59 protein-coding genes and 1 tRNA gene (1 of these 60 cut by a window edge) are annotated in these 55084 nt (G+C 62.2%); 28 read left to right on the top strand and 32 right to left on the bottom strand.

Going from position 1 to position 55084, the window contains the following annotated elements:
* The 4 genes from LNV07_RS23530 to LNV07_RS23515 form a co-directional block, all read left to right on the top strand.
* A protein-coding gene (locus LNV07_RS23530) for an ABC transporter ATP-binding protein (protein WP_263573641.1) crosses the window boundary here: on the top strand, positions 1-415 show its 3' portion. 296 nt of this gene lie to the left of the window's left edge; the window shows 415 of its 711 coding nt (coding positions 297-711); its start codon lies beyond the left edge, outside the window; it ends in the stop codon at positions 413-415.
* Between the two features lie 34 nt (positions 416-449).
* A complete protein-coding gene (locus LNV07_RS23525; RefSeq protein WP_263573640.1) occupies positions 450-1661 on the top strand; it encodes an ABC transporter substrate-binding protein in 1212 nt (403 codons plus the stop codon).
* A 271-nt stretch (positions 1662-1932) separates the two neighbouring features.
* A complete protein-coding gene (locus tag LNV07_RS23520) occupies positions 1933-2820 on the top strand; it encodes a branched-chain amino acid ABC transporter permease (RefSeq protein ID WP_263573639.1) in 888 nt (295 codons plus the stop codon).
* Positions 2821-2822: 2 nt separating this feature from the next.
* The gene (locus tag LNV07_RS23515; protein ID WP_263573638.1) at positions 2823-3830 is read left to right on the top strand and encodes a branched-chain amino acid ABC transporter permease; all 1008 of its coding nucleotides are present in this window, start codon (positions 2823-2825) and stop codon (positions 3828-3830) included.
* Between the two features lie 4 nt (positions 3831-3834).
* Here LNV07_RS23515 and LNV07_RS23510 read toward each other — a convergent pair whose 3' ends face one another.
* From LNV07_RS23510 to LNV07_RS23500, 3 genes are all read right to left on the bottom strand, one after another.
* Positions 3835-4221, bottom strand: coding sequence for a response regulator transcription factor (locus tag LNV07_RS23510; protein ID WP_263573637.1), 387 nt, complete (start codon positions 4219-4221; stop codon positions 3835-3837).
* 155 nt (positions 4222-4376) lie between these two features.
* Positions 4377-4871, bottom strand: coding sequence for a DinB family protein (locus LNV07_RS23505; RefSeq protein ID WP_263573636.1), 495 nt, complete (start codon positions 4869-4871; stop codon positions 4377-4379).
* Between the two features lie 31 nt (positions 4872-4902).
* Positions 4903-5103, bottom strand: a complete 201-nt coding sequence (locus LNV07_RS23500; protein ID WP_263573635.1) for a hypothetical protein — start codon at positions 5101-5103, stop codon at positions 4903-4905.
* A gap of 208 nt (positions 5104-5311) precedes the next feature.
* Between LNV07_RS23500 and LNV07_RS23495 the strand changes: the two genes are divergently transcribed.
* The 4 genes from LNV07_RS23495 (at position 5312) to ubiA (ending at position 7879) form a co-directional block, all read left to right on the top strand.
* Positions 5312-6205 carry a PEP-CTERM sorting domain-containing protein gene (locus LNV07_RS23495; protein WP_263573634.1) on the top strand — a complete coding sequence of 298 codons (894 nt, stop codon included), beginning with the start codon at positions 5312-5314 and terminating at the stop codon, positions 6203-6205.
* A 29-nt stretch (positions 6206-6234) separates the two neighbouring features.
* Positions 6235-6531, top strand: coding sequence for a tryptophan 7-halogenase (locus LNV07_RS25600; protein WP_397545596.1), 297 nt, complete (start codon positions 6235-6237; stop codon positions 6529-6531).
* Entirely contained in the window at positions 6515-6892 is a 378-nt protein-coding gene (locus LNV07_RS23490) for a tryptophan 7-halogenase (protein WP_263573633.1), read from the top strand. The genes LNV07_RS25600 and LNV07_RS23490 overlap by 17 nt, the downstream gene beginning before the upstream one ends.
* Before the next feature lie 81 nt (positions 6893-6973).
* Entirely contained in the window at positions 6974-7879 is a 906-nt protein-coding gene (ubiA, locus tag LNV07_RS23485) for a 4-hydroxybenzoate octaprenyltransferase (protein ID WP_263573632.1), read from the top strand.
* A gap of 201 nt (positions 7880-8080) precedes the next feature.
* On the opposite strand, the gene LNV07_RS23480 is transcribed toward ubiA, so the two are convergent.
* The 11 genes from LNV07_RS23480 to LNV07_RS23430 all read right to left on the bottom strand — a co-directional run bounded on the left by LNV07_RS23480 (position 8081) and on the right by LNV07_RS23430 (position 17596).
* Positions 8081-8617 carry a hypothetical protein gene (locus LNV07_RS23480; RefSeq protein WP_263573631.1) on the bottom strand — a complete coding sequence of 179 codons (537 nt, stop codon included), beginning with the start codon at positions 8615-8617 and terminating at the stop codon, positions 8081-8083.
* 43 nt (positions 8618-8660) lie between these two features.
* Entirely contained in the window at positions 8661-9233 is a 573-nt protein-coding gene (locus LNV07_RS23475) for a chorismate--pyruvate lyase family protein (RefSeq protein ID WP_263573630.1), read from the bottom strand.
* Between the two features lie 15 nt (positions 9234-9248).
* Complete coding sequence (gene proC / locus LNV07_RS23470) at positions 9249-10064, bottom strand: pyrroline-5-carboxylate reductase (RefSeq protein ID WP_263573629.1); 816 nt, start codon at positions 10062-10064, stop codon at positions 9249-9251.
* Between the two features lie 20 nt (positions 10065-10084).
* Positions 10085-10513, bottom strand: coding sequence for a hypothetical protein (locus tag LNV07_RS23465; protein WP_263573628.1), 429 nt, complete (start codon positions 10511-10513; stop codon positions 10085-10087).
* Between the two features lie 26 nt (positions 10514-10539).
* The gene (locus LNV07_RS23460; protein ID WP_263573627.1) at positions 10540-11160 is read right to left on the bottom strand and encodes a DUF4136 domain-containing protein; all 621 of its coding nucleotides are present in this window, start codon (positions 11158-11160) and stop codon (positions 10540-10542) included.
* Between the two features lie 100 nt (positions 11161-11260).
* Positions 11261-13516 carry a patatin-like phospholipase family protein gene (locus LNV07_RS23455; protein WP_263573626.1) on the bottom strand — a complete coding sequence of 752 codons (2256 nt, stop codon included), beginning with the start codon at positions 13514-13516 and terminating at the stop codon, positions 11261-11263.
* A 17-nt stretch (positions 13517-13533) separates the two neighbouring features.
* Entirely contained in the window at positions 13534-14577 is a 1044-nt protein-coding gene (locus LNV07_RS23450) for an Lnb N-terminal periplasmic domain-containing protein (RefSeq protein WP_263573625.1), read from the bottom strand.
* 69 nt (positions 14578-14646) lie between these two features.
* Positions 14647-15243: a hypothetical protein gene (locus LNV07_RS23445; protein WP_263573624.1), complete on the bottom strand. Its 597-nt coding sequence runs from the start codon at positions 15241-15243 to the stop codon at positions 14647-14649.
* A 126-nt stretch (positions 15244-15369) separates the two neighbouring features.
* The gene (locus LNV07_RS23440; protein WP_263573623.1) at positions 15370-16203 is read right to left on the bottom strand and encodes a c-type cytochrome; all 834 of its coding nucleotides are present in this window, start codon (positions 16201-16203) and stop codon (positions 15370-15372) included.
* A gap of 113 nt (positions 16204-16316) precedes the next feature.
* On the bottom strand, positions 16317-17129 hold the full coding sequence (gene ppk2 / locus LNV07_RS23435) for a polyphosphate kinase 2 (protein WP_263573759.1): 813 nt from the start codon (positions 17127-17129) through the stop codon (positions 16317-16319).
* Positions 17130-17266: 137 nt separating this feature from the next.
* On the bottom strand, positions 17267-17596 hold the full coding sequence (locus LNV07_RS23430; RefSeq protein ID WP_263573622.1) for a hypothetical protein: 330 nt from the start codon (positions 17594-17596) through the stop codon (positions 17267-17269).
* A 122-nt stretch (positions 17597-17718) separates the two neighbouring features.
* Here LNV07_RS23430 and LNV07_RS23425 point away from each other — a divergent pair, with 122 nt between their 5' ends.
* From LNV07_RS23425 to LNV07_RS23415, 3 genes are read left to right on the top strand one after another with little or no spacing between them, the layout of a single operon-like run.
* Entirely contained in the window at positions 17719-18249 is a 531-nt protein-coding gene (locus LNV07_RS23425) for a DUF3302 domain-containing protein (RefSeq protein WP_263573621.1), read from the top strand.
* On the top strand, positions 18249-19469 hold the full coding sequence (locus tag LNV07_RS23420; RefSeq protein WP_263573620.1) for an HlyD family secretion protein: 1221 nt from the start codon (positions 18249-18251) through the stop codon (positions 19467-19469). The genes LNV07_RS23425 and LNV07_RS23420 overlap by 1 nt, the downstream gene beginning before the upstream one ends.
* Before the next feature lie 14 nt (positions 19470-19483).
* A complete protein-coding gene (locus LNV07_RS23415) occupies positions 19484-20866 on the top strand; it encodes an efflux transporter outer membrane subunit (protein WP_263573619.1) in 1383 nt (460 codons plus the stop codon).
* Positions 20867-20893: 27 nt separating this feature from the next.
* Here LNV07_RS23415 and LNV07_RS23410 read toward each other — a convergent pair whose 3' ends face one another.
* Entirely contained in the window at positions 20894-21679 is a 786-nt protein-coding gene (locus LNV07_RS23410) for a DUF3667 domain-containing protein (protein ID WP_263573618.1), read from the bottom strand.
* Positions 21680-22048: 369 nt separating this feature from the next.
* Between LNV07_RS23410 and LNV07_RS23405 the strand changes: the two genes are divergently transcribed.
* A complete protein-coding gene (locus tag LNV07_RS23405; protein WP_263573617.1) occupies positions 22049-23422 on the top strand; it encodes a hypothetical protein in 1374 nt (457 codons plus the stop codon).
* 337 nt (positions 23423-23759) lie between these two features.
* Positions 23760-23927: a hypothetical protein gene (locus LNV07_RS23400; RefSeq protein ID WP_263573616.1), complete on the top strand. Its 168-nt coding sequence runs from the start codon at positions 23760-23762 to the stop codon at positions 23925-23927.
* Between the two features lie 53 nt (positions 23928-23980).
* Here LNV07_RS23400 and LNV07_RS23395 read toward each other — a convergent pair whose 3' ends face one another.
* From LNV07_RS23395 to LNV07_RS23385, 3 genes are all read right to left on the bottom strand, one after another.
* Positions 23981-24703 carry a phosphatase PAP2 family protein gene (locus LNV07_RS23395; RefSeq protein WP_263573615.1) on the bottom strand — a complete coding sequence of 241 codons (723 nt, stop codon included), beginning with the start codon at positions 24701-24703 and terminating at the stop codon, positions 23981-23983.
* Entirely contained in the window at positions 24703-26457 is a 1755-nt protein-coding gene (locus LNV07_RS23390; protein ID WP_263573614.1) for a phosphoethanolamine transferase, read from the bottom strand. Before LNV07_RS23390 ends, LNV07_RS23395 begins: the two co-directional genes overlap by 1 nt.
* Positions 26458-26538: 81 nt before the next feature.
* Positions 26539-27000 (bottom strand): Lrp/AsnC family transcriptional regulator, encoded by a 462-nt coding sequence (locus LNV07_RS23385; protein ID WP_263573613.1) that lies wholly within the window; start codon positions 26998-27000, stop codon positions 26539-26541.
* Between the two features lie 139 nt (positions 27001-27139).
* Between LNV07_RS23385 and LNV07_RS23380 the strand changes: the two genes are divergently transcribed.
* Entirely contained in the window at positions 27140-28087 is a 948-nt protein-coding gene (locus LNV07_RS23380; RefSeq protein WP_263573612.1) for a DMT family transporter, read from the top strand.
* A gap of 44 nt (positions 28088-28131) precedes the next feature.
* Here LNV07_RS23380 and LNV07_RS23375 read toward each other — a convergent pair whose 3' ends face one another.
* From LNV07_RS23375 to soxC, 11 genes are read right to left on the bottom strand one after another with little or no spacing between them, the layout of a single operon-like run.
* A complete protein-coding gene (locus tag LNV07_RS23375; RefSeq protein WP_263573611.1) occupies positions 28132-28491 on the bottom strand; it encodes an ArsR/SmtB family transcription factor in 360 nt (119 codons plus the stop codon).
* Between the two features lie 35 nt (positions 28492-28526).
* Positions 28527-29474 (bottom strand): MBL fold metallo-hydrolase, encoded by a 948-nt coding sequence (locus tag LNV07_RS23370; protein ID WP_263573610.1) that lies wholly within the window; start codon positions 29472-29474, stop codon positions 28527-28529.
* On the bottom strand, positions 29471-29884 hold the full coding sequence (locus LNV07_RS23365) for a DsrE family protein (protein ID WP_263573609.1): 414 nt from the start codon (positions 29882-29884) through the stop codon (positions 29471-29473). The genes LNV07_RS23370 and LNV07_RS23365 overlap by 4 nt, the downstream gene beginning before the upstream one ends.
* Before the next feature lie 39 nt (positions 29885-29923).
* A complete protein-coding gene (locus tag LNV07_RS23360) occupies positions 29924-30442 on the bottom strand; it encodes a GlcG/HbpS family heme-binding protein (protein ID WP_263573608.1) in 519 nt (172 codons plus the stop codon).
* 39 nt (positions 30443-30481) lie between these two features.
* Entirely contained in the window at positions 30482-32224 is a 1743-nt protein-coding gene (gene soxB / locus LNV07_RS23355) for a thiosulfohydrolase SoxB (protein WP_263573607.1), read from the bottom strand.
* A gap of 28 nt (positions 32225-32252) precedes the next feature.
* Positions 32253-32909 carry a sulfur oxidation c-type cytochrome SoxX gene (gene soxX / locus LNV07_RS23350; protein WP_263573606.1) on the bottom strand — a complete coding sequence of 219 codons (657 nt, stop codon included), beginning with the start codon at positions 32907-32909 and terminating at the stop codon, positions 32253-32255.
* Between the two features lie 11 nt (positions 32910-32920).
* Positions 32921-33718 carry a sulfur oxidation c-type cytochrome SoxA gene (soxA, locus tag LNV07_RS23345; protein ID WP_263573605.1) on the bottom strand — a complete coding sequence of 266 codons (798 nt, stop codon included), beginning with the start codon at positions 33716-33718 and terminating at the stop codon, positions 32921-32923.
* A gap of 51 nt (positions 33719-33769) precedes the next feature.
* The gene (gene soxZ, locus LNV07_RS23340) at positions 33770-34081 is read right to left on the bottom strand and encodes a thiosulfate oxidation carrier complex protein SoxZ (RefSeq protein ID WP_263573604.1); all 312 of its coding nucleotides are present in this window, start codon (positions 34079-34081) and stop codon (positions 33770-33772) included.
* Positions 34082-34131: 50 nt separating this feature from the next.
* Positions 34132-34599, bottom strand: a complete 468-nt coding sequence (soxY, locus tag LNV07_RS23335) for a thiosulfate oxidation carrier protein SoxY (RefSeq protein ID WP_263573603.1) — start codon at positions 34597-34599, stop codon at positions 34132-34134.
* 44 nt (positions 34600-34643) lie between these two features.
* Positions 34644-35720, bottom strand: a complete 1077-nt coding sequence (locus LNV07_RS23330) for a c-type cytochrome (protein ID WP_263573602.1) — start codon at positions 35718-35720, stop codon at positions 34644-34646.
* Positions 35704-37065: a sulfite dehydrogenase gene (gene soxC, locus LNV07_RS23325; protein WP_263573601.1), complete on the bottom strand. Its 1362-nt coding sequence runs from the start codon at positions 37063-37065 to the stop codon at positions 35704-35706. Before soxC ends, LNV07_RS23330 begins: the two co-directional genes overlap by 17 nt.
* A 146-nt stretch (positions 37066-37211) precedes the next feature.
* On the opposite strand from soxC, the gene LNV07_RS23320 reads away from it, so the two are divergent.
* Positions 37212-38330: a YeeE/YedE family protein gene (locus LNV07_RS23320; RefSeq protein WP_263573600.1), complete on the top strand. Its 1119-nt coding sequence runs from the start codon at positions 37212-37214 to the stop codon at positions 38328-38330.
* On the opposite strand, the gene LNV07_RS23315 is transcribed toward LNV07_RS23320, so the two are convergent.
* Positions 38327-39901: a DUF4139 domain-containing protein gene (locus tag LNV07_RS23315; protein WP_263573599.1), complete on the bottom strand. Its 1575-nt coding sequence runs from the start codon at positions 39899-39901 to the stop codon at positions 38327-38329. The genes LNV07_RS23320 and LNV07_RS23315 overlap by 4 nt on opposite strands.
* Before the next feature lie 64 nt (positions 39902-39965).
* Between LNV07_RS23315 and queC the strand changes: the two genes are divergently transcribed.
* The 3 genes from queC (at position 39966) to LNV07_RS23300 (ending at position 42493) form a co-directional block, all read left to right on the top strand.
* The gene (gene queC, locus LNV07_RS23310) at positions 39966-40691 is read left to right on the top strand and encodes a 7-cyano-7-deazaguanine synthase QueC (protein WP_263573598.1); all 726 of its coding nucleotides are present in this window, start codon (positions 39966-39968) and stop codon (positions 40689-40691) included.
* Entirely contained in the window at positions 40688-41233 is a 546-nt protein-coding gene (locus LNV07_RS23305; RefSeq protein ID WP_263573597.1) for a LemA family protein, read from the top strand. Before queC ends, LNV07_RS23305 begins: the two co-directional genes overlap by 4 nt.
* A gap of 132 nt (positions 41234-41365) precedes the next feature.
* Entirely contained in the window at positions 41366-42493 is a 1128-nt protein-coding gene (locus LNV07_RS23300) for an ABC transporter substrate-binding protein (protein ID WP_397545600.1), read from the top strand.
* A 17-nt stretch (positions 42494-42510) separates the two neighbouring features.
* Here LNV07_RS23300 and LNV07_RS23295 read toward each other — a convergent pair whose 3' ends face one another.
* On the bottom strand, positions 42511-42933 hold the full coding sequence (locus LNV07_RS23295) for a BLUF domain-containing protein (protein WP_263573596.1): 423 nt from the start codon (positions 42931-42933) through the stop codon (positions 42511-42513).
* A gap of 29 nt (positions 42934-42962) precedes the next feature.
* Positions 42963-43604: a GTP cyclohydrolase I gene (gene folE, locus LNV07_RS23290; RefSeq protein WP_263573757.1), complete on the bottom strand. Its 642-nt coding sequence runs from the start codon at positions 43602-43604 to the stop codon at positions 42963-42965.
* A gap of 186 nt (positions 43605-43790) precedes the next feature.
* On the opposite strand from folE, the gene rsmB reads away from it, so the two are divergent.
* The 10 genes from rsmB (at position 43791) to LNV07_RS23240 (ending at position 54868) form a co-directional block, all read left to right on the top strand.
* On the top strand, positions 43791-45149 hold the full coding sequence (gene rsmB / locus LNV07_RS23285; protein ID WP_318013797.1) for a 16S rRNA (cytosine(967)-C(5))-methyltransferase RsmB: 1359 nt from the start codon (positions 43791-43793) through the stop codon (positions 45147-45149).
* A 165-nt stretch (positions 45150-45314) separates the two neighbouring features.
* Positions 45315-45860: a DUF4390 domain-containing protein gene (locus tag LNV07_RS23280; protein ID WP_263573595.1), complete on the top strand. Its 546-nt coding sequence runs from the start codon at positions 45315-45317 to the stop codon at positions 45858-45860.
* 82 nt (positions 45861-45942) lie between these two features.
* Entirely contained in the window at positions 45943-48246 is a 2304-nt protein-coding gene (locus LNV07_RS23275; RefSeq protein ID WP_263573594.1) for a sensor histidine kinase, read from the top strand.
* An 11-nt stretch (positions 48247-48257) separates the two neighbouring features.
* A complete protein-coding gene (locus LNV07_RS23270; RefSeq protein ID WP_263573593.1) occupies positions 48258-48950 on the top strand; it encodes a response regulator in 693 nt (230 codons plus the stop codon).
* Positions 48951-49019: 69 nt separating this feature from the next.
* Positions 49020-49095, top strand: a tRNA-Phe gene (locus LNV07_RS23265).
* Between the two features lie 154 nt (positions 49096-49249).
* Positions 49250-50647, top strand: a complete 1398-nt coding sequence (locus LNV07_RS23260; protein WP_263573592.1) for a tyrosine-type recombinase/integrase — start codon at positions 49250-49252, stop codon at positions 50645-50647.
* Positions 50648-50929: 282 nt separating this feature from the next.
* On the top strand, positions 50930-52270 hold the full coding sequence (locus LNV07_RS23255; protein ID WP_263573591.1) for a tyrosine-type recombinase/integrase: 1341 nt from the start codon (positions 50930-50932) through the stop codon (positions 52268-52270).
* A 419-nt stretch (positions 52271-52689) separates the two neighbouring features.
* Positions 52690-52896 carry a hypothetical protein gene (locus tag LNV07_RS23250; RefSeq protein WP_263573590.1) on the top strand — a complete coding sequence of 69 codons (207 nt, stop codon included), beginning with the start codon at positions 52690-52692 and terminating at the stop codon, positions 52894-52896.
* Complete coding sequence (locus LNV07_RS23245; protein WP_263573589.1) at positions 52893-53183, top strand: MbcA/ParS/Xre antitoxin family protein; 291 nt, start codon at positions 52893-52895, stop codon at positions 53181-53183. Before LNV07_RS23250 ends, LNV07_RS23245 begins: the two co-directional genes overlap by 4 nt.
* 416 nt (positions 53184-53599) lie before the next feature.
* Positions 53600-54868 (top strand): tetratricopeptide repeat protein, encoded by a 1269-nt coding sequence (locus LNV07_RS23240; RefSeq protein ID WP_263573588.1) that lies wholly within the window; start codon positions 53600-53602, stop codon positions 54866-54868.
* Positions 54869-55084 lie beyond the last annotated feature (216 nt).

The following is a 55084-nucleotide window of genomic DNA, read 5'->3' as shown; positions in this document are numbered from 1 at the left end:
CCTGCACCTGCCGCCGCGCCTGAGCGGTGGCCGCGCCACGCCGATGAGCGACGAGCAGATTTACCAGATGTTCCCTAACCTGGCAGAGCGCCGGCACAGCCCCGGCACAAGGCTGTCTGGGGGCGAGCAGCAGATGCTGGCGGTGGCGCGAATTTTGCGCACCGGCGCCGACATCTTGTTGCTGGACGAAATCTCCGAAGGCCTAGCTCCCGTGATCGTGCAAACGTTGGCGCGCATGATCACGGCGCTCAAGGCCCAAGGCTTCACCATCGTGATGGTGGAGCAGAACTTCCGCTTCGCCGCGCCGCTGGCCGACCACTTCATCGTGGTCGAGCATGGCGAGGTGGTGGAGTCTTTCTCTGCCGCAGAACTGCCGGCCAAGCAGGCCAAGCTCGACGAATTGCTCAGTGTTTGATCCCTCCCCTTCCCCAACTGACCAGGAGTAGCCCATGACCCACAAGCTCAAACGCATCGCCCTCGCTTCCATCGCCTCCCTGGGATTGGCGAGCGCCGCCCAGGCACAAATTTCCGGTGACACCGTCAAGATCGGTTTCATCACCGATATGTCCAGCGTCTACGCCGACATCGACGGCGCCGGTGGCGTCGAAGCGATCAAAATGGCGATTGCCGATATGAAGGGCATGGCCGGCGGCAAGAAGATCGAACTGATCTTTGCCGACCACCAGAACAAGGCCGACGTGGCCGCCAGCAAGGCCCGCGAGTGGATCGACACCCAAGGCGTTGACATGTTGATCGGCGGCACCAACTCCGGCGCCAATCTGGCCATGGCCAAGATCGCGGCCGAGAAGAAGCGGCCCTTCATGGTGATCGGCGCCGGTTCGGCCCGCCTGACCAATGAAGATTGCACGCCTTACACCATCCACTACGCCTACGACACGGTGGCGCTCGCCAACGGCACCGGCTCGGCCGTCACCAAGGGCGGCGGCAAGAGCTGGTTTTTCTTGACCGCCGACTATGCGTTCGGCGCCTCGCTGCAAAGCGACACCGCCACCGTCGTCGGCAAGACCGGGGGTCAGGTCTTGGGCAGCGTCAAGCATCCGCTCAATGCCAATGATTTCTCCTCCTTCTTGCTGCAAGCACAGGGCAGCAAGGCGCAGGTGCTGGGCCTGGCCAACGCCGGCGGCGACACCATCAACGCGATCAAGGCCGCGAATGAGTTCGGCATCACCAAGACCATGAAGCTGGCCGGCCTGCTGATGTTCATCAACGACATCCATTCGCTCGGCCTGAAGACCACCGAGGGCATGTATCTGACCGACAGCTGGTACTGGAACCAGAGCCCGGAGGCGCGCGAATGGAGCCGCCGCTTCTTCGAGAAGATGAAGCGCATGCCGTCCTCGCTGCAGGCCGCTGACTACTCGGCCGCCATGCATTACCTGAAGGCCGTTGACGCGATCAAGACCGACGACGCCGACAAGGTGATCGGCAAGATGAAGGACACGCCGATCAATGACTTCTACGTCAAGGGCAGCATCCGCAAGGAAGACGGCCGCGGCATCCATGACATGTTCCTGCTGCAAGTGAAGTCACCGAAGGAGTCCACCGAACCTTGGGATTACTTCAAGGTCGTGACCCGCATCCCGGGTGACGATGCCTTCACCAAGTTGGCGGATTCGAAGTGCCCGTTGGTGAAAAAGTAATGCCTTTGGGGACAGACCGCCCGAGCGTACCCGCGAGTAGCTCTGTCCCCAACTGATTAGGGTTGTGTGCCGGATCGCCCGCCTTTGCGCTTGCAAGCGCAAAGTCCTTCGCCAGCCACAAGGGAGCCCGCAGGGGCTTCCTTGTGCGCGGGCTCAGAGCGAAGCGAGTAGCTCGGGCACCAACTGATTGAGCGGGTTCTTGGCGACAGGCCGCCCGCCTTTGCCCGCCAACAACCGATTGAGCGGGTTGAATTGACTAGATGACGACAAGATGACTGATCTATTTGGTATTCCCATCTCGGCACTATTGGGTCAGCTCTTGCTGGGCCTGGTGAACGGCTCGTTTTACGCGATGCTGTCGCTGGGCTTGGCCGTTATCTTCGGCATGCTCAACATCATCAACTTCGCCCATGGGGCGCTGTACATGATGGGCGCCTTTCTGGCCTGGATGGGGCTGGAGTATCTGGGCCTGAACTACTGGATGATGCTTTTGCTGGCACCGCTGGTGGTGGGCGTATTGGGCATCTTGATCGAGCGGCTGATGCTGCAATGGCTCTACAAGCTCGATCACATCTACGGCCTGCTCTTGACCTTCGGCATTACGCTGGTGATGGAGGGCGTGTTCCGTTCCTTCTACGGCGTTTCGGGCCAGCAGTACCAGGTGCCTGAGGCCCTGCAGGGGGCCACCAATCTGGGCTTCATGGTCTTGCCCAATTACCGCGCCTGGGTGGTGGTCGCCTCGATCACGGTTTGCCTGGGCGTCTGGGCCTTGATCGAGAAGACCACCTTGGGCGCTACCTTGCGCGCAGGCACCGAGAACCCCAAGCTGGTGCAGGCCTTCGGCATCAACGTGCCGCGCATGATCACGCTGACCTATGCCGGTGGCGTGGCCTTGGCCGCCTTTGCCGGCGTGCTGGCGGCGCCGATTCTGCAGGTTAGCGCGCTGATGGGCAGCAATCTGATCATCGTCGTGTTCGCGGTGGTGGTGATCGGCGGCATGGGCTCCATCCTCGGTTCGATCTTGACCGGCTTGGGCCTGGGCATCATTGAGGGCTTGACCAAGGTGTTCTACCCCGAGGCGTCGAGCACGGTTGTGTTTGTCGTTATGGCCATCGTGCTGCTGGTGCGGCCGGCCGGTTTGTTTGGCAAGGAAAAATAAGCATGACCGCGCTCGCGTCCTCTTCAAAAACTCCCCTCAATCCTGTCTACGGCTATGCGCTGCTGTTCGGCGCCATCGCGCTGCTGCCGGCGCTGGGCGTCTACCCGATCTTCGTGATGAAGGTGCTGTGTTTCGCCTTGTTCGCCTGCGCCTTCAATCTGCTGGTCGGCTTTACCGGCCTGCTCAGCTTCGGCCATGCCGCCTTCCTGGGCACCGCCGCTTACGGCGCTGGTCATGCGCTGAAGGTCTGGGGTTTTTCGGCCCCGCTGGGCCTGGTCTTCGGCGCGCTGGCCGCCGGCGTGGTTGGCCTAGGGATTGGTCTGCTGGCGATCAAGCGCACCGGCATCTACTTTTCGATGATCACGCTGGCGCTGAGCCAGATGCTGTACTTCTTCTTCCTGCAGGCCTCGTTCACCGGCGGTGAAGACGGCCTGCAGTCGGTGCCACGCGGCAGCTTCTTCGGCCTTGACTTGGGCAACGACCTGACCCTCTTCTACGTGGTGCTGGCCATCTTCATCGGCGCCTTCTGGCTGATCTATCGCACCGTGCATTCACCGTTTGGCCAGGTGCTGACCTCGATCCGCGAGAACGAGCCGCGCGCAATTTCGCTGGGCTACGACGTCGACCGTTTCAAGTTGCTGGCCTTTGTGCTGTCGGCCACTTTGGCCGGTTTGGCCGGCGCCACCAAGACCTTGGTGCTGGGTTTCGCCACCTTGACCGACGCGGTCTGGACGACCTCCGGTCTGGTGATCCTGATGACTTTGGTGGGCGGCATGGGCACCTTGGTCGGGCCGATGGTGGGCGCGCTGATCATCATTTCACTTGAGAACAAGATCGGTGACCTGGGCAAGGTCTTGGCTGACCTGACCGGCATCAACTGGTTCAATGGCCTGGGCGAATCGGTCAGCCTGGTGACCGGGCTGATCTTCATCGTCTGCGTGCTGGCCTTCCGGCGCGGCGTAGTCGGCGAGGCGATCGCCTTGTGGGACAAGGCCAGGGCCAAAGCCTAATCGATCAAGAAGGTCGGTACAGATTGCTGATCGTATCGACCAGTTGTGCCGGGCCGAAAGGCTTGGCGATAAACAGGTCGGCACCGCAGGTTTTTGCATCGGCCTTGATCTGATCCAAGGGCTTGGCGCTGATCAAAATCACCTTGGGTATCTCGCGACCCGCGGCTGCGGCTGCGGCCTTGATTTGCCGGCAAGCCTCATCGCCCTCGAATGCGCCCGGCATCATGATGTCCATCAACACCAGATTGGGGTTCAGGGTGGCGGCCAAGGCGACGGCAGCGGGCCCATCGCGGGCTTCATGCACCTCGAAGGCATCGGCCAGATCCAGGGTCGCATGCAGCAGGGCGCGAATTTCTTCGTTGTCGTCAACGATCAGAATTTTCAGTTTCATGCCTTCAGACTCCGTCGCTTCAGCCTCGTGCGGGCTTGCCTCGGCAGCGTAACGCAAAGCGGCCCCGGCCGGAACAATTTCAAGGCACCGAATGCAGCCCTATTCAGACGGAATGCTTGCTTGGACGGGCACCGTCGGCCGGCCTTGAGCGCTGCTCAATCCGGCTCGCGGCGCGCCGGCTCCAGTGCGTGAATGAAGACCGTGTAGGTGTCCGCCGGCCGCGCTGCGTTCGCGAGATCCAGCGCATGGCCAATCGCACCGCGGTGATAGGTCCCGTGATTGACGAGGTGAAACAGCATTTCCAGCCTTGTCATGCGTCCATATTGGCCATCGACGAACTGGAAGGACAGCGCCTGCTCGCGCTCTTGCTGCGTCAAGTTTTCGACATAGCGGGCCAGCCATTGGTTCGAGGCGGCGAGTCGCTGCTCCAGTTCGTCCAGCGCCGGCACGGTTTCGGTATTGGTCGATGGGTGAGCTGCGGCCTCGCCGGCCAGTCTGGCTCTGAAAAGTTCTTCGACCCGGACCATGTGATTGAGTTGCTGCAGCGCGAAGGCCATGGCCGCGGGGAATTCGCTTGTATTGATGCCTGCAACAGCATCCAGCGTGCGCCGGTCGGCCCATTGCTTGTATTTGAAGGCTTCGATGAGCATGAGCTTGTCCTGAGAAATAGGGGTTTGAGCTTCACTTGGGCAAGACCAAGGCGGCAATCCTCCTGGCGGCCAGGGTTTGGATATCCGGCTCCTGCGTGTCGCTGTTGGCAAGCACCGCAATATAGACGCCCTCGGCGGGGAAGCGCAGCGCATTGCGAAGTGCCGACGAGGTGGGGAGTAGCGGTGTGGCGGGTCTTGCGGCTGCCGGGGTCGGGTCTTGCGCTAACGGCATTTGCCATGGTGCGGAGCGCCGACTGGCGTTGAGGGCCCGCAGGCTCGGGCGCAAGACCGGAATAGCCAAGCATCTCGTGCGCTTTTCACGCGATTGAAAATTCCCTGGGGTTGCCTAACCTCGATTTTGCGCTGGCCGCGCAGACACTGCGTGGCCGATCTGCACGCCTTGTTGTCGTGCGACACCAACCGCAAAAAAGGAGGAACCCATGCAACGTAAAATTCGTCTCAGCCTCGCACTCGTGGCCGCCGGCTGCATCTCCAGCACGCCACTGTTCGCCGCGCCGGTGCTGCTCAGCCAGACCTTTCAGCTCAGCAACTCACTGAATCGCAACAGCGTCAGCCTGAACTTCGATCTGGGCAGCTTCTTGTCCGGCCAGGGCTATAGTTCGACGGACATCGTGTCGGGCAACGCCACGCTGCATGGTTACTCCGACGTGCAGTATTACGGCGGGCTCCCGAATATGGTTTACAGCGCTTATCAGGTGACCGGCCAGACCAGCCACCAAGCTCAATATCTCTTGTACGACATCCCGGACACCAATGACTGCGGCTTTTTTGGCAACAACCCTTGCCACAATGGTCGCAAGGAGTTCCGCCAGTACGTCATTCAGGACACCATTTCCACCCAATCCCTGGACTGGCAGCGTGTGGATCTGGTTGCGGACAGCATGAGACTGTTGATCGGTGACAGCAGCGTAAGCGATGTGGCCGAAACCCGCAGCAGTTCCGCTGGCAACTATGGCCCTGCGCGCGCTCAAGACCGAGTCTGCAAAAGCACCGACAGGTATGGCAACTGTAGCTATGACTACAGATATCTCCGACAGCGCGACACCTATAGCGCGATCTTTGGCGCGCTGGACACCAGCCTGAGTTTCGACGCGGCGGCCTTGAAGGACGTGCGCAGCGACGGCGTCTTGGGGGTCGGCGTCCAGGCCACGGCCGGGCAGTTCAAGCTCAACTCGATCAGCTTTGACGTGATGGTGGAAAAAGCCGCCGCGGTGCCCGAGCCGGCCTCCTTGCTGCTGGCCGGTTCGGCCTTGGCAGGGCTGGTGCTGACGACTCGGCGGCGTCGGCAAGGCGGTGTCTTCAACAAGGCATAGAAGGCCATCCAGCGCTTGCTGCCGAAGGCGTGGAGTTTCGGCATTTGTTCATTCAGCAGGGCTCAAGCCCTGCCCTTAGCAGCCGAAATTGCTGCTTGTGGCCGGCTCGGTCGACTTGGTGCTGTGTACCCCATGATTCCTTACCGTTCGATATTGATTGTGGGCGGCGGCTCGGCTGGTTGAGCACCGCCTATTTACAAAAACTACTGGGCTCCAACTCCGAAACGGCAGTGACGATTCAACGGGTCGAATCGGCCGAAATTGGCACGATTGGCGTTGGCGAGGCGACCGTGCGGTCGCCTGCCCGATTTGGCCGATCTGAATAGCGAGTTGCGAGATTTCATCTTGCTGCATTACGTGATCTCGGGCCGGCGCGACACACCGTTCTGGCGCGCTTACACCGAGGAGGTGGTGATCCCGCCCAGCCTGCAGGAACTGCTCGATCTTTGGGACGAGAAGCTGCCCCATAACATCGATATTCAACGCAAACAATCGCTCTTCGCCGCCGGCAACTACTTCTACATTTTGGCTGGATTGAACCGCCTGCCATCCAAGGGCATAGGCCAATCAAGCTATTTGGCGCCGTCCGTCAGTCAAGATGCGCTGGCCCATATCGCCAAGATCCGGGCCGCCGCCGTTCAGCAATCGCCAACGATGCGCGAATTCACCAACAAGAGGCGCACCTGAAATGCTGTGGCGATCTGATCGCCGGGCGGGGAGCGCCTTGTAGCCCGGCCCGGCTGCCAAAAGGCTGGCTAAACTGCCGCCATGCGATCGACCCGTTTTGCTTCCCGCCTTGCCCCCTACCTGAACCTGATCCGCTGGGACCGCCCGGCTGGCTGGCTGCTTTTGCTTTGGCCGACGCTGTGCGCGCTGTGGATTGCCGCCGATGGCTTCCCCGGCTGGCATCTCTTAATCGTCTTCACGCTCGGCACCGTGCTGATGCGCTCGGCCGGTTGCTGCGTCAATGATGTGGCGGACCGTGACATCGACAAACACGTCAAACGCACCGCCAACCGGCCCGTCACCAGCGGCGCGGTCAGCGTCAAGGCGGCGTTGCTGCTGGGGGCAGGTCTTGCCCTGACGGCTTTTGCCCTGGTGCTGACGACCAATGCGCCGACGATTCTGCTGTCCTTCGGCGCGCTCTTGGTCGCGATTCTTTACCCCTACGCCAAACGGGTGTTCGCGATGCCGCAGGCGGTCTTGGGCGTGGCCTTCAGCTTCGGCATTCCGATGGCTTTCTCGGCCGCGCTGGGCGGCACCGCATGGAGTTTTTCCGCCATCAATGCCGCGGTGCCCCTATCGGCCTGGGCGCTGTTGCTGGCCAATCTGTTTTGGGTCTTGGCCTATGACACCGAGTATGCGATGGTGGACCGCGATGACGATATCCGCCTGGGCATCAAGACCTCAGCGCTGACGCTGGGCCGCTTTGATGTGGCGGCGGTGATGGGGTTCTACGCCGTCTACTTGCTGGCCTGGACGGCGCTGGGCCTGCGCTTTGGCCTCGGTTGGGTGTTCCTGCTCGGCATCGCGCTGGCAGCTGCTCAGGTCATCTGGCACTTCGGCTTGATTCGCGAACGCACACGCGAAGGCTGTTTCAAGGCATTCCGCGAGAATCACTGGTTAGGGTTTGCGGTCTTTGCCGGCACCGCCGTGGACCTGGCGCTGCGCTGAAACGAAAGCTCGAGTGAATACCGTCTAACTGGGCGACTACTTGGGCAGGCGAAGAGCCTTCGACGCCGATATGAGCGACGTAGGCGAGCAGGAGGCGCGCCTAGACCGGCTCCTTCGGGAGCGTGGCGCTTCGGGCGTGCGAAATGTTGACGCAAGCCGCATCAGGGCCCGGCAAAAAGCCCTGATGCGGGCAAAGTCAGATCAAGCGCCTTTGAGCTGCGCCTTCAAGGCCTTGCCTTCGGCACGCTTGACCCGTGTCGCTGCGCGCTGATAGACCTCTTCGGCCTTGACGCGCAACTCCACCGCCTTGGCCAATGCGGCTTGGTACTTCTCGATCGTGTATGTGTTCTCGGTGCCGATATAGACACTGCGACCACTTGGCGTCTGACCATAACGCGGCAAAGACACGGCAAAGCTGCAGTCGCGTACACGGCTGCTGGCACGTTGCCTCACGATAGGCCCGGAGATACCGACCGGCAGGTCGTTGCCCTTGTTGCCACTCGGTTTGCGCTGCAGCCTTGACGGGGCCGGCAGTTTGGCAATCCGACTCAGCAATTCCTTGGTCGCCAAGGCGAGTGCGGCGGCGGCGCCGCTACCGTCTTGCGAATGGTCGGAATAGAGCTTGGTGCCGCCATAACGCAATTGCCAACCATGTGTACTCTGGTGGTCAATGCGCTGGATGCACTGCGGGACGGCGAATTGCTCGCCGCTAAAAATGACAATATCACGTGTTTTCATGAGATTCCTCAAAACGGCTGATGAACCCCCCTAGTTTGTAATTCTACGTCCTATTGTTCACTTTTGTGCAAGTCATAACGCGACTAATAACCGGTATATAAAGGCTCAGTTCCGGGGCGAACAGCTCCATCACACGTAACTGAGCACCACAACGGCTGAAAACAGAGTTGCGCGACCACAACATTTGCTTGGAAGCGGGCGTGCCGGTGGCCTTGAGCCACTGCTTTTCCATCTGCCGACGGGTGTGCCCGTAACGCGTCAAGCGCCTGGGTTGCAACTCGCTGCGTTGCACGCGGCGATCGCTATAGAGCAGGTCTGCAAGTGGTCTGGGGCCCAAACCCTTCAAAGCCCGCCAAGGGCCGGCCAAAGCGCTGGCATGCAAGCTGGACCGAGCCCAAACCAATGGGTGACCATCGACCCGCAGAATTACTTCACGCACCACCGTGCAACCGCGACGGGGCGCACCGAGCGCCGCCAGCTCACGCGCGCGCAGCGGCGCGATTCGTTGACTCAAGAGCTCGACCTCGAAGCGCTCGCCCAACTGCGCCAAGCGACGGCTCAGTGAACCGGGCGCGCGCAGCCAAGCACGCAGACTGTTCCGACTCGCAATCCCCATGGCGGAGCGGCCGGCTCAGGCGCCGAACTCGTCACCCAGCTCGCGAGCGCGCTGCTGGGCGGCTTTGACCGCGCGCTGAATAGCCTGCGCCACACCGTCGGCCTGCATGCTGCTCAGCGCGGCATAGGTCGTGCCGCCCTTGGACGTAACGCGCTCTCGCAGCGTGGCCGGGCTTTCGCTGGACTGCTGTGCAAGTGCTGCGGCACCTGCACAGGTAGCAAGCGCTAACTGCCGGCCTTGCTCGGCGCTCAAACCGAGTTCAACGGCGCTGTCCATCATCGCCTCGACGAAGTAGAAAAAATAGGCCGGTCCGGAGCCGGACAAGGCGGTCACTGCATCCAAATCAGTCTCGCGCGCCACCCACAGGGTCTGGCCGGTGGGGGCCAAGACTTGCTCTACCAAGGCCTTGTCGGCCGGCGTAACCTCGGGCCGGGCGTAAAGGCCGGCAATGCCTTGACCGATCAGCGCCGGCGTATTGGGCATCGCCCGCACGACGCGCGCCGCGCCGGTGGCGCGTACCAGCGTGTCACTGCGTATGCCTGCCATCACCGACAGCTGCAAGGCTTGCGCCACATAGGGCGCGCAGGGCGCCGCCGCTTCGGCAAACAGTTGCGGCTTGACGGCCCACATCAGCAGCTCGGCCCCGCCCAGAGAAGCGTCGGCTGCCGCCAGCGCAGTCAAGCCAAAATCGGCCTGCAACTTGACGCGCTGCGGCTCATAGGGCTCGACGACGATCAGCCGCTCGGGCGGCTGGCCCGATTTAAGCAGGCCACCGATGATGGCGCTGGCCATATTGCCGCCGCCAATGAAGGCGATCGTTGGCTGAGTCATAGCAGGACCGGGTGAAGGGTTCAATTTGAAGCCGCGGCGGATGCGGCGGCCGGGGCGGTGTGGACGACGACGCCCGGTGACAAGGAGATATCGTTGGCCACAGTCACCTTGGTGACGAAGTGGCGGGTCTCACCAAAGCAGCTGGTCGGCAGGCCGACCTTTTCTTCGTAATGCAGGTTCACCCGCCGACCCATCACCTCGGTCAATTCGGCGGCGATCTTGTCATTGGCGGCGGTGAACTGGAACTTCTCGACCGTCGAGCTGCCGGGTATAGACACCAGCGCCAGCTCGCCCTCCCAGGTCTTGCAAACCCAGCCCTTGTCGGACAGCTTCTGGATCCAGCCGGCACGCTCCCCCGATGAATAGCTCCAGCTCAAGGCGAGATAGAAATAGCCGACGCCCAACAGGGTCAGCACCAGCAAGGCAAGCAATATTCTCTTCAGGGTCATGGCTATTCAATCGCGGGAGATTCGTTTCAAGGGGCCTTGGCAGCCGGGGCCGCAAGTGGCGCGCGGGGGAATTTTACAAAGGCAGCGGCCAAGGCCTTGTTGATGGCGGCCTCGGTCTGCTCCGGCGTGAGGTGATCCGAGACGGTGCCGGTCACCACACCCTCCCAGATCATTTGCTTGCGAGCGGCGTCAACCACATCGATATTGAGCGTGCCCTCGGTGTATTGAGACACGCTGTTCATGTCACGGTAGTAGGGCCAAGGTGCGTAGAGTCCACCGCGATAGCCGTAATAGCCGATGCCATAGCCAGTGCCGGGTGACAGGCGCAACTTTTCGCTCAGGCTGGCATTGAAGTTGATCAGCAACTGCGGTGCAGCCGCGTCGTAGCGCAGGCCGCGCGCCTCCAACTCCCGCTGGGCCGAGGCCTTCAACTGACCCGAAACAATCGTCTGATAGCCGCTGCGGTCGGTGCCCAAGGGGCTGACAAAAGCAAAGGTCTTGTATTGGCTGAAGTCGGCCGACCTGTCCATCTCGACCTGCACCTGCGGACCGGTCGCGCAGCCACTCAGGCCAAGGCCGCCAAGGGTCAAGGTTAGCGCCAGGGCTGGCGCCAACAATGGGCTGAGTAAGTATTTGCTATTCGTCATGACGATCTCCAAATTGGCGGTATGAGCCGGCTCCGTACGCTGTTGCCATAAACCGAGCCGGCCGGCTTCGATGTTAGCGCCTGGCCCTCGGGTCCGTGCATCAGAAGGCGGGGCCCAGCAGCAGATAAAAACTGCTGGGGCCGTCGACGGTGCGGCCGTAGGCCAGGTAGAGCGGGCCAACAAAGGTATCCGTGCCCACAAATACCGAGGCCGAACGCCGCCAGGCCTCCGAATTTCCTTGAATCAGCGGCCTGTTGATGCGGCCTATTTCCAGCGACAGGCCACCATACAAGCCCTCCAGCAAACTGCCTTGAGAGATTCGGCGGTAGTAGAGCATCCGCCCCAAGGTCAACTCTTCTCCGATGAGCTGATTGGGGGCAAAACCGGACTGCCGCAAAAATCCGCCCAGCTTCACGTTGTCATAACCGGGAAGCCGCTCGCCACCTAATTTGCCGCCCCCATACAAACCAAAATTGAAGGTGTTCTCCCCGAAGGAATAGACCTCGTTGACGCTGGCATCCCATTTTGAGTAATCAAAGTCGGCCCCGAGCTTGTGGTTCGAGTTGTAAAGATTGGCTCGTACATGCCAGCCCACGCGCGGAAACAAGACGCTGTCCAAGCGGTCCATGACCAAACTGGCCGACAGACCGCCGGTCTTCACTCGACTGGGCTTGGGGCGCAGCAACTCATCGCCGGTGTCGAGATTCTGCTGCAGACGCCCGCCGACGACCCCCATTTTCAGCACCCCGTATTGGTAAAAGCTGCGTCCAATGTCGAGCCCGACCTGGCCCGAATAGAGCGAGTAGATCGCCCGTTTGCTATTGCCCTCGTAGACGGAAAGCAAGCGCTGTGACAGGTCCAGCGTCGGTGCAACAAACCAATTCTTGCCGGCCTCAAACGGTTGATAGAACTCGGTTCGCATCCGATTGTTGCCACCCACGCTGAGGTCGGTACGCCATTCCGCACCCATCGAATTGATCCATGTCCGGCGCACCGAAGCCAGCAAGCTGGCGTTGGTCTCGCTGCCGAAGTCGCTGTCAAGCGCCAAACCGACACGCAGATAGGTCGGCCCCCAAGACTTCTCCATGGCATCAATCGCCAGCACCCGGCGCGCGCCCTCTTTAAGGGTTCGGTAATTCACATGTTCAAAGTCGCCGGTGCCATAGAGCCGGCGCATATCGGCATCAAGCTCCTCCTGGTCGATCGGCTCATGAACCGTCGTCTGCAGCACCTTCTGCGCTTCCGCCGGATTGACGCGCTTCAGATTGACAAAGCGGATCTCGTCAACCGGCTTCAAATCGGCCGGCACCGGCGAGCTTTGCTGGCGGCGCAGCGCAGCATATTCCTCCACCGGCACCGAGTAACGGCCCAACTGCTCGGCTACCTTACGCGCCGCCGTTTCGCCCAGCGGCGAAATCTTCGGTAAATTATCAAAGTCGGCGGTGGAGTAATCGCCCAGCTCCGGGGAGATCAGGATGTCGCCCGGCTTCAGGGAAGCAATCGACGCCTGCACGTTTTGCTCGGTCAAGATGCTCAGCATCTGGCCGGCCACACCAAAGATGCTGCTGAGCTGCTCGCGCTTGAGCAAGGGCGTGCCGACGTTGACGGCGATCACGACATCGGCGCCCAGTTCGCGCGCGGCGGCGACCGGCAGATTGCTGGTCAACATGCCGTCCACCAGCATCATGCCGTTGATCTCGGCCGGCGCCACCGCGCCGGGCACCGACATGCTGGCCCGCATTACATTGGCCATATCGCCTTCGTTGAACACCACCGCCTTGCCCGTCACCAGGTCGGTCGCGACGGCCCGGAACTGAATCGGCAAGGCGTCGAAGCTGCGATAGCCGCGCACCTTGGACAGCTGCCGCAGCACCGTTTCCAGTTGCACGCCCGACACCGCGCCCTTGGTCAACGAAGCCTCCGCCGAGCCCAGGCCGATCTCCGGGCCGATGTAATTGGCATGGTCATCGACCTTGCGGCGCATCGTCATCTCGAGGCGCGGGGGCTTCTCTTTGAACAACTTGGCGACCGTGATGTCGGCGTTGACGGCATCCATTTCGTCGATGCTCATGCCGGTGGCGTAGGCGCCGCCCACCAGCGCGCCCATGCTGGTGCCGGTGATGCAGTGGATGGGCACTCGCAACTCCTCCAGCACCCGCAGTACGCCGGTGTGTGCGGCGCCGCGCGCACCGCCGCCGGACAGCACCAGGCAAATTTTGGGCCGCTTGACGGCTTCCGCTGTGGCGGCAAGCGGCGTAACAGCCGTTTCGGCGGGCTGAGCGAGGGCCAAGCCCGGCTCGGCAGCGAGCGCCAGCGCGGCCGCAATGGCTAAGGGGTGGCGGAGGGCAGGATGCATGACGATATCGATTTCGGTTAAGGCTTGGCCGGCATTGCTGGCGCAGCCACAGGCTCGGCAAGCCGAATCCGGCGTGAGAAATCGGCCGCCGAGTCGGCGGCCTGAGCGCGGCTGTTCACATGGGCGTGGGCTTGCAAATCTTCCAGACTCAGCCCATCCGTCACCAAGCGATCTTGCTCATACAGATACTCGGGCACATGGCCACTCGCCAGCACCTTCCAGCTGAACGGCAGGGTATTCGGATTGATGCGGGCATTGACCCACATATTGGTAGTGCAATTGGTCGTCAGGCTGTTGTAGAAGGCCGGGTTGTCCTTCAGCTCATTTATCTGCCGGACATATTCCATGAACAGACGCCGCACGCCCTCTGGGCCGGCCTTGACCCGGTAGACATAGACATCCTCGATCGGATCCTTGCGGTAATTGGTGCGCACCCGAATCACATCGCGCTCATCGGCCACGGTGTAAAACAATTCGTACTGGCGGAAGAAGCCCCTCAGCGTCGAGTAACCCTCGCCTTTTTCGGTACGGGTTTCGATCGAAAAAGCCAGGTGTTGGTCATCGGCAAAGGCAAAGCTGAGGAAGACATGGGCAATATGCGGCCCCATCCAATAGGTGGTGACGACGTCGACCCCCTCGATCTTGTTCAAGTCAAAGCGCCGCTCGTAATGGGCCGGCGTGAAGTCATGCTCGCTGCGGTAATCGAAGTTGCGGATGTTGTGCACCGTGACGGAATTGCCATCCACCGTGGCAAAAGGCAGCACCGCGACCTCGGGTCGCCAGTCCCTGTCATTCGAGGCTTGCAGGCTGAAATACCAAAAAAGCAGCGCACCAAACAGCGCGGCAAAGCCGGCCACCGCCCACCAACGGATGCGGTGCCAAGCAGGCAGCCATTGTGCCGCGAGCGTCAGCATGGTGAACAAGCAAACTGCCGCCACCAAGCCGTAGCGCGAGGATTCCTGTGCCGGACCCGCGTAGAACAAGGCCAAGCCGGCCCATGCCGCGCAGGCTAGCAGCAGCAGGCATAGCAGGCCTCGGCCCAGACGTTCGATGAGCGTCATCGCAGAGCTCCGTTCAAGATCGGCCCGGTCCGCCGGGACCGCTTGCGAAGCATTTTGCTTGAACGGCGCTTACTTGGCGGCAGGGCGCTCAACGTTGATGGCGATTGCCTCTGTGAAGGCGGCGCGCACTTCGTCGCCGACCTTCAGCTTGGAGATGTCGATGCCTTCGGGCACGACCAGCGAGAAGGTACGGGTGGCACCGCGCAGCGTGGCGATACCGTTCTTCTTGTCCAGGGCCTTCAACACCGCCAAGACCTCGACGGTACGGCCCGCAGCCATGCCAGGCAGGGCGCCGGAAGCGGCCACTGCGCTGCTGCTGGACTCAATGCGCTGGCGAATACCGGTCGGCTCGACCTTCTCGAGCTTGGCGGCCACGGCGGCCGTATAGCGCACCACCAACTCGTCACCGGCACGAACTTGGGCGAAATTCTTCATATCTTCGGGCGCCGTGACGGTTTGCATCTCGCCCTTCGGGCCGCGCAGCGTGGCCGTGCGATTCACCAGATCAACTTCGACCACCTTGGCGCGGACCACCAGTTCGCCGGCCTTGATGCGGGCTCCTGGAGCACTGGCCGACAAGCCGGCGGCAGCCACTTGAGCGCTTGCTGCCAAAGGCAGCGCCAGCGTCAATGCGCAAGCCAAAGCAATACGTGAAAGACGGGTCATTGCAAGTTCTCCAAAATTTGACAACGGTGAATCAAGGGCGGGGCGCGAGTCGCAGCCCATTGAGGCAGTGCATTCTAGGCATTAGCTTGTGACGCCCTGACCGGGTGGAGACAACTTCCCCCTCGCTCAGTTGCGGGCATCCTTGGGCTTATTGCCCGAGGCATAGTCATTCTTCGCGCCGGCAAAGGCCGGGCGCGGCTGATGCGTCATGAACTCGGCCACGTCGATCGCCTCTTGATCGCTGAGCGTGCCGCCCTGGCCGAGCGGCATATTGTGTTTGATGAAACCGGCCGCCGTGTAGGTGCGCGCCAGGCCGGCGCCGATGTTGTACGAGGCCGCCCCCCAGACCGGCGGGAACAGATAACCGCCGGCCGGGTTTTTGGTGCCGGCGCCATCCGCCGCGTGGCAACTGGCGCATTTCTCGGCGTAAATCGTCTTGCCGTGGGCGGCATTCGGGACCAGCTTGTTGTCGACCTTGCCCATGCCCCGCCCGACAACTTCGGTGCCGGTAGGAACACCGTTAGACAACCATTGCATATACATCAGGATGGCATTCATCTCCTTCGAGTCGAAGGCCAAGGCCTTGCCATTCATCGAGCGCTCGAAGCAATCATTGACCCGCTCCTGCAAGGAGTTGATGCGGCCGCCGCGCGCGCGAAATTCGGGGAATACGCCCCACAGGCCGACATAAGGAGCGGCGCCCGGTGTGGTGCCGGCGGCGAGGTGGCAGTTGCTGCAGTTGAGGCCATTACCGACGTTTTTTGGCAGCAGCTTGTGGGTGTCGGTGATCAAGGTCTTGCCCAACTTGATCGCGTCGCCGGCCGGGCCAGCGGGAATGCTGGCTTCATCGGGGACCTTGAAGGCCGCAGCTGCGACCGGTTCGGCCGAAACCACCTGGGTGGCTCCGGCGAAGACAAACGCTAACAAGCCGCCCAGACGGCAAGTGGAATTGAACTTCATGATGGGCCTCCATCAAAGGTTGACGAACAAGGCGGGAGCCAGCCCCGGAGCATAAGCGTTGATCGCCCCGCTCATCGAGACTGATTGCGTTGACGCGAAAAGACTACTTACCCTCAATAAACTTCGTGAATCAAGCGGAAGGGGTAATCCGTCTCCACATAGTCCCCGCGCTTTTGGCGTTTGGGCAGCACGACTTTTTCCTGCGGCAAAACCTCATGTGGGATGCTGCGCAACACATGCTGGATGACATTCAGCCGAGCGCGCCGCTTGCAGTCCGAAGGCACCACAAACCAGGGCGCCCAGGAGCTGTCGCTGGCCTTGAACATATCGTCACGGGCGCGCGAATAGTCAAACCAGCGGCTATAGGACTTGAGGTCCATCTCCGTCAGCTTCCATTGCTTGCGGCCGTCTTCGATGCGGTCGGTCAGGCGGCGGGTCTGCTCCTCGGGGCTGACCTCCAGCCAGTACTTCAGCAAGATGACGCCGGATGACACCACCGCCTTCTCGAAGGCCGGCACCATGTTCAAAAAGTCTTGCGTCTGCTGCTCGGTGCAAAACCCCATCACCCGTTCGACACCGGCGCGGTTGTACCAGCTGCGGTCAAAGATCACCACCTCGCCGGCCGCCGGCAGATGCTGCATATAACGCTGGATATACATCTGGCTCTGCTCGCGCTCGGTCGGCGCCGGCAGCGCCACCACGCGGAACACGCGCGGGCTGACCCGCTCGGTCAGCGCCTTGATGGTGCCGCCCTTGCCGGCGCCGTCGCGGCCCTCGAACAGGATGCAAACTTTCAGTCCCTGGTGCTGCACCCATTGCTGCAGCACCACCAACTCGGCGTGCAGCTTTTCAAGCGCGTCGTCATAGTCGCGTGCGCCCATGCTCTTGGGCTTTTGTTCAACCTGCGCCTCGGCCAGAGCCGCCATTGCGCCGCTGGCCAGCGCTTGATCGACGGCACCGCCGCTCGCGTGGCCATCGGCGGCCTTGATCTTCTTCTTGCTTGCCATCTTCAACTCCTGCTGCTTTGGCTCATGGCTCAAGGGCCATGGCCAATGCTGATTCTTCAAGCCTCAGGGGCGCCCAAGCGGTCGCCAAAGCGCTCACGCAAACGGTCCACCACTTGGCCCACCAGGGCGAGCGCCTGCTCGGGTCCGAGCGCCTCGATGGCCTTGGCCTGGTCCGAGTAGTGCAACATCAAGAGCCCGCGCAGCTTGCCAAACGCAGCCGGCTTTTCTTTGCCGCAAACGCCGATGTCACCGTGCAGGACACGCTCAAGCGCGCCCGGCGTTGCCAAGGGCAGCTCGCACATCAAGGCCAGCGTGACGATTTCTTTGTCGATTTCTTCGAAATGCATGGCCCAGCGGCCGCTGCGGTAATCGGGTTCCAGACTCATTGCTAACTCCCTGGCTCATTGCCTCAAGTTGATAGTAGCCGCTACTGTAGCGGCCAATGAAGGTAGTGCTGCGCTGAAATGCTGAGGTAGCATTCGCCGCGGTCAGGTCTCTGGAGATTCTCTTGCGCAATACCCGAATCAAGCTATCGGCCGCTCACGCGGCAACCATCGCCGCGCTTGGGATGCTGGCCTTGCCAGCCCAGGCTTCCGGCCACAGCGGCCCCATGGTGGACACCATCGCCAACGCGATGTCATGGTTCGTCATCTGCGTGATCCCGATCGCAGCGCTGGCGGCGTTCTGGATGGTGCATGTGATGCCGGAAAAGATCGCGCATAAAAACCACCACCCGCAGACCAAGGCAATCCAGGTCTTATGCCTGCTGTCGCTGGTGTTCGGCGGCCTGCTGTGGCCGCTGGCCTGGTTGTGGGCCTATACCAAACCTACCAATTACCGCCAGGCTTACGGTACCGACAAGCATGGCGATTACCACCTGGAGATGGCCGCGAAGTTCCGCGCCGGTCAGCTCTCCGACGACGAGCGCACGCATCTGCGCGATGAACTCGATGCGATGTTTGCCAAGGGTGCCTTGGCGCCGGAGTTGACCGGCCTGCGCACGCAGTTGCACGAAGCCAATACCGGAGCCGCCGCCTGATGGACGCCCTGCTGCTCGGCATTTACGCCTTCTTTGTCTGGCTGATCTTTTTCAAATTCAAGTGGTTGCCCTGGACCACCACCTCGCAGGTGATCGTGGTGACGATTCCCATCGTCGCGCTGACGACCATGATCTTGCTGCTCAATGTGTTCGCGCCGTCGAGCAGCGATGTGCGGGTGATCAAGTACGTGATCAATGTGGTGCCGCAGGTCGGCGGGCGGGTCATCGATGTCCCGATCGAGCCGAACCGGCCGGTCAAGAAGGGCGATGTGCTGTTCCGCATCGACCCGACCAATTACGCGCTGACCGTGCGCGCGCTGGAGGCCCAGCTGGCCAACGCGCAGGCCGGTTCGCGCGAGTTGGATGAGCAAGCCGGCGGGGCTGTGGCCGGCGTGGACGCGGCACGCGGCGGCGTCAAGCAGGCCGAGGCGCGCATCCGCGAGGTGCAGGTGCGCATGGACCTGGCGCGCCGCCGAGTCGCGGAGAACACCGAGTTGGTCAAGACCGGCGCCGGTGACCGCTTCACGCTCGAAGCGGCCGAGACCGATGCCCGCGCTCTTGAAGCCCAGCTCGACACCGCGCGCGGCGTGTTGGCCCAGTCGCGCGCCGCCGAGGCCCAGGCCTTGGCCAGCCAGCGGCAGATTCGCCAGCGCATCGGCGGCAAGGTCGGCGATGAGTACGCGCCGGTGGCGCAGGTGCGCGCCCAGCTGGAAAACGCGCGCTGGCAATTGGCGCAAACCGTCGTAACGGCCCCCGCCGACGGCTACGCGATCAATGTGCAACTGCGCCCCGGGAGCTTCACCGCGGCCTTCCCGATCACGCCGGCGCTGACCTTTGTCGAGAACACCACCCAGGTGATTGCGCTCTACCATCAGAACGAGCTGCACCAGGTGCAGCCCGGCAACGAGGCCGAGTTCATCTTGCCTACCCACCCCGGCCATGTCTTCAAGGCCAAGGTCGATTCCATAGTCTGGGCGCAGGGCCAGGGTCAGGTCGCCAGCAGCACCCAGCTGCCGACCACCGGCTATGGGCCGATCGCGCCGGGCCGCTTCCCGGTCAAGTTGCTTGTTAGCGAGGCGGATGCCGACACCTTCCTGGCCGCCGGCGCGATCGGCGACGGCGCCATCTTCACCGATGGCATGGCGCCGCTGCACATCTTGCGCAAGGTCTTGCTGCGCGTCAGCACCAAGGTCAACTACCTTGTGTTGAAGCTGCATTGAACGGGATGCACGCGATGAAACTTCTCAGCACCGGCATCGCCGCAGCCGCCGCCCTGCTGCTGGGCGGCTGCGCCTTGCAGAGCCCGCCCAGCAGCAGCCAGCTCGCCGAGGCCGAACTCGCCCATGCCAAGCCACCGCCGGCTTGGGCCGCCGGTGGCCAGGGCGGCAAGATCGAGGCTGGCTGGCTGGCCAGTTTCAATGACCCTGGCTTGAGCGCCTTGGCCGAAGAGGCGCTGGCCTATAACCAGGACCTGCGCCTCGCGGCCGGCCGGGTCGAGATCGCCGCCATCGCGCTGCAGGCGGCCGGCGGCGGGCTTTACCCCGAGGTCAATCTGCTCGGCCGCACAGGCGGCAAGGTCAATAACGGCGGCAGTCAGCTATCCGGCCTGATCTTGCAGGGCTCCTGGGAGATCGATCTGTGGGGCCGCTTGCGCTACGGCCAGGCCGCCGCCGATGCGCAATATCGGTCGGCCCAAGCCGACCAGCGCTTCGCCAGCCAGTCGCTGCTGGCCACGCTGGCCAAGGCCTGGTTCCTGGCCGCCGAAGCGAGCCGCCAGCTTGGCCTTAACGCCGAGATGCAGCAGGCCGCCGAGAAGCTGGCCCATTTGGCCGAGGAGCGGCGCCGCATCGGCGTGGGCTCCGAGGCCGAAGTGGCCTTGGCCCTGGCCAATCTGCATGGCCTGCGGGATGGTGCCGAGCAGATCAAGCTGTCTATGAGCCAATCCAGGCGGGCCTTGGAGGTGATGTTGGGTCGCTACCCGGCGGCCGAAATCGCTTTGCCGACCGAGCTGGCCTTGCTGCCGGCCCTGCCGGCTACCGGCCTGCCGTCCGAGCTGCTGGAGCGCCGGCCCGATGTGATCGCGGCCGAACGCAAGGTCGCGGCGGCCTTTGCACGCAGCGGCGAGGCGGCGGCGGCGCGCCTGCCCAGGCTGTCGCTGACGGCGGCGCTGTCCTCGGTGTCCAGCAGCATCTTTGTGCTGCAAGAGCGCAATGATCCCAATTTCGGCGTCGGCGCCTCGGTGCTGGTGCCGCTCTTGAACGGCGGGCAGCTGCAGGCGCAGGTGGACCTGCGCGGGCTTGAACAAAAGCAGGCGGCGGCGGCCTTTGCGGGCATTGCACAGCGGGCCTTCAATGAGGTCGAAACAGCGCTCGCCAATGAGGCCGCGCTGGCCAAACGCGAGCCCTTGCTGCGCCAGGGTTTGAGCGAGAACCAGCGCGCCCTGGGTCTGGAACAACAGCGTTATCGGGTCGGCTCGCGCGATCTGCGCAGCGTCCAACAGCAGCAGCTGGCGACGCTGGCCGCCAGCATCAGCCTGCTGCGAGTGCAGTCGGAGCAGCGCCTGCAACGCGTGAATCTGCATCTGGCGCTGGGTGGCGAGGTGCTCGCCCCGAAGTGACGGCGGGGCGCGCCTGTCTGCGCAGGCTCAAAGCAAGGCCGCCAGGTAGCGCAGGCCTTGCTGCGTGATGAAGGCAAAGACGTAGTAGATCAGCGTCACCAAAATGCCGCGCAGGAACGCGCCCCAGCGTGAGCCGCCATAGACCGCATATTGGGACCGGGCGAGGTAGACCAGCAGCCAAAGCGCTAAGGGCACGCGCACCCAGACCCAGGGTAAAAGGACGGCCAGGCTCAGCGTCAGCAACAAGCTGCAGTGCATATAAGCACCTTGCACCAGATGCTCGCCATAACGGCGAGGCCGGCCGGGATAGCGGTCGCCACGCCCCAGATAGACCAGCTGCATCAGACCGGCATAGAGCGGCAACAGCGCGAACAGCACATAGGGGCCGAGGCGGATCGACCCAGTGTCCAGGGTCTGGAGTCGCTCGGCACGGCTGAGGCTTCTGTAATGCAGCACCCGCTTGCGCAGCGGGTCGGCGACCAAGTCGGGGCTGGCGTCGAGAATCTCCAACCACGTTGCGCTGATGGTCGACACAGGCGCGGCGGATGCTGCCGAGGCCGCAGCGGCGACGGCCAGGTTCTCTTCGAGTTCCGGAACGCTGGGAAGGGTCAGCCGCAGGAGCCCGAACAGCAGCAGCGAGAGCACAAAGAACAGCCGCGCCGGCCGCACAAAGTAGCGGCGCCGGCCGGTCAGATAGGCCTGCGTCAGCACGCCGGGCTTGCTCAGCAGATGCGCCAGGGTGCGCCACAGCCGGCCATCCAGCGCCAATAGCCGCCCGCCGGTATGGGCCAGGAACTCGCCGACCGATGGCACTGCGAGCTGGGTCTCCTGGCCGCAGCGCGGGCAAAAGTCCCAATCGGCCGCGCCTATCGGCGCCTGGCAGTTCCTGCAGGATGGGGGATATTTAACCGCCTTTGCCCGTCCACGCCTAGCCGCCATAACTGATGACCTCAATGCCACAAAATTCGAGTCGCCTTGCTCCGAGGATGGCCGGGCGGATCGTCTGCATGACTTTAACCTTGGTCAGAGCGGCAGCAGCGTCAAAAAGAGGCGGCATTCACCTGTGCCGCGGTCGAGCTCAAGTCAGCCACCTTGCCCTGACCTTGGTCGCCCTCAGTACAGCAGGGCCTGCGCTAATATCCGCGGGCCCAAACCGGGCGTGAAGGGGTGGCGATGCGGGCGATGGGTTTGTTGTTACTGGTGATTGCGGCCCTGGTGGCCAACCCTGCGGCATGGGCGGCAGAGGCGATGCCCGAGGCGGTGCTGAACGGCCTGCGCCAAGAGGCCGGGCAACGCAGTCAAGCGCTGATCCAGCAGGGCTTCAACCTGACCCATGGCCTGCGGCTTAAGGCGGGCGGCAGCGAGTCGCAGCGGATTTCGCTGTTGTTGCCGCCGTTCGACGGCGAGCGCAGCTTGAGCCTGTGGGTGTCGGTGCAGGGCGGTGACGCGCAAGTGACTCTGACCCCGGCGGCTGCAGAAGCCGGCAAGGGCGCGGCCGCAGCGTTGCTGACTTGGTCAGCGCGGCAGGGCGAGACCACCTTGCAGCGCCGCCTGGCGCCAGGGCGCTACGAATTGGATCTGGACGCCAGAGCCAGTGCCGGCGGTGTGGCCTTGCTGGCCATCAAGGGCCCCGCGCTGGTGCTGCCGACGCTGGACGCGGCCCGCGTGCAGCAGGTCGCGGCCGCGCCGGCGCAAGGCTTCCACTGGCCCTACTACCTCTACCTGCCCAAGCAGATCAAATCGCCTCATTTGCTGGTCGTGCCCAATAACAGCGGTTTTGCCAGCGAGGACCCGGAACTGCTGAGTGCCGCGGCCGCGCAGGAGTTGAATCGACAGTCGGCATTGGCCGAGCGACTCGGCGTGGCCATGCTGGTGCCGAGCTTCCCGCGCCCGCTCGACCCGGCCGATGCCGAGGCCGAAAACATCTATCTGCACGCGCTCAGCCGGGCCGCCATGCAGACGCAGCGGCCCGAATGGCGACGGGTGGACAAGCAGTTGCTGGCCATGATCGACGACGCGCGCCAGCGCATGGCTCGGCAGGGGCAAGACCTGGCCCCGCAGGTGCTGATGTCGGGCTTCTCTGCCTCGGGCATGTTTGTGAATCGCTTCGCCTTCATGCACCCCGAGCGGGTGCTTGCCCTGGCCAGCGGCTCACCGGGCGGCTGGCCACTGGCGCCGCTGGCGCGGCATGAGGGCGCGGCCCTCAATTACCCGGTCGGTGTTGCCGACTGGACGGCGTTGACCGGCGAGCCCTTGCGGCTGGCTGCCTTGAGGTCGGTGGCCGCCTTCATTTACATGGGCGAGCAAGACGAAAACGACTCGGTCGTGTACCGCGACAGCTATTCGGCCGCGGACGAAAAGCTGGTCTTTGCCCACTTTGGCGCCACGCCGCTGGCGCGTTGGCAAACCATACAGCGGCTTTATGCCGAGCAAGGCCTGGATGCCCGTTTCACGCTCTACCCGGGCGAGGCCCACCGCGTCACGGAGCAGATGAACGCAGACATCGAAGGATTTTTTGCGCAGCGCCTGACCAAGGCGGCGGCCACCAGGCCCTGAGCGGGCCGATGCGCTGGGCGCGCGCCGAGATGGGCAATTCCTTGCGGATGGTTACGTTTTCATCATCAGCGCGAAAAATGCGTTAGCGCCCATCAACATGGCATCTCCGCCGTGATCATGGAAAAAAAGGAACAGACCGCAGCGGCATTGCGGTCATCATTGACTTGGGTAAATAGAAGCGGCATGAAAACCCCTGCTATGGCTCAGACCTTGTGAGCTTGACTGGGCAGGTGCCCGCCGTGATTCGTCGCTAGGGTGCGTGGGTTCGCAATTGAACCTAGGTCTGCATATGCGTTTCTTGCTCAGTGCTTTTTCTTATATTTTTGAAAGCGTCACTTTGAAGAATTCCATTGCCGCTGTTGCCGTTCTATTGTCCTTGTTGGGTGGCTCCGCTCAGGCCCAAATTACCGCCGCCGCTGCCATGTCTGCCGCGACCGCGCCTGCCAAGGCTGCTGCGGCCAGCACCGACCCCATCGTTGCGATGCGCTGCGACCACCAAGGCTGACTTTGACGCCAAAATGGCCGCCGCCAAGTAAGCGTTAAGCCGAAAGTCCCGAATCAGGGCTCGCTCGGTCCCTGATTCGGTAGCAATCCAGCTTGCCTGGCCGTTTGACCGGCTCGAGCGCGCGCGAAATAGTCGGCCGCGATGCACAGGGTCCAGCAGATGAAGCCCGACCACAGCGTATGGCTCAGGTAATGCGCGCCACGCGCCATCTGGGCCAAACCGAAAGCGGCGCCAGCGCCGATAACCAGGCCGAGCATGACTCTCGCCAGCGTCGGTCGGTAGGGGCGCCACAAAAAATACAGGCCAAAAAAACCAAACGCGGCAATCGCATGACCGGACGGGAAGCAATGCCCCGGGCCGCCGTCATAGACGCCCAATAGCCAATGCGGCACATAGTGGGCAATGCCGCCAAACTCACTCAGCTCCCAAGGGCAGCTGGTCAGGTTGACGCGCTTGAGCGCTGGCACCAACACAATATTCGCTACCGCCACGCTGATCCAGAATAGGCGCTCGCGCTTGCTGGGCGTCATCGGCTTCGGCCTCACCCATAGCGCGTCGCACAACTGCCAGATCAGCACCGCCCAGCCCAGCGCCCGCCCGCCCTCGTGCAGCAGCGTGCTGGTCAGCCAGGCTTCGCGCCAGTAAAAACCATCGGCCGAGCCAAACTGCCGCACCAAGGGCAGATCCAGGCCGCTGAACTCCCAAATTGCCAGCAGCAACAGGCAGAGCGAGGTGATGGCGAGGTCGCGGCGCCAGACCGTTTTGGTGGCCCCCATCATTTGGCAACAAGCCCGTTGCCGGACAAGCGGCATTGGCCGGCCAGATCCAGACTCGGCTCCCGCAATTCGCTCTGCACATCCAGCAACCCCATCAGAGTGTGGAACAGGTGGTCATGGCTGACAGGGTTTGCCGGGGTCTGGCCGGCGCGTTGGCGCAAGCAGCTCCAGTCCAGGCCGGCCGAACCGGCGAAGCCCGTGCTCGCCCACATCAGCATCGGCACCTGGGTCTGTACATCGGGCGCGATCGCATAAGGGATGCCGTGCAGGAACAGACCGTTCTCGCCCAGCGATTCGCCATGGTCTGAAACATAGAGGACGAGCGTATCGACCTCGGCCGCGCGGCTTTTGAGCTTGGCGATCAGACTGGCCAGCACATGGTCGGTGTAGAGCAGCGCGTTGTCATAGGCATTGCTGATTTCTTCCTTGCTGCACAGACGCAAATCGTCCTTCTCGCAGGCCGGCACAAAGCGCTTGAAGTTGGGCGGATAGCGGCGGAAGTAAGAGGGCCCGTGGTTGCCCAACTGGTGCATCAGCCAGAGTTGCGGCGCCGCGCCCGGCTTGAAGCCCGCGATCAGCTCGCTGAGCCGGCCGTCCAGATCGGCGATCAGGCCTTCATCCAGGCAGCGCTCGCCCTCGCACAGGCCCGGCGCATTGAGCTTGGACACCGTGTCATTGGGCAGGCCATCGCATACCCCTTTGCAGCCCGACTGGTTGTCACGCCATTGCACGCTGACACCCGCTCGGTCGACGATGTGCAGCAGCGAGTCGGTTCCGCGAATGCGCGCCTCGTCATAGTTACGCCGGCCGACGGCCGAGAACATGCAGGGCAGCGAGGTCTCGGTATTGGTGCCGCAAGCGCCCACATCGCGGAAGCTGATCAGGTTTGACTCCGGCTGCGCGGCGATCGCCGCCAGCTGCGGCGTGGTCTGGCGCGCATAGCCGTTCAGCCCCCAGTTGGCGGCACGGGCGGTTTCACCGACCACCATCACGACGACCTTGGGCTTGGTGCGGCCCGCCCAGCTCGGGCCGGCCTTGGCATCCAAGCCGACCGCTTCGCGGGGCTTGGCCGCGCCGCGCGCCTCGGCCGCCAGCGTGCTGCCGAGCGACCAGACATAGTTGGACGGTGTGATCAGGTAGCGGATCTCTTTGTGATTGCGCATCAGCGACGAGAAGGGCTGGAACACCGCCATCACGCTCGCCACCATCGCCGCCATTGTCACCACGATCAGGCCCAGGCGCACCAGCATGGCGCGCCGCCAAGGTCGGTTGACGAGACGCACCCGCCACAGCAGCAGCAGCGGCAGGCCGGCGTAGATCAGCACATGCAGCAGCAGCGCGGCCGAAATCAGCTCGCTCGCTTCGGCGGGGTCGGTGCGCAAGGTGTTGCGCACCATCGTCGGGTCGAGATAGATGCCAAAGGCCTGCATGAACCAGCTGGCGAAGGCGGTGGTGATGATCAAGACCACCAGCAGCGGCTTGAGCGTCCAGCGGTTCGCCACCAGCGCCAGCAAGAACAGGTGCAGGGCCAAGACCAGCACCACCATGGCGGCGGCAAAGCCCCAGGCGCTGGGATCGTCGAAGCTGCGCCCCTTCAAGGCGGCGCTGAAGAAGAAGCGGTTGGCCGTCAGCGCCCATAAAAGGCTGGCGACAAACAGCACCTGCTCGACGGTGGCGGGTATGGTCAGGCGGCTGGCGCTGTTTTGGTTGGCCCCGGCCTGTGCGGCCGCTGGCTTCGATTTAAATAAACTCATACCCAGATTGGACACCATACGACGAAAGTACTGCTGAACAAGGGGCAAAATCAGGCCGGTCTGGGCCGCCTCCAGCTATGGCTATCTGAGCGCCTTCAGCGGCAGCGGCGCGCCACTTTTGACGCAGCGGATTGCAAAATTGCTGGTGATGTCTTGCACCATGGGCAGCGCTTGCAGGCGGCGCACGATGTGCTCATAGCTGCTCAGCTCGCTGACCACCACCTCGAGCAGATAGTCATGCGCGCCGCTGACCACATGGCAGGCCACCACCTCGGCCATCGCCTCCATCGCCGCTTCGAACTGCTGGACCGCGTCTTCACGGTGATGCATCAGCCGCACATTGACGAACACCGTGGTCGCCAGTTGCACCGCCTTGCGATCCAGCACCGCGCGGTAGCCGGCGATGAAGCCGGCATCTTCCAGGCGCTTGAGGCGGCGCGCACAAGGGCTTTGCGACAAGGCCACCCGCTCGGCCAAGTCGGCGATCGAGAGCCTGCCGTCGCGCTGCAGCAGTTCCAGCAATTGGATGTCAATTCTGTCCATGGCTTTAATTCGTCAATTTATTGAATTTTATTGGCTGAATCAACCCTTCACCAAGATATTAGCTGCTCATTTGAGCCAGATTCGCCCGGCACCTCAGCGGAAAATTCAGCCTTCCCAGCAGTAAACCCGATCGCGCAACATGCCCACCGCCACCAGCCCCGACACCGCCATCCTGCACACGCATGCCGACCAGACCCGGGCCGCCCCGCGCTCTGGCGCCCAGCTTGAGCTGCTGGGCTGGGCCGCGCTGGCCTTGACGCTGTGCATCTGGGCGGCCTTTTTCATCTCGCTGCGAGCCGGCGCACGCGCCGCGCTGCCGCCCGCCGAACTGGCCTTGCTGCGCTTCGGGCCGGCCGGGCTCTTGTTCATGCCCTTGCTGTGGCGGCGGCGCGCGCGCTTTGCGCAGGTGTCACCCAAGCTGTGGCTCTTGATCGTGGCCGGCGCCGGCCTGCCCTATTTTCTGATCGCCGGCTGGGGTATGCGCCATGCGCCGGTGGCCGATGGCGCGACGCTGATTCCCGGCACTTTGCCGCTGTTCACGGCCCTGCTGGCCGCAGCCTTGCATGGCCGCGCCGCGTTGGCGCGTTGGCCGGCGCTGCTGTGCATCGCCGCCGGCATCGCCACCATGCTGGCGCTGAAGGCCGGGCAAGCGGGTCTGGCCGAGGGCTATGCGATGTTTTTGCTCGGCAGCCTGATGTGGTCGGCCTACACCCTGGCCCTGCGTCAGGCCAAGCTGGCGCCGATCGAAGCGGCCGCCTTGATCTCCAGCGTTTCGCTCCTGCTGTTGCTGCCGGTGCTTGCTTGGCAGGCCAGCCATGGCGGCCTGAGCTTGCCTGCGCTGCCGCGTGAGCAACTCTGGCTGCAACTGCTGATTCAGAGCGTCGGCGTGGGGCTGATCTCGACGCTCAGCTACAGCGTTGCTGTCGCCCGCTTGGGTGCGCAGCGCAGCGCGATGGCGGGCGCATTGACGCCGGTGTTGGCCACCTTGCTGGCACTGCCGCTGTTTGGCGAGCGGCCGGATCTGGCCACCATCGTCGGCATGCTGTTGATCGCGGCCGGCGTGTTGTGGGGGCAGCGCAAGGCTTGAGCCGCGCCATGCTGTGCCGCCCGCAATGCAAGAACGCCGACGTTCTAGCCGATGACTCGCTGCCGCAGCAACCTGTCGTTAGAGTCAGCCGGCGTCTCTTCGTCGAAGTCGATCGCCACCTGGGTACACACGGCCCGGCACAAGGCCCCGACGCGCTCGCTTTGCAGGCTGTAGTAGATCTGCGTGCCTTCGCGGCGCTTGGCCAGCACGCCGCGCCGATAAAGCGTGGCCAGATGCTGCGACATATTCGGCTGCGTGGTGGCTATCAGTGCCAGCAACTCCGAAACGTTCTTCTCCTGTTGGCAGACGGCGCTGATGATCTTCAGCCGCACCGGCGTGGCCAGCAGCGCAAACAGCTCGGCGGCGGATTCGAATACGCGGTCTTGGCTACTTAGTTCATCCATGGGGCTTGTGCTTGGAAATTTGCCCAGCAAGGGCTTCAAGGTTCGGTCTGCTGCTCCATCAGCAGGTAGGTGTTATACGCGTTCATGCGGTTCGCTGCCTTGAACAAGGGCAAGTTTTCGAACCGCGACCAGTCGGCGGCGGCGTAAGCCTCCTCGAATGGCTGCAGATTGCGCGCGGCCTCGCCCATGGCCTTGCGCAGATGGAGCAGGTAGTCGCGGGTCAGCCTCAGGTCATGCATGGGGTCGACCGAGACCGGGCCGTGGCCGGGAATCACCAAGCGCGGGCTATAGGCGATCAAGCGATCCAGCGAGGCAATCCAGGCCCGGCTGTCGGCTTGGCCGATGAAGGGAATGCGGCCACTGAAGAACAGATCGCCGGAAAACAGCACGCCCGACTTGGGCAGTTGGACCAACAAGTCCTCCGCCGTATGCGCCGGGCCGGCGTGGCGGATCACGATCTCGTCGCCGCCGAGCTGGAGGCGGGTCTCGGCATCAGTCAACCAGCGATCCGCGCCGGTCAGCTGGGTTTGCTCGTTAACCCAAGGGCCGAGCTCCTGGCGGCTGGCCTGCAAGCGCCGCTGGGCCGCGTCCGATTGCAGATATTCTTGCCCCAGTCGGTGGGCCAGGATGGTGGCGCCGGCCGCCTTGAAGGCCTGCAAGCCGTAGATGTGGTCGGCGTGATAATGGGTGACGATCACATAACGTAGCGGCTGGTCGGTAACCCGGCGAATCTCGGCCAGCAACTCGTCGGCGAGCGCGGGTGAACCGAGCGCATCCACCACCACCACACCGGCATCGGTAACGATGAAGCCGGCGTTGGAAATGAAGTTGCGATTGGCCGGCGTGCCCAGCGCCGCCTCGCCCTGCACAAACCAGACCCGATCGGCCACCTGGCGCGCCTGCAGCTTGGGGGCAGCACCGGCCCACGCCCACAGCGGCGCCAACAAACTCAGGCTCAGCGCCCAAGAGCCGAATCGCCTCATGGCTTGATATAGGCGTAGCCCTCATGCTGCAGCTTGGAAGCGCGCACCACGCCGGACGGGGTGAAGTCGACCTCCTGCAGGAACTGGTCCTTGCTCAAGTCGCGCGCCTTCAGGGTGATTTCACAAACCTCGAAGCGCACGCCGCGGCCCTTCAAGGCCGACACCGGGCCGGCAAAGGCACTGCCGGCCTTGTCCTTGGCGCCTTCCATCAGGAAGTCAACGCCCTGCCCATGGGCCACCACGATGATCTGCGCGCTCGGCTCAATATCCAGGTGATTGCGCAAATTGCGCAGGCCGGCCAAGCCTTGGGTGGCGCTGTCGGTGAAGTGGTAGACAACCTTGTTTTGAGCCGCCGCCCAGCCCGAGGCCAGCAGCAGCGTTGCACAGACCAGCCATTGACGCAGATTCATGTCGAGATCCTTCCGGGTTGAAAAATGCATGAAGCAAACTCAGAACTCGACCGCCTCGGCGATGGCCTTCAGGCCGGCCAGCGCGCAAGCGTCGTCGGCCTCGCCACCGGGCGCGCCGGAGACGGCGATCGCGCCCAACACCATGCCGGCGGCCTCGATCGGCATGCCGCCGCCGATCGCCATCACATGTGGCGACGCCCGCAGGCCACTCATCGGCCTGCCCGCTTGCGTGCTCTCGGCCAGGCTCGCGGTGGGGATGCGGAAGCTGGCCGCGGTCCAGGCCTTGGTGCTGGCCACCTCGACCGTGTGCGCGCCGGCAAAGCGGTCGCGCAGCAGCACCTGCGTCACGCCGGCCCGGTCCACCACCGCCACCGCGACCTGATGGCCGTTCTTGCGGCATTGCGCCAGCGCGGCCTGCGCGGCCGCCAGCGCCGTTTCGGGCGTCAGCTGCTTGATCTCATAAGTGGCCGCGGCGGTCTGCGCGCCGGCGCTCGGCGTTGCGAGTGAGCAAAGCAAGGCCAGGGCGATCAGCCGCTCAAATGAAGAGTTCTTGTTCATGATTTTTCATGCCTTGCTCATGCCTTGCTCATGCCTTGGTCATGCCTTGGTAAGGCCCGGATTGCCCTGCACGCCGACCAGCGTCGGCGTGTTGATGCGGCGCGCCGCGACATGGCCGCCCGGCTGCGCCTTCAGCCAGCTCTCGACCAGATCCCAGATCGGCTGCTGGCCGGGCGCGTGGCGAGCCTCCTCGGCCACCGGCGCCCAGCCCGCCACCTTGTACTTGCGATTCGGGTCCAATAACTTGCCACCCAGGCGCATATTACCGATGCGCTGGCCCATTTTTTCACCCGGCGTGCAGCTATAGCTCAAACCACCCACCCGCACCATGTCGCCGCCCTGTTGGTAGTAGGGGTCGGGGTTGAAGAGGTTGTCGCCGACATCCTCAAGAATCGACTTGATGGTGGCGCCGCTCATCTCGGTGAGCGTGGTGTAGGGGTAGGTGATGGCCAACTGATCCATCATCAGCTCGCGCGTGATGGCGTCGCCGGGCAGCAGCGTGCTGCCCCAGCGGAAGCCCGGCGAGAACGCGATCTCGGCGCCCTGTACATCCATCAAGGCATCGCACAGAAGCTGATCCCAGCTGCCGTTGAAGTTGCCGCGCCGGTACAGCAGGCCGTCGCTGATCGCCAAGGTCTCGGCCAGGCGTGACGCATAGGGCTCCCTTACCTTGCTGATCAGCGCCGCCATCTCGGGGTCCGGCTTGAGCTGATTGGCAAATACAGGCAGCAGGCGATAACGGAAATCCTGCACGCGCCCGTTCTTGACCTCGAAATCCATCACGCCGAGGAACTTGCCGTTGCTGCCGGCATTGGTGACCAGGGTCTTGCCGCCGGCATTGCCGACCGGCACCGCGACCGGCACGCCGTCATGGGTGTGGCCGCCAAAGATCGCGTCGATGCCACGCACGCGCGAGGCCAGCTTCAGGTCCACGTCCATGCCGTTGTGCGACAGCAGCACCACCACCTGCGCCCGTTTGGCGCGGCACTCGTCCACCATCGCCTGCAGGTTTTCTTCCTGGATACCGAAGCTCCAATCGGCCACCATATAGCGCGGGTTGGCGATCGGCGTGTAGGGAAAAGCCTGGCCGATGATGGCCACCGACACGCCGTTGATATCGCGAATGACGTAGGGCTTGAAGACCGGGTCGCCGAAGTCATTGGTCTTGACGTTCTGGGCCAGAAATTCGATCTTGCCCTTGAAGTCTTTCTCGATGATCTCCTGCACCCGGGCCATGCCATAGGTGAACTCCCAATGGCCGGTCATCACGTCGACGCCGAGCAATTTGCTCGCTTCGACCATGTCTTGCGCGTTCGTCCACAGCGAGGTGGCCGAGCCCTGCCAGGTGTCGCCGCCGTCCAGCAACAGGGCGCCCGGCCGGCTCTGCTTCATCAGCTTGACCAGGGTGCTCAGATGGGCAAAGCCGCCGACGCGGCCGTAGCGGCGCGCGGCCTTTTCGAAGTCGATGCAGCTGTAGGCAAAGGCTTGAGGCGTGCCCGGCCGCAGGCCGGCGGCCTTCAGCAACTGCTCGCCGACCAGATGCGGCAACTGGCCTTGCATCGCGCCCAGCCCCAGGTTGACGCTGGGCTCGCGGAAATGGATGGGCAGCAACTGCGCATGGCAATCGGTCATGTGCAGCAGCGACACATTGCCGAAGGGCGCCGGGTCGTACAGGCCTTGCTGCGCCGTGGCGGCGTCGGCGTCGGCGTAGGTCCCCAAGCCCATGCCGGCCGCAGAGGCCGCGCCCAGGACCTGCAGAAACTCACGTTTGGATAGGCTCATGGGGCGATCTCTTTGAGTGCGAACTAACTTATTGATTGACCGGAGATTGCGGGTCCAGCAGCAAGGCCATCAAATGCTTGAGCTGCGTTTCATCCAGCAAGCCGCCGTGACCAAATCGCGGCATCTCCGAGCAAGCATTGAAGGCCTTGGCGTTCCAGAGCTTGGCCCAGGTGTAGTCGACGATGGGGGCGGCGGCCGCGCTTTGGGGATCACTGACGCCGCGCAACTTGCCGTACTGATAGAGGCTGGGGCCAATCGTGCCAAAAGAAAGCTCGGCCTTGCTGATCTGGTGGCAGTTGTAGCAATTGCCGCCATTGGCGCTGGGTGCGGCCGATTTGTCGGTCCAGGTCATGCCGCGGCCGTTTTGGGCCAGCTTCTCTCCCTCGCGCCAATCCCCCAGGTATTGACCATTGGCAGGCTTGGGCACGCTCTTCAGCGCGGCTGCTTGGAGCGGCGCCGCGACGGCGTCGGGCAAGGCGGCTCCCTGCGCCTTGGAACAGGCCAGGTTGACCGAGTCTTGTTGCAGGCGCTCGGTCTTGGCGATGCCTTCGTCGCGGAAGGAGCCGCTCATCATTTGCGTCAGCAAGGCCTCGTAGTCGGGCACCGGCGTGGTGGCCGCGCAGCCGGCCAGCAGCAGCGTGATCGCGCCGCCGAGCATCAGGGTGAGTTGTTTGTTAGGTTTCATGGCTCGCTCTTTCAACGCTTGAGGGCCGGGGCCACGGATTCGGCACCCTGGGCATTGACACCCATATAGCTGCCCAAGGCAATGGTCACGTCGGAGGCGTAGCCGGGGTATGGAAAGCGCTGCTGGCGGAAGCAGTCGTTCAGGCGGCGCTGCATGCTCCAGAGCTCACCGCTGCTGACCCGATAGGCCGGCCAGGCCGCAAAGCCCACGCCGTCGCCGGGGTTCTTGGAGAGTATGGGCAAGTCTTGCAGCCTTATCCGCTTGTCGGTCTGGCCATGGCAGGACGCGCAGGAAAAGTCATGTGAACCGGCGCGGTAGAAGAACGCCCGCTTGCCGAGTTCATAACTTTTACGTTCTTCGGCATGGGCCTGCGGGAGCTTGAACCTCAGGCCGCGCGATTCGGCCGAGATCCAGGCCGCCAGGCTCTCCAGCGTCTTTTGTTCGCCTTGGCCAAATGGCGTCTTGGCGATGGCCGTCGCATCAAAGCCTTGGAGCCGCTCCATGCAGGTCAGCAGGCGTGACTCCATGTCTTGCACGCGGCCGGTATCGGCAAACCAGCGCGGCAACTCGACGAACACGCCTTTGACGACACCCGGCCCCTTGCCCAGATCGCATTGCTGCAAGTCGGCATTTTTGGGGCCGCGCGGGGTCTTCCAGAGCGCCTCGCCTTTGGCCTCGAACAACTCGGCCGGGTTGCCGTCGGCCAACATGGCGCGGTATTCGGCAATGCTGTCGGCGGTGGTTTTTTGCTGAGCCGCGGCGGCGCCGGCAAGTGCCAGCGAGCTTGTAATCAATAGGATCTTGCGCATGGTCGGGCCTGTTGTTCGGAGGTCATGACGGAGTGCTGCAGGTGCAGGGACTCAGGATACGACGGCTTCATCGGTGCGCTTGTCGCCTTTGTTGTCGACCCAGGTGACGCTGATCTTGTCGCCCGCCTTGGCGCCCTTGAGATTGAATTGCAGAAAGGGATTCTTGGCGACCGACGGTCCCCATTGCGCGCTCAGCACCGGCTTGCCGTTGAGCTGGGCCGTTACTTCCTGAATGAACCAGGCGGGAATGGTTTTTCCGGCGCTGTCTTTGCGCTGACCGGTCTCCATTTCGTGGGCCATCAATATGCGCACGACGGCCTTGTCGCCGGCGGCTTGAGCGCGAATCTTCATGGGATCTGACATGGTGTTTCTCCTGTGATGTCGAGGGAATAGGGGAAGGGGCTCTGCCTTACTCAGCCGCCGCAACCGCCCAAGGTCACCTTCACTTCTTTGACCGCATACAGCACCTTGCCGTCGCTCATCAAGGCCACGGCAAATACATTGGATGACTGGCCCATCTTGACGCGCGTCTGGAAGTTCGCCTCGACCGCGTCGCTGACGTCGAAGATCGCCGACAACATGGCCGGGTTCTTCTCGACCAGCAGCAGCATGTGCTTGACGCCGGCCAGCGTCGTCGAGGCACCGACGGGTACCACCGCACCGTTCTCGGCAATGTCCGGCCCGGTCAGGGTGACGTCCTTGCTCTCGACCGGCGCGCCGGCGCCCAGCGCCTTCATCAACTCGGCCATGGTCTTGGCGTCAAAGGCCGCCGTGTTGTAGGCCTTGGCCTGTGCCTGGGCCAAGCCGGGCAGCATGCCAAGGGTGGCCAGCATGCCGGCCACTTGGGCCGACCGAGAAAGCATTGTTCGACGAGTTTGCATGAGAAATCCTCTATCTCTGATTGCCAATGATGTGGAAGTTAGCTTCATTTTTCGGCCCCCGTCGCCAGCCATTCGGCGATCGTTTTGGCGTCGGCCTCGCTGATGGTCTGCGCCGGCATCGGGATCGCCCCCCAAACCCCCGCGCCGCCGGCGATGATCTTGCCGCTCAAGTAGGCAACAGCGTCCGCGCGCTGAGCATATTTGTTGGCGATCTCGCGCAAGCCCGGACCGACGATTTTGTTTTCAAGGCCGTGGCAGGCAACGCAGCCGTGCTTCTGTGTCAGCAGCATCGCGGCCTCGCCCGCGCCCTTGGCCGCTGAGCCTGGCCGCTTGGGCGCTTGCGCCGGGGCGCCACCGGGGCCGCTGGTGTCCACGCCATGCTGGGCGCCGACCCCGCGGTTCTGCTCGGCCAGATTGCCATGCGCGTTGCGGGCAAAGTCGGGCAAGGCCGAGGCGATTTTTGGCAAAGGCGCGCAGTCCTTCACGCAGGCCGTCGCCTTGACATCGGGCTTGCCGCCATTGCCCATGCCGGCACCGGGCCAGAGCCCATGGTCGCTGTGCAGACCGTGTCGGTTCGGCAGCAGCGCCTGCACCTCGTGCATATTGCGGTCGGACAAGACCAGCTCGTCGGGCACGATGCCGCCCAGATTGAGCAGATAGGCGGTGACGGCGTAGACCTCGTCGGCGCTCAGTGACTTGGGCGCCGTCCAGGGCATCGCGCGATTGATGTAGTCCCAGAGCGTGGACAGATTGGCCAGCTTCATCAGCGTGGTGCGCGCCGGGAAGGCCGAGTCGGTCAGGCGCGCCACCCGGCCGCTTTGGATGTCGGCTGCGGTCGTGCCACCCACCAGCGGCGCGAAGACCTGGTTGCTTTCGCCGAACACGCCATGACAGGACGCGCATTTGCCTTCCCAGATGACCATGCCCTGGGCGACCGAACCTTTGCCGGGCGGCAGGCCCTTGAAATCGGGCCTGACGTCAATGTCCCAGGCGCTCAATTCGGCGGCCGTCGCCACGCGGCCCAGCCCAGGGTAGGTCTTGCTCTGGGCCTGGGCGGAGCCGCTCAGGCCGAGGCCCATCAGCAGGCTGGAAGCCAGCAAGAACTCACGCCAACTGGACATTTTTCACCTCGCCGTCTTCCTGCACCAGCCAGGTTTGCACCGCGTTATTGTGATAAATCGAGCGCGTTCCGCGCACCGCGATGAGTTGCTGCTTGCGCGGTTGCACATAGCCGGTTTCGTCGATGGCGCGGCTTTGCAGCAAGGCGGGCTTGCCGTCCCAGACCCAATCGAGACTGAAGCGTGTCAGGCATTTGCTCAGCACCGGCGTCTCCAGCCTGGCACCGCGCCAGTTGCGGCCGCCGTCCGTCGAGACATCGACGCGGCCAATCTTGCCGCGGCCCGACCAGGCCAGACCGCTGATGCTGTAAAACCCCTTGTCCAGCAAGACCTGACCCCCGGACGGGCTGGTGATCACGCTTTTGCATTCTTGCGTGCTCGAATATTGCCGATGGCGGCCGTCGGGCATCAGATCGATGTAGTGAATCGCCTCATCTTTGGCACCATAGGGCCGATCGCCGACCTCGATGCGGCGCAGGTATTTGACCCAGCTGACGCCCTGCACGCCGGGTACGACCAGGCGCAGCGGGTAGCCATTCTCGGGCCGCAGCATTTCGCCGTTCTGGCCATAGGCAACCAGCACCTCACCGCTTTCGACCAACTCCATTGGCACGGTCCGCGTCATCGAGGAACCGTCGGCGCCCTCGGCCAACACATAGCGGGCGCGCTTGTAGTCGACGCCGGCGAGGTCCAGCAGGGTGCGCAGCGGCACGCCGGTGAACTCGCTGCAGCTCAGCATGCCATGCGTGTACTGGCAGGTCGGCACCGCGACATTGCCCCATTCCATGCCGGTATTGGCGCCGCACTCGATGAAGTGAAAGCGGCTCACGGCCGGCAATCGCATCAGCTCATCGAGCGTGAAGACCATCGCCCGCTTGAGCATTTTTTCGTCGGAGCCGTTCAACATCAAGCGGTGCTTGCCGGGGTCGATATCCCACCAACCCTGGTGATGACGCTCGAAGTGCAGGCCGCTGGGCGTGACGATGCCGAACAGCGATTGCAGCGGCGCGAAGGAAACCGAGGCCTGCGTGGTCGGCGTTAGGCCGGGGCTGATGCGGCGCTGCACATTCGCCTCGTATTTGGACGGTTTGCCATAACCCTCCAGTGCCACCGGCTGGCCGAGCCCGCGTGAATGCGCGGGCAACTCGAGGATGTTGGGGTCGCCGTTGCCGGATTGGGCGCGCGTCGCAAGCGTCGCGCCGGCGAGGCTGGCCGAAGCGAAGGCTTTGCGGATAAAGTCGCGACGACCGCTGCGGGCCTGAGCGAACACCTGGCCGACCCCATCCCGATCCAGAAAATTCTCGACCGCCTTGAGCAAGCGGCCGGGTGAGTGATGCGGATTGCTCAAGCGGCTCTCCTGTGCTGGGGTCAAATTGTTTATAAGGCATCGCAAATATAAGCCTGCACTCATTAAATGAGATCAGTGAAAACCCTGGGTCCAATTCGCTTGTTTCTCCAACCATTCGCCAAAGACTGATTGATTGATTGATCCTTATGCATCTGCCATTGAATCCTGCCGAAGCCAGCGCCGCCGTCGTCTGGGGCGGCCTGGCCCTCGGCTTGGCGCTTGGGGCGCTTGCCCAGGCCACGCGCTTTTGCACCCGCGGCGCCATCTCGGACCTGTACAGCTATGGCGGTACATCGCGCCTGCTGATGTGGGTCTTGGCGGTCGCGGTTGCCGCTGCCGGCGGCTTTGGCCTGATGCAGATCGGCTGGCTGGATGCCTCGCGCAGCATGGCCTGGAGCGAGCGGTTTTTGTGGCCGTCCTATTTGGTCGGCGGCGCGCTGTTCGGCTACGGCATGGTGCTGGCTTCGGGCTGCCCGCAGCGCAGTCTGGTGAAGGCGGCTTCCGGCAATATGAAGGCTTGGGTGACGCTGATCGTGGCTGCCGTGACGGCGCAGATGACGCTGCGCGGCGTATTGGCCGAGTTGCGCGTGAAGTTCCTGGACGCCTTTGGCTGGCAACTCGCCACGCCGCAAGATCTGGGCTCGCTGCTGGCCTCGGCTTTGGGCATTGCCTCGGCGACTCCTGTGCGCGCCGCGCTGCTGTCCTTGCTGCTGCTATTGGCCGGTCTGTTGCTGTGGCGCAAGCGGGCAAGCCTCGAGCCCGGCCATGGGTGGGGCGGCGTGCTGCTGGGCGCTTTGTTGGTTGCGGCTTGGGCGCTGACCGGTCATCTGGGCTTTATTGCCGAGCATCCGGATACCTTGGAAGCAGCCTGGATGGGCACCTACTCGCACCGACCCGAGGGCTTCAGCTTTGCCGCGCCCTTGGCGCAGAGCCTGGACTTGTTGACGCTTTGGTCCGACCGCAACAACACCGCGACCTTTGGCGTAACGCTGACACTGGGCGTGCTGCTGGGCAGCTTGGCGTCGGCGCTGCTGCGCAAGGAATTCTTCTGGGAATCGTTCCGCAGCGCCCGGGACATGGGCGACCATTTGCTCGGCGGTGTGCTGATGGGTTTTGGCGGCGTGACGGCGATGGGTTGCTCGATCGGCCAAGGCGTCACCGGGCTGTCGCTGTTGTCGGCCGGCGCGGTGCTGGCGCTGGCCGCCATTGTCGGAGGCGCCTGGCTGGCCTTGTATCGGCAAGCCAGGCAAATTGAGAAAAGTTAGCGCAGCCCGCCTATCCGCGCATCCTTGGGGTAACTGATCGAATACTCCGCCGTGATGCGCAAGGTCTTGCCGGCCTCCAGTGGCAGCTCCCAGGCCACCACGCCGGGCTGCTTCTTCCAGGCCTCAAGGCTGGGCTTGGGATTGAAGACGGTTTGCACGCGGATGTCTTCGTGCCTTCCGACCGGCGAGGCCTCCAGCACTTGCAACTGCACCGGCTTTTTGTGCAGGTTCTCCAGCACAAAGGCGCGGCCGATTTTCTGTTCGGCGCGCGAGCCGATGAAGCCGGCGTTGGCGCCGCCGCGCTGCTCGGGCTCGACCTTGACCCGTAGCATTTCGTCGCGGCCGAAGAACAGCTCCAGCCGTTCCTCGCTGCCCAGATTCAACTGACTGTTGCCGACGAAGTCGCCGTCGCGAAACAGTTGCAGTGCGCCACTCGGCCAGGAGCCGGCGGGCCGGGCCAGCTCGGCCATCAAAAAGGCCTGCGCCTCTTGCTGCGGCTGCACCCGCCGCAGCACTTGCGCGTCCACCAACTCGCTGCCGAGTGAATAGCCAACCCGCTGGCCGTCGCTGGCGACATTGACCAGGCCGGGCACGCCGAATTCGGCGGCGAATTCCCCTTGGAAGACGCTGACATCGAAACGTGCGGACTCGTCTTGCGACTGGGCCAGCGGGCTGCGCGCGATGGCCATCGCCGGCGGAGCCGGAGCCTCCCGCGAGAATTGCATTTCTGCTTGCGCCTGAAGCGGCGGCAGGATGTCCAGCGTCCAAGGGTAGGGCGGCGCGATGCCGGTGTTTTGACGCGGCTGCACCGTCGACAAACGCAGCTTCACACCGCTCCAGTCTTCACCGCTGTTCTGGGCCACCTGGGCTTGGCGCTCCAGGCGCAGCTGCCCTTTGGCCGTGTCCAAGTGGGCCCGGTAGACCGGCGTCCAGCCCGCTTGGCTGACACGGTAGCTCAGCCGCAACTCGCCGGCCTGCTCGGCGGCCAGGCGGATCTGCAAACTGCGCAGCTGCGGGTTGGCCTTGATCAGGCGGTCGCGTTCGGCCAGCAGCGGGGTCAGGTCTTGCTCGATCAATTGCTTTTTACGCAGCAGCTGATGTTGGCGCTGCATCGCCTCCAGGCCGCTGCGTCGCAAGGACTCGGCGGTGCTGCCGATGGCGACTTGATTGCCTGCGCCGGGGCTTGAGCCCATGCCGAAATTCTTCAGAAAACCAAGCACCAGCTCATGTGCATCGATCTCGGCCTTCAGGTCGGCCTGCTTGTCCTCAAGCGCACGGATGCTGGCGTCGAGCGGGCTGCTAGCGCATTCTGGCGCGCGCTCGCGCGCCATGGTCTGCACGCTGACATCACCGATTTGCGTGCCTGTATCGCCTTGCAGCTGCAGCGAATCGAGGTCGAATCGGGTCGGCAGACAGCTGAGTTTGAGCGTTTGTGCGCCGGCGGCCACCTTGGCCACCCGCTCGACGGTGGCGCCGCCTGGGTAGACCAACACATGACTGATCTTGCTGCTTTGAGCCTGGGCAAGGCCGGGCAGGGCTAATAGCAAAGGAAGAAGAAGGCGGGGTGTCATGCGCGGGCTCCAAGAGTTTCGGTCGGGAACATAGCATGGCCGCCGACCCTGGCACACTGGCGATATGAGTGAATATCCACAAGCCAACGCCTCCCGCAAAGCCCTGGTGCTGTTTTCCGGCGGTCAGGATTCGACCGCCTGCCTCGCCTGGGCGCTTGACCGTTATGCCTCGGTTGAGACCATCGGCTTTGACTACGGTCAACGCCATCGCATCGAGCTGGAATGCCGGCAAACGGTACGCGCCGAGTTGATCGCGCGCTTCCCGGCCTGGGGCGCCAAGCTGGGCGAGGATCATCTGCTCGACCTGAGTCTGCTGTCCCAGATCTCTAGCACCGCGCTGACCGAACACCGCGCCATCGAGATGCAGGCCAATGGCTTGCCGAATACCTTTGTGCCCGGCCGCAATCTGCTGTTTCTGACCTTCGCGGCCACGCTGGCTTACCGGCGCGGCGCCTCGGTGCTGGTGGGCGGCATGTGCGAGACCGACTTTTCCGGCTACCCGGACTGCCGCGACAACACCCTCAAGGCCTTGCAAGTGGCGCTGAGCCTGGGGCTGGACGCTCCGATGACGGTGGAGACGCCGTTGATGTTCATTACCAAGGCGCAGACTTGGGGCTTGAGCGAAAGCCTGGGCGGTGCGGCGCTGAATGATTTGATCGTCGAGCATACCCATACCTGCTATCTGGGCGAACGCACGCAGCGCCATGCTTGGGGTTATGGCTGCGGCAGTTGCCCGGCCTGCGAGTTGCGTGCGCGTGGTTTCGAAGAATTCAGCGAGTCGCGGCAATGAGCGGTTTGAATTGGACGCTGTGGACGGTGGCGGCGCTGCTGCTGTTTTGGGGCATTGGCGCCTACAACCGGCTGATGCGTTTGCGCAATGGCATCAATGCCGCCTTTGTGCAACTCGACGAACATCTAAGCGCGCGCGCGGCCTTGTGCAGCAAGCTGCTTGTATTGCTGGAGCCCTTGCTCAGCAACGAGAAGGCCACCTTTGACGCCTTGGAGCAGGCCGAGGCCGAGGTGCGAGCGTCGGCCCAAGCCACCCGACCTCGCCCTTATGTGGCGGAGCCAGTTGGCGCGCTGGGGGTGGCCAGCGCCGTGCATGCGGCAGCATTGACCCGCTTGATGTCAATGCTTGAGCACCATGCCGAGCTGCGCGAGCATGCCGATCTCTATGCATTGGTCGATGAGTTGAAAATGGTCGAGCGCCGGCGCACTTTCTCTCGTCAGCTGTTCAATCAAGCGGTTTGGCTGTTTAACGAAGCGATCACGCAGTTCCCGACTCGCATCCTGGCAAGCCTGTATGGTTTTCGTGAAGCGCGTTCGCTTTGAATTGGGCAATTTGCCGATAAGTTCCGGTGTAATGAGCAAGAAGTCACGCTCTTGCCGTTTGACCTAGCGGCGCAACTTCAAAGGCCTCTATTTGACGGCGATGCTCTCGATTCATCAGAAATTGGGAGACCGATCTTGCTTCGTCGACATGTGTTGAGCGCAATGGCCGCGCTGTCTCTCCCCGCTTTGGTTCAAGCGCAGGCCCTTGGTCGCAAACGCATCGTCCTTGGCCAATCGGCCCCCTTGACCGGCCCCGCTGCCCAACTGGGTTTGCAGATGCAGGCCGGCGCCAAACTCTATTTCGATGCCGTCAACGCCAGCGGCGGCATAGCCGGCAGCCTGATTGATCTGCAAACCCTGGATGACGGCTACGAGCCTCAGCGCTGCGAGGCCAATACGGCCAAATTCATCGAAGATGATGTGCTGGCGCTGTTCGGTTATGTGGGCACGCCCACCACCCTTGCCGCCTTGCCTCTGATCAATCAACACCACATGCCGCTCTTTGCGCCCTTCACCGGGGCCGAGGCGCTGCGCGTGCCCATGAGTCGCTGGGTGTTTCACCTGCGCGCGTCCTATTACGATGAAACCGCCCTGATCGTCAATCAAATGACCAATCTGGGCTTGAAGAAGATTTCGGTCTTCTATCAAAACGATGCCTATGGCAAGGCCGGCCTTGCGGGCGTCAATCGGGCTCTGACGAGCCAGTCGCTGACGACCGTCGCCACCGCCACGGTGGAGCGCAATACGGTCGACGTGGCAAAGGCGGTGAGCGAGTTGGTGGTGGGCCGACCCGAGGCCATCGTGATGGTCAGCGCCTACAAAAGCTGCGCGGCTTTTATCCGCGAGGCTCGCAAGGCCGGCTACGGCGGCGTCTTCTATAACGTCTCGTTTGTGGGCACCCAGGCGCTCTCTGACGAACTCGGCAAAGAGGCGCTTGGCGTCGTTGTCAGCCAAGTCATGCCCTATCCCTTTGGCATCGCCCATGGCGTGGTTGCCGACTATCAGGCTGCCGTGCAGAAGGCGGGCAACGGCTTGCGCCCCAATTACACCGGCATGGAGGGATTCTTGGCCGCCAAGGTATTCACCGAAGCCCTGCGGCGCGCCAAAACCCTGACGCGCGAGAGCCTGATTGCGGGGCTGGAAAGTCTGAGCAACTACAACGCCGGTGGCTTTACGGTCAATTTCGGTCCGGGGCGGCGCGTGGCCTCGAGCTTTGTCGAGCTATCCATGCTGACCGGCGACGGCCGCGTCAGGCGCTGACGTCGGCCGAACCTGATTCAAGAACACTCGATCGCACCGGAACTCACCAGCTCCCTGAACAGCGACAGCATCGCCCGGCCGCTCATGCTGTAGGGGTCGAGGTGGCTGGTGGCGCTGTACTTCAGCACCAAGCCGGGGTTGAGTCGGTGCAGATTGACTTGCCCCATGGTCCAGCCGGCGAATTCGCGCTCGGCGATTTCGGCATAGCTCAAAAGGATCACATCCTTGTGGCGCGGGTCACTGGCGATGCGTTGGTAGCGCGCGTTGACGGCGTCGCGGCCACCTTCCAGCAACTGCATGAAGACGCCGTCGCTATGGCAGAGCAGACCGGTCAGCCCCGCGCCGGCATTGTGTTCACGTGACTGCTTGAGGATGGCGACGAGATCTTGGCCGCTCATCGTATGGGCGGCGCGGCTGGCGTACAGAAGGTGGACTAGCATGGGAGTTCCTTGAGGGGCCGATGGATGGTCTATCGAATCAATGACAGGAATTCGCGCCGCAGATGGGGATCCTTCATGAAGGATCCACGCATCACACTGTTCGTCATCTTGGACTCGCTGTCCTTGACGCCGCGCCAATGCATGCAGAAATGGTCGGCCTCCATCACGATGGCCAGCCCGTCGGGTTGCACGCGCTCTTGCAACTCATTCGCCAACATGGTGACGGCTTCTTCCTGAATCTGCGGGCGGCTCATGATCCAGTCGCAGATGCGCGCGTACTTGGACAGCCCGATCAGATTGGAATGCTCGTTAGGCAGCAGGCCGATCCAGACCTTGCCCATGATGGGGCAGAGGTGGTGGGAGCAGGCGCTGCGCACGGTGATGGGGCCAACGATCATCAGCTCATTCAGCCGCGTCACGTTCGGGAACTCGGTCACCGCCGGCATCGGCTGGTAACGGCCTTTGAAGATCTCCTGCACAAACATCTTGGCGACTCGTTTGGCGGTGTCCTGCGTGTTGTGGTCGCTGTCGGTGTCAATCACCAGCGCGCGCAACACGCCCTGCATTTGCGCCTGCACCTCGGCTTGGAGCTGCTCCAACTCGCCGGGCTCGATGAAGTCCGCGATATTGTCATTCGCATGGTGGCGGCAGCCGGCACTGACCAAACGCATGCGCACACGCTCGGAGGCCGGCAAGGCCGCCAGTTGTTGGGCGTCTAGGCTTATCTTGGTGGACGAATCGCCGCTCATAAAGCTTCTCGTTTAGGCTGAAGTTCTACATTGTGTCCGGATTGCAAAGCCCGCGCAGTGTCAGGTCTTGCCTGCGTGCGCATCGTGGCGCTGACCTACACTGAAAGCGTGACTGAAAAACCCAACCCACCACTTTCCCCGCCCTTGCAACGCCTGATGCTGCAAGTGGCCGACGCCGTGCAGGCGGTGCGTTCTGGCCGTTCGCTGACCGAGGTCTTGGCCCGCTGCCCGGCCGAGCTGAGGCCGGCGACCCAAGCGCTGAGCTTCTATGTGCTGCGCCTGCTGGGCGGCGCCGAGGCCGCTCGCGCCTTGTTGGCTCCCAAGGCGCCGCCGCCCAAGGTCGACAGCTTGCTGGTCAGCGCCTTGGCCTTGCTGTGGCCTTGCGCGCCGGGCACGGCGCCGCTCTATACCGATCACACCGTGGTCGACCAAGTGGTCAGCGCGGCCCGCAAGCGAGCGCCGGCCAGTGCCGGTTTCGTCAATGCGGTGTTGCGGCGCTTTCTGCGTGAGCGCGCCACCATCGTGCAGGCCGTGCAAGCCTCGGAGCCGGCCGCCTTCAATCACCCTCAATGGTGGATAGCCCAGGTGCGTGCCGACTGGCCCGAGCATTGGCAGGCGATTTTGCAGGCCAATAACCAGCATCCGCCGATGACCTTGCGCGTCAACGCAAGGCGCGGCAATGCCGAAAGCTATTTGGCGCGCTTGGCCGCAGCCGGCATCAAAGCCACGGCCGCCGGCGCCTTGGCGCCACAGGCCTTGGTGTTGGAACGCGCGCTGCCCGTCGGCCTGTTGCCGGGTTTTGCGGACGGGGATGTGTCGGTGCAGGACGCCGCGGCGCAGCTGGCCGCGCCCTTGACCGTTGGCGCGCTCGGAGGCTTGCCGGCTTTGCCGGCCGGCGCGCGCGTTTTGGATGCCTGCTCGGCGCCGGGCGGCAAGACGGCCCATTTGCTTGAACTTGCCGACCTGGATCTGCTTGCTCTGGACAGCGATGCGGCCCGCTTGGCCCGCGTGCAGGACAACTTGACTCGCCTGGGTTCAAGCGCGCGGACATTGGCCGCCGACGCGCGCGACTGCGCCGCTTGGTGGGATGGCAGGCCGTTTGATGCGATTTTGCTGGATGCGCCTTGCAGCGCCTCCGGCATCGTGCGCCGCCACCCGGATGTGCGCTGGCTGCGCCGCCCGACCGATATTGCCAATCTGGCCGCCATTCAGACCGAACTGCTGAATGCCCTGTGGCCAACGCTGAAGCCGGGTGGGCGCTTGGTCTACGCCACTTGTTCGATCTTCAAGGCCGAGGGTGAAAAGCAAATAGATGCATTTTTGCAACGTCAGACCGACGCAAAACGCTTCGATGTGGCCGGCGTGAGCGGGCATTTGCTTCCGCTCACTCACAATGGCGAGGCAGCGGGTGGGCAGACATCGGTCTTGGATGGTTTCTATTACGCGCTGCTGATCAAGAATTTCTGAACTCGTGACGCAGCGCCGAATGGCGCTCATCAGCAAAGACTCGAACCGACCTTGACTCCGCCGCCAGTCCTATCCACTGCTACACCAGCCCGCCCATTGCCCAAGGGCCGGGCTGCAAGCCCGCTGGCGTGGCGCCTCTGGCGCCTGCTGCCTGCTCTGCTTCTGGTGGCATTGCTGGGCCTGCTGGCCCGCCATGCCCTGGCCGATGGCGTGGAACTCAGTCAACTGAGCACTCAGCGGACCGAAGAGGGTTTGGAGCTGAGTTTCAGTACCCGTTTTGAGCTGACTCGGGCGGCCGAAGATGCGCTGATGAAGGGCGTGCCGATCTATTTCGTCGCCGAGGCCAGCGTTTTGCGCAATCGTTGGTACTGGCGCGATGCCCGGGCTGCGCGCGCCAGTCGGACCTGGCGCTTGGCCTGGCAGCCGCTGACACGCCAATTCAAGGTCAGCACCGGCGGGCTGAACCAGAGTTACTTCAGCCTCTCCGATGCCTTGCTGTCCTTGCGCGGCGCATCGGGATGGCGGATCGCAGAAAACCGCGAGCTGGAAGACGAGGGCAGGTTTTACCTCGAGTTCAGCTACCGGCTGGACACCAGCCAACTGCCCAAGCCCATGCAGATCGGTTTGGGCTCGCCCCAAGGCTGGGGTTTGAATATCGAACGCACCTTGAACCTGGCGGCCGATTTCAGCAGCAGCCTAACGACGCCATGAAGGCCGCGACGCTTGATCAACAAGCGGGCAAGACCACATGCCTCATCGCGGCGCCGCCGCGCAACGCTGACGAGGGCGAGCATTGAGTAGAAGAACGCGCTGGGCCTGGGTCGTCTCGACGGTGATCGTGACGGGCGTGTGCGGGGTATTGGCGTTCTTGCTTTCGATCGGGGTCAGTTCCCGACTGGGCTTTTTCGAACGCCACTATGTCTGGTTGTTCTGGCTCAACGCGGCCGTGGCAAGCCTGCTGGTCTTGGTCATTGGCGTGGCGGCGGTGCGCTTGGTATTGCGGGTGCGCAGCGGCAAATTCGGCAGCCGTTTGCTGCTCAAGCTGGCCGGCATCTTTGCCCTGGTGGGGGTGGTGCCCGGTGTGATGATTTACGGCGTGTCCTACCAGTTCGTCAATCGCAGCATCGAGAGCTGGTTCGATGTGCGATTGGCCAGCGCTTTGGAGGCGGGGTTGAATCTGGGTCGAGCCACCCTGGACGGCTTGGTCAGTGACCTGTCGGTCAAAACCTTGGCAGCGGCCGGGCGTTTGTCGGAAAGTGGCGGCATGCCGCAACCCTTGGCCTTGGAGCGTCTGCGTGAGCAAATGGGCGCCCGTACCGTGGACCTGGTCGGTGGCCATGGGCAGATATTGATGTCGTCCGGCGGCGATACCAGCACGCTGACGGCGGCGAGGCCTTCGGACGCCATGCTGCGGCAGGCCCGCGGCATCAACGTTGTGAGTCAGTTGGAAGGTCTGGAAGACGAAGCGCTGGCCTTGCAAGGGCATGCGCTTATTCGCGCCCTGGCCCTGTTGCCCAACACGGACTTGCGGCTCGGCAACGGCAGCAGCAATGGCGTTTCCGGGGAGCGGTTTTTGATGGTGGTGCAGCGGGTGCCCGCCTCGGTGGTGGCCAACGCCTTGGCGGTGCAGGCGGCAAGCGGCGAGTATCAGCAGCGCGCGCTGGAACGCGACGGCCTGCGCCGCATGTATATCGGCACGCTGACCCTGGTGTTGATTTTGGCGGTGTTCGCGGCGCTGCTATTGGCCGTCACCTTGGGTAACCAGTTAGCGCGGCCGCTGCTGCTCTTGGCCGACGGCGTGCGCCAGGTGGCGCAGGGCGACTTGAGCCGCAAGCCGATGCTGGCCTCGCGCGATGAACTCGGCGGGCTGACGCGCTCTTTCGCCGAGATGACCGAACAACTCTCGGACGCGCGTGCCATGGTGGGCCGCAGCGTGGCCGAGTTGGAGAGTGCGCGCACCCATCTGCAAACCATTCTGGACAACCTGACCGCCGGCGTGATCGTCTTTGATGCCCAGGCGCGCATCGAGACCGTCAACCCGGGGGCGGTGCGTATTCTGCGGCTGCCGCCGGAAGATCTGCGCGGCCGAAAATTGGATGAGTTGCCGCAGTTGCAGCCCTTTGCAGACGAAATCATGCAGCGCTTCGAGCAAAACAGTTCGGTTCGGCTGAGTGGCGTGGAGGCGCAAAGTGACTTGGAAACCGAGCATTGGCAGGATGCATTCGAGCTGCAGTTGGACGCTGGCAAAGATGTCCTAACGCTGCTCGTGCGCGGTGCAAAACTGCCAGAGAACGCGCGGCTGATGGTGTTTGATGACATTTCCGAGGTGGTTTCTGCCCAGCGCTCGGCCGCCTGGAGCGAGGTGGCGCGGCGCCTCGCGCATGAGATCAAGAACCCCTTGACGCCGATTCAACTATCGGCCGAGCGCTTGCAGCACAAGCTGGAATCCAAGCTTGAAGGGGCCGACCAAGCGATGTTGGTCAGGTCGGTGGCCACCATCGTCAATCAAGTGCAATCGATGAAACAGTTGGTCAACGAGTTCCGGGACTACGCAAGGCTGCCGTCGGCACAGCTGAAGGTCCTGGACCTGAATGCGCTCGTCAGCGAAGTGCTAACGCTCTATTCAGAAGCACAGGAGGCGGGTCGCCTGCTGGCCGAATTGGCGCCCGACGCCTGCCCCATGAAGGGGGATGCAACACAATTGCGGCAAGTCATTCACAACCTGGTTCAAAACGCTTTGGATGCGGTGCAAGAGCGCCCGGACGGTCAAGTGATGGTGCGCACGGCGCAAGTTTTCACAGAAAGCGGCGAAGCGCGTGTGTTGCGCCTTTACATCACCGACAATGGCCCAGGATTCGCCGAGAAAGTGCTCAAAAGGGCTTTCGAGCCCTACGTCACCACCAAGACCAAAGGCACCGGTTTAGGTTTGGCGGTGGTCAAGAAAATCGCTGACGAACATGGCGCGCGCATCCGCCTGAATAATCTTCATGTGGCCGGGGATGAGGCCCAGCCGATAGTAGGTGCGCAAGTTTCGTTATCATTTTCAAAATTTTCAACTGCAGCGGTCGACGCCGGCACTGCAGATAAGCCGGCGTGAACTAGGACTCCATGGCAACAATTCTTGTAGTTGACGACGAATTAGGCATTCGAGCCTTGTTGTCAGAAATCCTCAGCGATGAGGGTCACACGATAGAAATGGCTGAAAACGCTGCGCAGGCTCGCGCCGTGCGTGAGCGTATGCGACCGGATTTGGTCCTGCTCGACATCTGGATGCCCGATGTGGACGGCATCACTTTGCTGAAGGAATGGGGTGGCGCTGGTTTGCTGACCATGCCTGTCATCATGATGAGCGGCCATGGCACCATTGATACGGCGGTTGAGGCGACCAAGTTCGGCGCGATTGCCTTCCTGGAAAAGCCGATCACCTTGCAAAAGCTGTTGCGTGCGGTTGAGCAGTCATTGGTCAAGGTAGCGCCGAGGCCGGCGCCGCCGGTGGGCGTGTCGACCTATATGCGCAGTGAGATGCCGGCCCAATATACGGCGCCCAACCTCGGCTTGTTGCCTCAGATGGTGCAACCGGCGATGGGTTTGGCGTCGGAGCAGAGCTTCGAGCTTGATCGCCCTTTGCGCGAGGCCCGTGATGCCTTCGAGAAGAGCTATTTTGAATTCCACCTCTCGAAAGAGAATGGCTCGATGACCCGCGTGGCCGAGAAGACCGGGCTTGAGCGCACGCATCTGTATCGGAAGCTCAAGCAGTTGGGTGTCGATTTGAGTCGGAATAAGCGCGGCGGCGGAATTTAGTGCTATAGTCGCGGTCTTCGCTGATTTGAAGCATTTTTTGCTGCAAAGAAGTGATGAAAAGAATAACAAGGCCTGGTAGCTCAGTCGGTAGAGCAGCGGATTGAAAATCCGCGTGTCGGTGGTTCGATTCCGCCCCAGGCCACCAGATTTACGTCCGCGGAACACCGAGGATGTCCAAAAGCCCTTACGTAGCAATGCGTTAGGGCTTTTTTGTTGTCCGACGGTGTCCGAGTTACTCCATCGAAATCCGGTCGTCCCGCAGTGACTGCTGCTGATACTCAAAAAACGTGAGTATCAGCATGAAAAGTCACTGCGGTGCCTATGAACCAACGCGCGCAAGCCGCGCAAAGGGCACGACGATGGCGATTGAATTGATCAAGGATGACGGGGTAATCGAGGCGTGGAAACCGAAGCCTCTGGAAAGAATGTCGGATGGCGGAGGGCTCTTTCTGCTCGCGGCCAAGGTCCCTGGCAGGCGACACGCTTGGCGGTTCGACTACACCTTTGAGAGAAAACGCGCGACGCTTAGCCTGGGCGTCTACCCGAAGGTGGATCTGCAACTGGCAAGAATGAAGGCGCGCGAGATCCAAAATTTGGTCGCGCGCGACATCAATCCTAGCGCGCAGCGCAAGGCGAAAAGGGTCGCAGTCGTCGAAGCAATCGATGCGGAGCGTCGATTGCTCAAAGGAGAGGCGCCAAAGAACAGCTTCGAGGATGTCGCACGCCGTTGGTACGCGATCCGCAAAGAGGACTGGATGAATTCGTATGGATCGAAGGTCATTCGACGGCTCGAACAACATGTATTCCCGTATATCGGTCGGCAGCCGATCGTCTCGATCGAACCCCCCGCCATCCTTGAGGTCTGTCGTCGGGTCGAATCGCAAGGTACGCTTGAAACTGCGCACCGTACTCTTGAGCATTGTTCCAACGTCTGTAGATTTGGTATTGCCGAGTGTCTTCTTAAGACCGATCCTTGCCGTGATCTGCGCGGAGCTCTAAAGAAACCGGTGGTGAAGCATTTCGCTGCGATCACAAAGCCCCGGGAGCTCGCCGAGCTGCTCAAAGCGATCCATGCTTATAACGGCTCGTTCGTGACCAGGTCCGCCCTTCAATTGGCGCCAATGCTTTTCCTTAGGCCAGGCGAATTCCGTCAGGCTAGATGGGACGAGTTCGATCTTGTAAACGCCATCTGGCTCGTACCGTCGCAGCGCATGAAGCGAACAAAAGTGCAAAAGAATTTGGGGGCTCCTCACTTCGTGCCTCTTCCTCGGCAAGCCGTCGCAGTCCTCGAAGAGTTGTATCGCCTGACGGGAAAAACGGACTTTGTTTTTCCAGCAGAAGGGCGCGCGGGAAGAAGCATGTCTGACGGAACGATCAACGCTGCTTTGCGGGTGCTGGGTTACACCTCGGATATCGCGACGGGTCACGGTTTCCGGGCCACCGCCCGGACATTGCTGCGTGAGGCGCTGTCGGTCGACCGTGAAATCATTGAGTTGCAACTCGCGCATGAGGTGAAAGATGTGAATGGGCGCGCTTACAACCGCGCCGAGTTCCTTGACGCACGCAAGGCAATGATGCAAAAGTGGGCAGACTACTTGGATGAACTGCGTGAGGGACGATCCGACTATCGAACTCATGCGGAGCAACCGGAATTTGTTCCTGTGACGAAGAGGCGGGCGGAGAAGCCGCAGGCTTAGGCAGCTTCGGCTCGCGGCCTTGATCACACCGTACTCTGAGCTTCAAGGCGGTCTGCGGTGAGTGATTGCGGCGCATGCTGCTCCTCTGGGCGGGCAGATCCAGGCGCTGGGATGCATCTGTTTCAGGGGTTAATTGTCCAGGGAGGTCCAAAATCTACCCCACCCTAACTTGCCCTCTTCGCCCGATAGTTGAGTCGGCCTTGGAACAATTTGGTCATCGCAGTGAAACCCTGCGGCACCCGATTAATCAAAGCGCGCTACGACCACGCGCAAGGCACGACGATGGCAATTCAACTGATCAAGAGCAACCTAGCAATCGAAGCATGGAAACCTGAAAAGCCGCTCGCACGGTTGTCTGACGGAGGCGGGCTGTACTTGCTCGCAAGTAGAGTTCCCGGGCGCAGGCACGCTTGGCGCCTTGACTACACTTTCGAGATGAAACGACAGACGATTAGTCTGGGCGTCTATCCGAAAGTGACACTTGCCCTGGCCCGCCAAAAAGCACTGGCGCTGCAGCAACTGGCGGCATCGGGAATCAACCCTAGTGCCGACCGACACGAGACGAAGATCGCCACCCTTGCTAAGTTGGAAGATGAGCGCCGCGCCTTGACCGGAGCGGCCCCCAGAGGCAGCTTCGAAGACGTCGCGCTCAGGTGGTACGAAACTCGGAAGTCTGATTGGGTGGATACCCACGCACGTCGAGTGATTCGGCGCCTGGAAATCCATTTGTTTCCGGATATTGGGCGCAAGCCGATCGCCTCTATAGAGCCGCCAAAAATCCTGGATATATGCCGGCGCATACAGAAAAAGGGAACGACCGAGACTGCGCACCGTGCGCTGGAGCACGCGTCAAACGTTTTTTGCTTTGGGGTTGGTGAAGGGCTGCTCAAAGCTGATCCCTGCCGCGACTTGAAGAAATTACTAAGGAAGCATCATCCCGTTCATTTTTCTGCCATCACAGAACCCCGAGAACTGGCGAAACTGATCAGGGCTACTCGCACCTATCAAGGAACGGCTGTGGTAGTAGCCGCTTTGCAACTTATGCCCATGTTATTTCTTCGCCCAGGCGAGCTTCGGCATGCACGTTGGTGCAACTTCTTCCTGGATAAAGGCGAATGGCTTGTGCCGTCCGATGCAATGAAGCGCTTGAAGCAAGAAAAAATCAATGGTGCTGAGCACTTTGTGCCTCTCGCCCGCCAGGCAGTACGCATCTTGAAAGAACTGAAGCAACTTACAGGCGGGGGGGACTTTGTGTTCCCTGGTACCGGGGCGAGCGGCGGTCCGATATCGGATAGCACGCTCAATAAAGCCTTTAGACGCTTGGGCTACTCCGAAGACGAGCTTACAGGACATGGGTTCCGTGCGACTGCACGGACGCTATTGCACGAAAGGTTGTCCTTCAACAAGGATGTCATCGAACTTCAACTGGCGCACCAGGTGAGCGACGCGAACGGCCGCGCGTACAACCGCACCCAGTTTCGCGAGGAGCGCCGACAAATGATGCAGGTCTGGGCTGACTATCTGGACGACTTGCACGATGGACGCGACGACTATCGAAAGCACGCTGTGCTTCCGACGTTTACGCCAGTGCCCCTGCGTTTAGAAAAAGTAAGTTCCGTGTGATCGTGAGCCTTGAATTTGTGCGCATTCCGGCCCGTCATTAGTGCTGACATCGTGACTCGCGGTTCCGGTGAACGTAGCCTGCCTGTGGGGTCGTCACACAAGACCTCTGGCAGTTCTGGCTGGCGGGTGTCATTCAGTTCAGCATGGCCGATAGCCGGAAAGGTCATTGGCAATGACAGACAAGGTACTTACGATCGATCTTGAATTTAAGCTGCGAACTGAAATTGACTGAAATCGCCCCAGAGTGTGTCGAATCCTGCCGAGCGCTCCTCGTAAAGATGCGATGCACCTCTAGGCCCCTCCTCGTCGACCTTCACAGGCGGCCGTGCCCAGACTGACCGTCGACTTCGACACTACAACATCAATGGTCAATGATTTTTCCACGCGCCTGGCGTGAGGATGCATGTTATTTTCCGCCTATGAAACTCGACCAGCAATGCCAAGATCGATACGCGGACAAAGGGCCGTTCGACGACCGAAATCGGCATCCTCAATTGAACGTCGAGCTGCACCAGCGACTGATGCTTGAAGGCGGTCTCAAACCTTCAACCCTGGTCTCTGCGATGCTCGCGCTTCAACGCATCCGTCGACTGAGAGAGGATGAAGCTCAAGAATCAGGTCAATGAAACCGCGAACTTTGCGGTGCAAATTGATCAAAATGATTGCATGCAATGTTGGAGCTTGGACGGTCGTGAAATCGCTTGAGACCTCGAATCACAGTGAAACCGATGCTGCTGAACTCGCTGCAATGGCTCGCGACACCTTCAAAACAGAAGCAGACGCAGACGGCTGGATGCGAGAAGAACACCCTCTGCTCGACGGCCAGAGCCCGTTCATGGCGGCGCAAACAAAAGCCGGTGCAAAGCGTGTGAGCGAAATCCTGACCGCTTTAAAGTGGGGAGGTGCCGTTTGAAGACAGGCGGCGCACCACACCCAGGGCAGACACAGCCGCATGCTTGCTCGGTCTGCTCTCGTTTTAGCGTGGCTACATGGACAGGACGCTGATCAGTTGATCTTGTCCCCCATGACATCAGCCCGCTTCTGGGGCTCGCTGTACCTGCTTCAGGCTGGTCTACGGCTTTGGCGCGCGCGCGGTGAGCGTCGGCGTCCACGCTGAGCGGGTATTCGATATCTACAGACTCGATCGACCGCTCCACCTCCGTCACCAGTCACTCGAATGCGACCTGCTGGTTCGCGGCTCGTGTACGACTACTTGCCCCGGCGTCATCGGCTGCAGACGACCCAATTCGGCCGTACAGCGATATGACTTGAGCTGCAAATCACTAGTCATCAAACGAAGGACAATGACCGAGCCCGGAGGAGGGTTGAATGGCGACGAAGGCGGTTTTCATCGGGGTCAACAAGCACGTTGAACTGTGCTTTCGAACAAGAACGAACGGAGCAACTGTGGACGCAAATGCACTTAGCCGCCTGATCACCAGCGGTGCCGCTGACAAAGAGTCGCTCTACCTCGAAGAGCTCGAGAAGCTCATGGACGACCCATTCGCCCGGTTTCAGTGGGCAAGGCACGCAGCCATTTTGGAGGTGCATGCTGCGGTCGAGGAGGTAGTGGCAGCGTATCAGCAGGGGAGCGGAACCGAGCCCGATCAAGTTCGAGCCTTTGAATGGATGAAAAAGGGCGCTGAAGACCTTCAGATCACCTCACTCTATTTCGATTTGGCCTTGGCCTATCGGGATGGACTTGGCACCCCAAGAAACATTGAAAAATTCTGGGAGTTGATGGGAAAAGCTGCCAAGCTGAAAGATACCGAAGCCATGTTCGTGCTGGCAGAAGCCCATACCAAAATGGACCTTGGACAGAAGTCCGCCGAGCGCGCTGCAGAATGGACTATCAAAGGTGCGGCGGCGGCGGATCCAGCTGCGAGCATCAAACTGGCGCGTCGATATCAATTCGGTGACGGCGTTCAACGGGATCCCAACGAGTTCTTCAAATGGGCAACTAAGGCAGTTGATTCCGCCCGCTTGATGTGGGAAAAGGCCAAAAATTCCGTCGACGGTAACGATACAGGCGGGTGGACCTACGAAGACTACCCAGACGCCTTAGCGGCTTTGGCTGACGCCTATCTAGAGCTTGGGCAACTTGATGAAGCAGAAGAAACCAGTCTCCTTGCTGCCGATGCAGCACGTGAGGCCATCGAGTTCGCTAAGAAGCAAGGCGACTCAGTCAACGTGGGAAAAAGCAAAAGCCTCCCCGAGATCATGCTGAGGCGACTGCAGGAATTCAAGACCAAAACCGGTGGAGTGAACAAGCGTAGGCACAAGAAGTACCTGCACTGGCTGTTGAGGATTGATGAAAGCGTTTGGCAGGTCTACTTCTCAGAAGATGGCCCGAACGCAATCCCCCCAGGCTTGGCGCAAGCCACCTTTGAACTCGCAATTGCTTACCAGCAGGGAATTGGGACAACTGCCGACGTTGATAAAGGCAATGAGTACATGGCCCGTGCTGCGAAGGCTGGGCATGGCGAGGCTGCCTTTCGTTATGCCATGTCCTGTTTTGAGCAGAATCAGCAGCTTGAATTTACCGAATACCTATCCATGTGTGAACGCCGGCCAGGAACCGCTTCTATTCGATGGTGAGGACGCGGTTTTGATCCGCGTGCTGGCTGAGTCAGGTATTGTTTTGAAGCTTGCAAGGCAAGGCCGATGGCGAACGAGCTCATCGGCTGGCGGCGGCATCGCACTGTGGATCAATCGTTTGGAGCGGCGGCACTTCTCAATGCCTGTGGGTTGAGGCCCGGCGGTAAGGGGGCTCTGAGGCGGATTGACATTCGTGCCAGCGCATCCGGTACAAAG

It is taken from the genome of Roseateles oligotrophus (genome assembly GCF_025717515.1).
Taxonomy (GTDB): Bacteria; Pseudomonadota; Gammaproteobacteria; order Burkholderiales; family Burkholderiaceae_C; genus Paucibacter_A; species Paucibacter_A oligotrophus.
The sequence above is the reverse complement of the archived record's forward strand: the minus strand, read 5'-3'. Positions and strand labels throughout refer to the sequence as shown.

Excerpts from the sequence above, each read along its gene's own strand:
- LNV07_RS23480 (WP_263573631.1), bottom strand. The coding sequence starts at position 8,617 with ATGAAAACACGTGATATTGTCATTTTTAGCGGCGAGCAATTCGCCGTC.
- soxZ (WP_263573604.1), bottom strand. The coding sequence starts at position 34,081 with ATGTCAGATCCCATGAAGATTCGCGCTCAAGCCGCCGGCGACAAGGCC.
- LNV07_RS23475 (WP_263573630.1), bottom strand. The coding sequence starts at position 9,233 with ATGGGGATTGCGAGTCGGAACAGTCTGCGTGCTTGGCTGCGCGCGCCC.
- LNV07_RS23375 (WP_263573611.1), bottom strand. The coding sequence starts at position 28,491 with ATGGATGAACTAAGTAGCCAAGACCGCGTATTCGAATCCGCCGCCGAG.
- folE (WP_263573757.1), bottom strand. The coding sequence starts at position 43,604 with ATGCGTTTGGTCAGTGCCGGCTGCCGCCACCATGCGAATGACAATATC.
- LNV07_RS23245 (WP_263573589.1), top strand. The coding sequence starts at position 52,893 with ATGAAACCGCGAACTTTGCGGTGCAAATTGATCAAAATGATTGCATGC.
- LNV07_RS23315 (WP_263573599.1), bottom strand. The coding sequence starts at position 39,901 with ATGACACCCCGCCTTCTTCTTCCTTTGCTATTAGCCCTGCCCGGCCTT.
- LNV07_RS23320 (WP_263573600.1), top strand. The coding sequence starts at position 37,212 with ATGCATCTGCCATTGAATCCTGCCGAAGCCAGCGCCGCCGTCGTCTGG.
- LNV07_RS23395 (WP_263573615.1), bottom strand. The coding sequence starts at position 24,703 with ATGGGGGCCACCAAAACGGTCTGGCGCCGCGACCTCGCCATCACCTCG.
- LNV07_RS23525 (WP_263573640.1), top strand. The coding sequence starts at position 450 with ATGACCCACAAGCTCAAACGCATCGCCCTCGCTTCCATCGCCTCCCTG.
- LNV07_RS23520 (WP_263573639.1), top strand. The coding sequence starts at position 1,933 with ATGACTGATCTATTTGGTATTCCCATCTCGGCACTATTGGGTCAGCTC.
- ubiA (WP_263573632.1), top strand. The coding sequence starts at position 6,974 with ATGCGATCGACCCGTTTTGCTTCCCGCCTTGCCCCCTACCTGAACCTG.
- LNV07_RS23295 (WP_263573596.1), bottom strand. The coding sequence starts at position 42,933 with ATGCTAGTCCACCTTCTGTACGCCAGCCGCGCCGCCCATACGATGAGC.
- soxX (WP_263573606.1), bottom strand. The coding sequence starts at position 32,909 with ATGAAACCTAACAAACAACTCACCCTGATGCTCGGCGGCGCGATCACG.
- LNV07_RS23330 (WP_263573602.1), bottom strand. The coding sequence starts at position 35,720 with ATGTCCAGTTGGCGTGAGTTCTTGCTGGCTTCCAGCCTGCTGATGGGC.
- LNV07_RS23380 (WP_263573612.1), top strand. The coding sequence starts at position 27,140 with ATGCCCACCGCCACCAGCCCCGACACCGCCATCCTGCACACGCATGCC.
- LNV07_RS23305 (WP_263573597.1), top strand. The coding sequence starts at position 40,688 with ATGAGCGGTTTGAATTGGACGCTGTGGACGGTGGCGGCGCTGCTGCTG.
- soxB (WP_263573607.1), bottom strand. The coding sequence starts at position 32,224 with ATGAGCCTATCCAAACGTGAGTTTCTGCAGGTCCTGGGCGCGGCCTCT.
- soxA (WP_263573605.1), bottom strand. The coding sequence starts at position 33,718 with ATGCGCAAGATCCTATTGATTACAAGCTCGCTGGCACTTGCCGGCGCC.
- LNV07_RS23445 (WP_263573624.1), bottom strand. The coding sequence starts at position 15,243 with ATGACCCGTCTTTCACGTATTGCTTTGGCTTGCGCATTGACGCTGGCG.
- LNV07_RS23365 (WP_263573609.1), bottom strand. The coding sequence starts at position 29,884 with ATGAATCTGCGTCAATGGCTGGTCTGTGCAACGCTGCTGCTGGCCTCG.
- LNV07_RS23255 (WP_263573591.1), top strand. The coding sequence starts at position 50,930 with ATGGCAATTCAACTGATCAAGAGCAACCTAGCAATCGAAGCATGGAAA.
- LNV07_RS23250 (WP_263573590.1), top strand. The coding sequence starts at position 52,690 with ATGAAACTCGACCAGCAATGCCAAGATCGATACGCGGACAAAGGGCCG.
- queC (WP_263573598.1), top strand. The coding sequence starts at position 39,966 with ATGAGTGAATATCCACAAGCCAACGCCTCCCGCAAAGCCCTGGTGCTG.
- LNV07_RS23510 (WP_263573637.1), bottom strand. The coding sequence starts at position 4,221 with ATGAAACTGAAAATTCTGATCGTTGACGACAACGAAGAAATTCGCGCC.
- LNV07_RS23270 (WP_263573593.1), top strand. The coding sequence starts at position 48,258 with ATGGCAACAATTCTTGTAGTTGACGACGAATTAGGCATTCGAGCCTTG.
- ppk2 (WP_263573759.1), bottom strand. The coding sequence starts at position 17,129 with ATGGCGGCTCTGGCCGAGGCGCAGGTTGAACAAAAGCCCAAGAGCATG.
- LNV07_RS23420 (WP_263573620.1), top strand. The coding sequence starts at position 18,249 with ATGGACGCCCTGCTGCTCGGCATTTACGCCTTCTTTGTCTGGCTGATC.
- LNV07_RS23430 (WP_263573622.1), bottom strand. The coding sequence starts at position 17,596 with ATGAGTCTGGAACCCGATTACCGCAGCGGCCGCTGGGCCATGCATTTC.
- soxY (WP_263573603.1), bottom strand. The coding sequence starts at position 34,599 with ATGCAAACTCGTCGAACAATGCTTTCTCGGTCGGCCCAAGTGGCCGGC.
- LNV07_RS23455 (WP_263573626.1), bottom strand. The coding sequence starts at position 13,516 with ATGCATCCTGCCCTCCGCCACCCCTTAGCCATTGCGGCCGCGCTGGCG.
- LNV07_RS23360 (WP_263573608.1), bottom strand. The coding sequence starts at position 30,442 with ATGAACAAGAACTCTTCATTTGAGCGGCTGATCGCCCTGGCCTTGCTT.
- LNV07_RS23415 (WP_263573619.1), top strand. The coding sequence starts at position 19,484 with ATGAAACTTCTCAGCACCGGCATCGCCGCAGCCGCCGCCCTGCTGCTG.
- LNV07_RS23370 (WP_263573610.1), bottom strand. The coding sequence starts at position 29,474 with ATGAGGCGATTCGGCTCTTGGGCGCTGAGCCTGAGTTTGTTGGCGCCG.
- LNV07_RS23240 (WP_263573588.1), top strand. The coding sequence starts at position 53,600 with ATGGCGACGAAGGCGGTTTTCATCGGGGTCAACAAGCACGTTGAACTG.
- LNV07_RS23465 (WP_263573628.1), bottom strand. The coding sequence starts at position 10,513 with ATGACCCTGAAGAGAATATTGCTTGCCTTGCTGGTGCTGACCCTGTTG.
- LNV07_RS23515 (WP_263573638.1), top strand. The coding sequence starts at position 2,823 with ATGACCGCGCTCGCGTCCTCTTCAAAAACTCCCCTCAATCCTGTCTAC.
- LNV07_RS23460 (WP_263573627.1), bottom strand. The coding sequence starts at position 11,160 with ATGACGAATAGCAAATACTTACTCAGCCCATTGTTGGCGCCAGCCCTG.
- LNV07_RS23260 (WP_263573592.1), top strand. The coding sequence starts at position 49,250 with ATGAAAAGTCACTGCGGTGCCTATGAACCAACGCGCGCAAGCCGCGCA.
- LNV07_RS23385 (WP_263573613.1), bottom strand. The coding sequence starts at position 27,000 with ATGGACAGAATTGACATCCAATTGCTGGAACTGCTGCAGCGCGACGGC.
- LNV07_RS23500 (WP_263573635.1), bottom strand. The coding sequence starts at position 5,103 with ATGCCGTTAGCGCAAGACCCGACCCCGGCAGCCGCAAGACCCGCCACA.
- LNV07_RS23505 (WP_263573636.1), bottom strand. The coding sequence starts at position 4,871 with ATGCTCATCGAAGCCTTCAAATACAAGCAATGGGCCGACCGGCGCACG.
- LNV07_RS23390 (WP_263573614.1), bottom strand. The coding sequence starts at position 26,457 with ATGAGTTTATTTAAATCGAAGCCAGCGGCCGCACAGGCCGGGGCCAAC.
- LNV07_RS23440 (WP_263573623.1), bottom strand. The coding sequence starts at position 16,203 with ATGAAGTTCAATTCCACTTGCCGTCTGGGCGGCTTGTTAGCGTTTGTC.
- LNV07_RS23405 (WP_263573617.1), top strand. The coding sequence starts at position 22,049 with ATGGGTTTGTTGTTACTGGTGATTGCGGCCCTGGTGGCCAACCCTGCG.
- proC (WP_263573629.1), bottom strand. The coding sequence starts at position 10,064 with ATGACTCAGCCAACGATCGCCTTCATTGGCGGCGGCAATATGGCCAGC.
- LNV07_RS23495 (WP_263573634.1), top strand. The coding sequence starts at position 5,312 with ATGCAACGTAAAATTCGTCTCAGCCTCGCACTCGTGGCCGCCGGCTGC.
- LNV07_RS23450 (WP_263573625.1), bottom strand. The coding sequence starts at position 14,577 with ATGACGCTCATCGAACGTCTGGGCCGAGGCCTGCTATGCCTGCTGCTG.